This is a genomic window from Ruegeria sp. AF1, from assembly GCF_056542125.1.
Genome location: NZ_JBQFZG010000019.1, coordinates 1 through 56,124 on the forward strand (window position 1 = coordinate 1; position 56,124 = coordinate 56,124).

Genomic DNA, 56,124 nt, shown 5'->3' on the forward strand with positions numbered 1-56,124 from the left:
CGGAAACAGGTCCGAAATCGGCATCATCGCCGAGCCAATGATCCCAAACGCATGCTCAATACCATGCATCTGCAAAACCTTAACAAAGGCCTCTTCCGTCGTCATCTTCATAGGGGTGCTCTCCAAGCAAGAGTGAGGAAACCGGGCACCGGGGCCCGGGGGTTGATATGGTTTTGGCGTAAGGGTGCGACCTGCGTTAGGGCCAGACGCGTCTGCGGAATATGTCCAGTGCGATCTCAGGCAGACCGGATGGCTTCCGCGATAAGTTCAACGCCGGGGCCTATGCGGTTGGTCGAAATAGAAGAGTACCCGAGGCGGTAGAAGTTCTGTGGCCTGTCGGGCCCCGAGAAAAACGGAGCACCCGGTTCGATATGAACACTCTGGTTCTGTAGCTTTAGCGCAAGCTGCGTTGTGTTGACGTGCTCAGGGGCCGACATCCACATTGAAGAGCCGCCCATTACACCCCGCCCGGCCACTGTCAGCCCGCTTTCCTCGATGGCTTTGTCCATCGCATCGCGCCGCTCTTGCAGGGCTTTCGACATACGTCGGATCTGCGCGTCGTAATGGCCCAATGACAGAAAATACGCTGCCGTGCGCTGAATATGACCCGGAGGGTGGCGCAGGACCAACGAGCGAAGCGCACGTGCTTCGCGGATGAAAGGTTCGGACCCGACCATATATCCAAGCCGCAATCCCGGGAACAGCGATTTGGAAAAACTGCCCACGTAAATCACGCGCCCATCCCGATCCATGGACTTGAGTGCAGGCGAAGGTGCGCTGCGAAAGGCCATCTCGAATTCATAGTCGTCCTCGACAACCATTGCATCCAGATCGCGTGCCCGATCCAGTAGCTTGTTGCGGCGGTCGACCGGCATCGTCGCGGTTGTCGGGCTTTGATGGCTGGGGGTGGTAAAGATGACATCCGCTTCGTCGGGGATCGCCTCCGGTGGCAAGCCGTCGCGATCGACGCTCAGGGGCGTCACAGCGCAGTCCCAGTGGTTCAAAAGGCTTCGCAGCGCGTAGTAGCAGGGATCTTCGATTACGGCCGTGCGATTGTGAGTCAGCAAAATGCGAGAGGCCAGCCAAAGCGCGTTCTGCGCGCCCAGGGTGATCAAGATCTCTTCGGGGCGGGCAACGATACCACGGCGCGGCAGGGTGTGGCGCGCGATGAACTCGATCAACAACGGATCATCCTGATCCACGTAATCCCCTGTCAGCGAATCGAAGTCTTTGTGCCCCAATGCGCGAACCGCGCACAATCTCCAGTTGGCGTGATCAAACAGGGTCCGGTCGGCCTGACCGTAGATGAACGGATAGCGGTATTCGCGCCAGTTGCTGGGTTTCGGCAGGACGTCGCTGTCCAGAAAGCGGCGCGCCAGTGCCCTGTCCCAGTCGACAGATTCCGTGCCGCGCTGCACGGGCGAGTATTTGGGCGGAACCGGCGCGTTTTGCGAGACGTAATATCCTGACCGGCCCTTTGCCGTCAGATAATCATTGGCCAGCAACTCGGTATAAGCCAGCGTCACCGTGATGCGGCTGACACCCAGATGTGTGGCCAGCTTTCGCGAGGATGGCAGTTTTTCCCCGACATGAAAGCGACCGGACAGAATGCCCTCTGCAATCATCTGCTGGATCTGGGCCTGCAACGTACCCTGACCGTTGAGCTCAAGAAAGAATGTTTCGACCGATATCCCCATGCCTGCTTATAGGTTGGACTTAAGGCGGGGGCAATCTGGACTTACAGCGTCATGGAAAATTTTCCCAAGGTGGGTTGACCAGGATCTTTTATAAAACTAAAAAACTAGAAATATAGTTTAATGGAGGCGACTCATGTGGGAAACCGCTGCTGCCGGATTTTCCGCCATGGGCTCGGAAGCCCGGCTGAAAGTTCTCAAGACACTGGTGCGGGCTGGTGAGGCCGGTCTGACTGTTGGCGAAATCCAGAACCGGACAGGGATTGCCCCGTCGACTTTGGCGCACCACCTGCGGTTTCTTGCAGCCGGAGGTGTGGTTGAGCAGGAAAAGATCGGTCGCACCACCATCAACCGGGCCTGTTATGACGAATTGAAGACGCTGGCGCAGTTCATTCTCAGTGAATGCTGCGCTGACGCGGTTGGAAAGGCGGCCAACGATGGCTGAATTGACGCAATCCCCCCGACTGACCGCCAAAGGCGCGATGGAGATGATCAAGACGCCCTGGGCATTGATTGTCGTCATTCTTGTGGCGGTGGCCGTTCTCGACCCCGGCAACCTGACTGAGGTTGTGAGTTTTGCAGTCAGGGCCTTGGCGCATACAGGACAATACATCCTGTTTGCCGTGCTTCTGTTGTCATACCTCAAGGCAACCGGGGCCGAGGTGATGGTGGCGCGCGCTTTTGAAGGGCGCGAGACCCGGATGATCTTTCTGGCCGCCCTGTTCGGCGGCCTCGCACCGTTTTGTTCTTGCGAAGTCATTCCCTTTATTGCGGGCTTGCTTGCACTCGGAGCGCCCCTGTCGGCCGTGATGGCGTTCTGGCTCAGCTCGCCATTGATCGACCCACCGACGCTTTTGATTACGGCTGCTGCACTGGGGTGGCCCTTTGCGATCGGCAAGGCGGTTGCCGCCGTTGCGCTTGGCCTCTTCGGCGGGTTCGCGGTTCGGTGGCTGATGCGGCAGGGCGCGTTTGCTCAGCCCTTGCGCGAATACAAGCCTGCAGGGTGCTGCGGATGTGGTCCGAAAGCGGATGACAAGCCGGTCTGGAAGTTCTGGCAAGAGCCCGAACGCCGGGTTCGGTTCCGTTCGGATTTCGTACACAACGGGCTGTTCCTGCTCAAGTGGCTGGCACTGGCCTATGTGCTCGAGGCGCTTTTGGTCAACTATGTGCCTGCGGACCTCATCGCTGGCGTCGTTGGCGGAGAAGGCGTGCTGCCGATCATCGTTGCCGCACTGGTGGGGATGCCAGCCTATCTGAATTCCTATGTCGCGCCGCCGCTGCTGGCAGGTCTGATCGAACAGGGCATGACCGCAGGGGCTGCGATGTCGTTCATGGTTGCGGGTGCCGTCAGTTCCATTCCGGCGATGGCCGCAGTCTGGTCATTGGTCAAACCACGCGTGTTTGTCACCTACCTGAGCCTTGGCGTGGGGGGCGCAATAATCGCAGGTATCATCTTTCAGGTCGTATGAACGAAAAAGCCGCCCGGCGTCATCATAGGCGGCTTTGTTTGGTCTGGAATCTTGATCAACCGGACTCGCAGAGACGGGGCAGTTTGAACCGATACCGGGCTTCACCGCTTTTCACGTAGATGCGTTTTTCCACGCAGGCCGTCGTTCCTACGGTTTGTGAAATCTGCGATTCGGTCGACGTGATCGACGTGGCCGATCCATCGGGCAGGCGAACCGAGGCTACGACGCCGTTCTTCAGGTCCCCGTTCACCGGGGTTGCGGACAGAACCGGTACGATCAAAAAAGCCTCGTGCTCATGTTCGCCTTCGTCCCCCAGCAGAAACAAGGTGGTGACGATGGCGATCATGACAACACCACCCGCCAGACCCAGCCCCCAAGTCCTGAGAAAGGCATAGATCGTTACGGCGCGGTGCGGACCGAAAATCGCGGAAAGAATGCTCAGCATGACAAGTCCGTCAAAAAAGCCCCAGCCGTTCCGACCGGGGCTGATTGTCTGTTACAAACGAGGATCATCCTCGTCTTCATCATCCGCCCCGCCTTTGGGCAGGTTGAAGAAACTGTCGGCGTCGATGATAGGCTCGTCGTCTTTGTCATCCGACCGATCATCGGACAGCGAGAAGGTTTCCAGACCTTCGATCGCGGTCGGGATTTTCGGCGCAGCGTCCATTTCCAGCGACTGCTCGGTCGAAACCAGCTTGCGACGCTCGTCATCGCTCATCACGCCGCCTTCGGCCGCTTTCTTGGCAGCTGCCTTCTGCACGATCGCATCCAGTTCGGACTGTTTGCACAGGCCCAACGCAACCGGGTCGATCGGCTGCATGTTCGAGATGTTCCAGTGCGTGCGCTCGCGGATCGACTGGATGGTCGGCTTGGTGGTGCCGACCAGCTTGGCGATCTGGCCGTCGCTGAGTTCGGGGTGGAACTTGACCAGCCACAGGATCGAGTTCGGACGGTCCTGACGCTTGGACAGCGGGGTATAACGCGGGCCACGGCGCTTTTCTTCGCCGGATGCCGCCGGGTTGAACTTGAGCTTCAGCTTGTGCAGGTGGTTGTTCTGCGCGGCGTCGATCTCATCCTGGGTCAGCTGGTTGTTTGCGATTGGGTCAAAGCCCTTTACGCCTGCGGCCACATCACCATCGGCGATGCCCTGCACTTCCAGTTCGTGCATCCCTACGAAATCCGCGATCTGCTTGAAGCTGATCGTGGTGTTGTCCACCAGCCATACGGCGGTTGCCTTGGCCATAAGCGGTTTTGCCATCAGCCCGTCTCCTATACATACATCTTTCCCGTCGCCGGAATTCGGCGGCCCCTTGGTTTTGGGGCAGGTTTCCGTTGTCGGGGAACTTGGCCCGTATATAGTCGCCACGCAGCAAGAAGGGAAGAGGCGAATGCGCTGGGTCGTATTGTGGGTTTTCAGCGCGATGGTAGCGCTGGCCGATGGTGAAAAAGCGGGTGAGTTCGACTATTACGTCTTGTCGCTTAGCTGGTCGCCCAATTGGTGCGCCCGGGAAGGGGACGCGCGCGGGTCAGACCAATGCGACGACCGGCACGACCACGGATGGATCCTGCACGGGCTCTGGCCGCAATTTCATCAGGGCTGGCCATCCTTCTGCCGCTCACCCGAGGCGCCGCCATCGCGCCGCATGACGCGGGAAATGGAAGATATTCAGGGTAGTGCTGGCCTTGCATGGCATCAGTGGAAGAAACACGGCACCTGTTCGGGGCTATCTGCGCCCGACTATTTCGCCCTGTCCCGGCGTGCCTATGATGCGGTCGAACGCCCGCAGCTCTTCCGCAAGCTGGACGCATCCGTCAAACTGCCGGCTTCGGTGGTTGAGGATGCGTTTTTGAAGGCCAATCCGGGGCTTGAGCGCGATATGATCACGGTCACCTGCAAAAAGGGCTATATCGAAGAGGTCCGCCTGTGCCTGTCGCGCGATCTTGATCCGGTGCCATGCGGCCGCGATGTGATCCGCGACTGCACCGCCAAGGACGCGCTGTTCGATCCGATTCGTTAAAGTTTTTTGTTCTGGCAGTCCCGCGCATAGTCCAGCGCCTTGGCGGTGCCTTTCAGATCAATCGCCATCACCACCTCACCTGCGGGATTGTAAACCGTCATCGTCTTGTTCTGGGCAATCGCGGTGACGAAATTCCGGTCGGTGAAAAAAACCGTCGCACCGGGCACTTTGCGTTCATTGAACCCGATAGCGGTTGCATCAAAGCTCTTGCCGTCCAGTTCGAACCGGATGGGATAGCTTTTACCCTGTTCAATATTGCCCCAGGCCTTGTTGTAAACGGCGAAGTACCCGCGATTATCCAATGCGTCATAGCCCAGCCGCACGACCGAGAGGTCCTGATAGACCGTCTGGATCAGACACCCGTTCCCAAGCGCGGGGTCCATCATGATGTTCCAGCCTTCGACAAAGCCCTTGTCGACCAGTTCCTGCGACAGGGCAGCGGTTGCGGTGAAGGCGGCGAAGGTAAAGGCGAGAAGGCGGGTCATGGGCGGCTCCAAATAAATCGCTGAATTTACCCATCCTTAGAGTAGTTCGATGGTCATCCAAAGTCGCTTTTTTATCACCGTGACTGTTCTGGCAACGATGATGAGTGCAACATGAGTTCCGAACCCAAACCATTTGCTCAGGTCACTATGGTTTCAACTCCGTTTGAAAGATGAAACACGCAACCCTGAGTTCGCGGTAGCTGTAGCAAATTGTCCAGATCGAGACCCAACCAAAGCCCTCTTAGCACCAAAGACGTGACGCCGTGGGTTACTATGATCGAAGGCTCATCTTGTTCCTTCAGAAATGAGTGTACTCTATCGTAGATATCATCGAAGCTTTCCCCACCCGGGCTGCGGAAGAACCAATGATAGCTTTCATAGGAACAATCGATTTGCTCTCGGATGAAATCACGCGTTGCGCCTTCCCATTGCCCAAACGCGATTTCCATAAGCCGTTCATCATATATCAACTCATGATGAGGCGTCGTTGCTAAGCGGGCGGTATGCACTGCTCTCTCTTGCGGGCTGACGAAAACGCGCGAAGGTGCATTCGGTATTCGCCTGAGTATCTCATTTTGCTTCCGGGCCTGAGACTTGCCAATTTCCGTCAACGGGGAATTCATGCGCCCTTGGAACTTCCCGAATGTGTTCCATTCCGTTTCGCCATGTCGCAGTACAATAAGATCTGGATATTTGTGCAATATATGTACCTGAATTGAATACCGTTGGAGACGCCGTTCTTGCTGACTCTTTTTTAGGGACGTTGATTTATAAATGCTGACCTAAATTTCCTTACGCGCCCTGAGCGCCGCCGTAATCGTCCCATCATCCAGATAATCCAACTCTCCGCCGATGGGCACGCCTTGCGCCAGTGAGGTCAGGCGCACCTGACCTTCCAGCTGGTCCGCGATGTAATGGGCGGTGGTCTGACCGTCGACAGTGGCGTTCAGGGCAAGGATCACTTCGGTGATCCCTTCGGCCAGAACCCGATCCCTGAGGCGGGGAATGCGCAGTTCGTCGGGGCCGATGCCGTCCAGTGCGGACAGCGTGCCACCCAGCACGTGATAGCGGCCTTTGAAGACCCCTGACCGCTCCATCGCCCAGAGGTCGGCGACGTCCTCGACCACGCAGAGTTCGCCGGTCGCTCGGGCCTCGCTATTGCAGATGTCACAGATATCCGTGGTGCCCACGTTGCCGCAATTCAGGCATTCGCGGGCGGTGATGGCCACTTGCTGCATGGCGTCTGACAGGGGCGTCAGAAGCAGAGCGCGTTTGCGGATCAGATGCAGCACCGCACGGCGGGCCGAGCGCGGGCCGAGCCCCGGCAGTTTGGCCATCAGGTCGATCAGATTGTCGATTTCGCTGTTCGTGCCCATGGCCTGCCCTGCTTTGCACCGGAGGGAGCCTCCGGCGGGAGTATTTGGGAAAAGATGAAGCTCAGAACGGTAGCTTGATGTCCTTCGGCAGGCCCATGCTTTCGGTCAGCTTGCCCATTTCTTCCTGTGAACGTTCGGCAGCTTTAGCCTGAGCGTCCTTGATGGCGGCCAGGATCAGGTCTTCGACCACTTCCTTGTCGTCGCCGTTGAATATCGACGGATCGATGTCCAGCCCCTTGAGTTCACCCTTGGCTGTGGCCGTTGCCTTGACCAGCCCCGCACCGGATTCGCCGACAACCATCATGTTGTTCAGCTCTTCCTGCATTTCGGTCATCTTGGTTTGCAGGTCTTGTGCGGATTTCATCATCTTGGCCATGTCGCCCAGTCCGCCAAGCCCGCCGAGTCCTTTCAGCATCAGTCGTCTCCTGTGTTTCTGTTTGGTTCTAAATACGGACCGCAGGCAGGCGGCACAAGAGGTCTCCCGCCTGTCCTGATCAGAGCGTCGCCGACCGATCAGTCATGCGCCTGCATTCCCACCCTCAGTTGTATCGTGGAGGGGCGTGAGTATGCCGGTTTCTTGAAACTTGGACCCACAAGCTTAGGGCTAATCCTCTTCGAAGGGGTCCCATTCATCTTCGACTTCGGGAAGGGCCTCAGTCTCAACCTTGGCGGCACGCTGTTCAGGTGTTTCGATCCTTATGATCCTCGCCTTGGGGAACTGCGTCAGCACGGCCTGAACCAGCGGGTGTTCTTCGGCCTCGGCTTTCAGGGCCAGTTCGGCCCGGTCCCGCACTTCCGCGATGGTCGCGGCATCCCCGTCCGAGACAATGGAGACGGCCCACCGATTGCCAGTCCAGCGTTGCAGGGCAGAGCCCAATCGCGACGCCAGATCCGACGGTGCCTGAGGCGTCGGGGTGAATTCGATCCGGCCGGGCTGGTACGACACAAGGCGCATGCCGCTTTCCACCTCGACAAGCAGTTTCACATCGCGGTTTGTGCGGATCAGTTCCACCACATGCCCGAAGGTTGGATAGCGGGCCAGGGCCGTCTGGGCATCCTGCGCCAGCGCGGCAACCGGTGCGCCACCCGCGCCGCGCGGGGGCGATGCATAGGCAGGCGGCGGGGTCGCGTTGGATTGCGTTGCCACCGGGGCCTGCCGGGACATTGACATGCCCCCGCCCGGCCCGCCGGGTGGCGAAGGTGGGGCGTCTTGCAGCCGTTTGATCAGCTCTTCGGGGCTGGGCAAATCGGCGACATGCGTCAGTCGGATAACAGCCATTTCGGCGGCCATCATCGCGTTGGGCGCGGCAGAGACTTCCTCCAGCGCCTGCAGCAGCATTTGCCACATCCGGGTCAGAACCCGCATCGGCAAGGCCTCGGCCATGTGCTGGCCCCGTGTGCGTTCGTCGGGGGAAACCGTCGGGTCCTGGGCCGCGTCAGGTGTGATCTTTACGACGGACACCCAATGCGTGATTTCGGCCAGATCGCGCAGCACGGCCAGAGGGTCCGCGCCTTCCGCATATTGTCCGCTCAGTTCAGTGAGCGCCCCTGCCGCGTCACCGCGCAGGATCATGTCCATCAGGTCCAGAACACGACCACGATCCGCCAGACCCAGCATCGCACGGACCTGATCGGCGGTCGTCTCGCCAGCCCCGTGTGAAATCGCCTGATCCAGCAGTGAGGTCGCGTCCCGGGCCGACCCTTCTGCAGCGCGGGTGATCAGCGCCAGCGCATCGTCGGCGATCTGCGCGCTCTCGGCCCCGGCGATCTTGCGCAGCAGGCCGATCATGTCTTCGGGCTCGATCCGGCGCAGGTCAAAGCGCTGACACCGCGACAGAACCGTGACCGGCACTTTGCGAATCTCGGTGGTCGCGAAGATGAATTTCACATGTGCGGGCGGTTCCTCGAGCGTCTTGAGCAGCGCGTTGAATGCGCTGGTCGAGAGCATGTGAACCTCGTCGACGATGTAGATCTTGTAGCGCGCGCTGGCTGCGCGATAGCGAACACTGTCGATGATCTCGCGGATATCGTTGACGCCGGTACGGCTGGCGGCATCCATTTCCATCACATCGACATGGCGGCCTTCCATGATCGCGATGCAATGCTCGCACTGACCGCAAGGCTCTGTTGTCGGCCCTCCGGTTCCATCCGGTCCGATACAGTTCATGCCCTTGGCGATGATCCGTGCCGTGGTGGTTTTACCCGTTCCGCGAATGCCGGTCATGACAAAGGCCTGCGCAATCCGGTCGGCTTCAAAAGCGTTTTTCAGGGTGCGCACCATGGCATCCTGACCCACCAGGTCGGCAAAGGTTTCCGGGCGGTATTTGCGGGCGAGAACCTGATAGGCGGGGCTGGGCGTGTCTGTCATGTCTACTCGCTCGGATTCGGTGCTTCGGCACAGCGTAGTGGCGGCGGCAGTCCGCGTCCACTGTGGGGCGTGATGATTTTTTGTTTCAGAAACGGGCTGGTTTCCAACTAAACTGGTCCAGCGGATTTAATGGCTCATTTCTTAAAGAGTACCTTGGGGGAGGACGCACTTCATGTCGCAGCTGGTCATTTTTGCTCTGCAGGTCGGAGGCGGAACGCTTGCCCTTACTTCAATGCCCGGGCGTGGCGGGGATTACGTCGGCGATCTGGATATGATTGCGGCGTGGAAACCGGGCCTTGTGATTTCAATGACGACGGATGTTGAAATGCTTCAGGATGGCGCGCAGCACTTTGGCAGCGACATCCAAAGCCGTGCCAGCCGGTGGGTTCACCTGCCGATCGAAGATTTTGGAGCACCGACGCAGGCGGTTCAGAAGGCCTGGCCAGAGGTCGGCGCCACGGCCCGACATGCGCTGTCGGGCGGTGGCCGGGTTCTTGTGCATTGCCGTGGGGGGTGCGGCAGATCCGGGATGATTGTTCTGCGACTGATGGTTGAATGCGGTGAACGCGCCAGCGACGCACTGGACCGCCTGCGGGCCGTGCGCCCCTGCGCTGTCGAAACCGATGCGCAGCTGGCCTGGGCGTCCCGGATCACCCCGGCACAGGTGGAAGTGGGATCAAGCTGACAGCTGCTGGGGTGCGTAGCCGGTTTTCCGAGGCCGGATCGTTGAAACCTCGATCATGGCGCAAGGCGGGTTCGCGACAATGCCCGAGGGCAGCGTGCTGAATGTAGGTCCGAAGATCAAATCGGCATAGGCATCAAGGTCCCGAATTGCCGTATCAGGGTGCGCCCCGCAGAAAACGCGAACGCTGTCGGATCGCGCTCGGATCGTTGCCATGCACCCTTCCGCGCAATGTGATAGCGCGCTGCTGCCTTCAAATTCGAAATCCTCGCTGGTGGCCGAAACCGCCTGCGCCATGGCTTCGGAAATCGAGCGGGCCAGTCGCGCCAAAGCCGGGCAGGTTTTGCCCGTACGCTGGCACACTGTTGCGCTGTATTCGTGTGACTTTGTCTTCCAGATCATCCTGCGCCCTCCGCGCGTGGTGGGCTGGAATATTGGGGCAGGTGGGACAGCATTTCGCCGTCAGGACCTGCCCGGACACCCCGCCCGAGTTTCGGTTTCAGTTCCGATGGCAGGTCTCCTGACTTGCGGGTCATTGCTCTGCCGACCTTCCCAGCCCATAGGCCAGTGGTATTTCGGCATTGCTTAACGCTTACAGTTGCGGGGGCAGTCGCGGACTTGGTTGATGCCTGCGTGACCAGACAAACCGCACCGTGTTCCCTTTTCATCCCGACCTCTTGTGGGGGCCGGAAACCATCACACAACCGCTAGCGTCTGATCGCGTTCCGAGTCAAGCCGATCTTTAGGCCGGACGTTTGGTCATGCTGGATGCGGATTATGTTCCGGCCTAGTGTCGTCGGCATTGAAGGCAGGCAAACCGATTGTTTCAGTGAAAGCCGGGGATCATGTTGGATACGGAACAGACGGTGTTGATCGAAGATTTCAGCTTTCCGTCAGGGTCCGTGACCTTGTCGGCGCGGTTGTACCGGCCTGTGGGTGAGCCGGAAACCGTTGTTGTGCTGAACAGTGCTACAGGTGTGCCGCGTGACTATTATCGCCATTTTGCGCGATGGCTGGCTACCAAGCGGGGGATGGCTTGCCTGACCTATGACTATCGGGACTACGGGCTTTCGTTGGTCGGCCGCCTGAAAGACGCGCGTGCTACAATGGCGGATTGGGCATTGATCGATATGCCGGCGGCACGGGCCGAGATGCGCAGGCGGTTTCCAAAGGCGCAGCACTGGACCATCGGCCATTCGGTCGGTGCGATGCTGGGGCCGGTGCAGCCGGATATCAACCAGATTGACCGTATGATCTGTGTGTGTTCGGGGCTGGTGACTTTGAAAGATCACCCATGGCCCTATCGGGGGCTGGCGGGGCTGTTTTGGTATGGCCATGCACCGCTGATGGTGCGGGCGCTTGGCTATCTGCCTGGCAAAGCAATCGGGTTTGGCTCGGACCTGCCCGCCTCGGTCTACTGGCAATGGCGCAAATGGTGCACAGCTCCTCTTAGCTACGTTCCCGAGATCGGGCAGAATTTGCCTGATGCGCATTGGGGCAGTTCTGGAACAGCTGTGGATCTGTACACGTTCGAAGACGACCAGATGGTTCCGCCCGAGGCGGTTTGGCGCCTTGCCGATCTGTATGGCCCCGGGGCCAGACGCCACCTTCTGAAGCCTGCCGAATTTGGGCTGCCGGAGATTGGTCACATAGGCGCATTTGCCCGGCGCAATGCAGCGGTCTGGCCGCGCCTGATCGCCTGATCAGACGCGACGCAGGTTTTCCATAACACCTTGCAGCTATGGCCGTTTGCGAAGCTTCTTGTCCTGCATGACACCGCGGACCATCTTGCCGAACGCCTTGTCCCGCGCCCGCGATTGCGCAACGGTTTCCGAGTTTCGCTGATCTTCGCGCCGCAGCTTGCGCCAACGGTCCAGCCGCGCCGGATCAAGAACGCCCTTGCCTATTGCGTTCTGCACGGCACAGCCGGGCTCGGTCTCGTGCTGACAATCCGAAAAGCGGCAGCTTTGGCCAAGCTCTGTGATGTCCGAGAACACGTTGTCGATCCCGTCCTGAGCGTCCAACAAACGCAATGCGCGCATTCCCGGCGTGTCAATCAGCCAGCCACCGTTACCCATCCGGTGCAACGCGCGCACCGTTGTCGTGTGCCTGCCCCGTGCGTCGTCTTCGCGAATTCCAGAGGTGGCGAGGTTTTGATCCGTCATGGCGTTGCTGAGCGTCGTTTTACCCACGCCCGACGACCCGACCAGCGCGCCGGTCTGGCCTTTGGGGCACCATGCCAGAACCTTTTCGATATCTGCCGGGTCCAGCGCATTGATCGCCAGTACCGACAAAAAAGGGTCCAGAGATTGCACTTGTCCCGAGAAACTGCCGGGGTCATCCGACTGGTCAGCTTTCGTCAGGACAACGACAGGATAACATCCGGCCTGATGTGCCAGCGCCAGATAACGTTCCAGCCGGGGCAGGTTGAAATCGGCGTTGCACGAGCTGACGATGAACAACACATCGACATTGGCTGCTATCAGTTGTGTTGCGGCACCTGTACCGGCAGCCCTGCGTTGCAGCAGGCTGCGCCGGTCCAGAATGTGACGCACGCGGTTTTCGGCGTCGGCGAGGACCCAATCCCCAACGGCATATGAACCGGTCGGATTATCCGGTGTCAGCAAAGGGATATCACCATCCGGGCTCAGCCCGATCAGACGGTCCCGATGTACCGATGCGATACGAAAGGGCGTGTCAGAAGGAAAAACCGCATGCTGCGCGGCAAAGTAAGAGGACCATCCCAGGTCCGAAAGCGTATAAGACATTTATCTGCCTGTTTTCAGAAACAGCAATGCCAACGGATGGCAAGCGCGCATCCGCAGGTCGTGTGTTCAGGCAGTCCGGTGATTCCGGTGAATCAGAACCAGCCTGCCCGAAGGGTTTTCACTACAATCATAAAGCCCTCCTGTGGCTGTGGTTCACGAAGTGAGAGGTTGGACATCGACCCAAGCGGGGCTCGTTGTGGCTGCTTCCTTCCGGACCTGACCAGGTTGGCGAGGCGCTCGCCCGCGCCAACCTCTCGAGTCCGGATATAGGGAAGGCAACGGGAAAAGACAACCCGTCAGAGCGTCAGGCGGATGCGTTCAAATCCCCTGCCATCCGAGCCCAGCAACACGGGATCGAACCTGCGCAACTCATCCAAATATTTCGGGGCGCCCGGACCTGTTCGAAGAATTGTTGTCACGCCCCGCTGCGGCATCAGCGAGAACGGGTAGGGCTGCGTGACGATCGGATCGGGCGGAAGGTGCTGCGCCAGGTAATCCCGCACAAGGTCCTTGATGCTCAGCGGTGGCAGGCTGATGAACTCAGACGTTGTCGCATGCGGGAAATGCCCGCCTCCGCTGGCGCGGTAATTGTTCAGCGCCATAACGAACATCTGCTCCGGTCGTACGGGGCGGCCTGTATATGTCAGATCGCTGATCCGCCTGTGGTCTGGATGGATCATTTTCCCCTGCGCATCGTATCGAGGCGGCTGAGTGGGGTCGATCTGATAAGACAGTCCAAACACGATGTCGAAATTGTACCCGGCCCGTTCAGCGTTGATCAGTTCGGGCTCGGAACCGGGCTTTAACTGGTTGAATACGCTGGCCGACATCTCCAACCAGTCCAGCAGATGCGCGCCGCTGATCCGGATTGCGCGCAGCTCGTTGGGAAACACATGCAGATCCGCGACATGGCGCAAACATATTTCTCCGGCGGGTACCTCGGTATAATGGCGGGGGCCTGAGCGCCCGCCGGATTTGGCAGGCGAAACAACCGACAGAATCGGCAGATCCGCCAGGTCTGTTCCCTGCAAAAGCGGGCGCAGTGCGGCGGCTTGCGCCGCAGCTACAAGGTTCAGCCCGCGATCCGGCGCACAGCAACTGAAATAGCTGTGCAATGTATCCGGGATATGTGCCACCGGTGCCGCAACGGATTGACGGGTCATACGATGCGCCACCTCACACAAGCCCGCAATTTCACGGTCTTCCCCGACGGCTGTGCCGTTGCTGATAACCGGGCGCAGTTCGACGCGGCTATCCCGGATTCGCACTTTGCCGTCCAGCCCGGCGGTCACGGCCAAATCGATAACCCCCAGGTAAGAGCCCGCTGATCCCGGCATGACAATGGGCGTTCCATGTACCAGCCCCGTCAGGTGATCGACCATCGGGGTATTGGCGTGGCTCTCTCCTGGAAGTGTCAGGTGGGTGTGCCCGGCCACAATGGCATCGATGCCTTTGATCGCGGCCAGAGGGATCACGGCGTTTTCCATCCCGGCTACCGGCTCGCTGCCCCCAAGGCCGGAATGAGCAAGCACCACGATGATATCACACCCCTCGTCGCGCAATGTCTGCGTCAGGGATTTAGCCGCAAGCAGGATATCCTCGACGACGATATCGTCATCCAGATTATGCGCCTCCCAACAGGTCGTTTGCGGCGGAAGAACCGAGAAGATGCCGATGCGAACGGGAATGTCTTCTCCGTTCAAAGACACGGTGCGGTCCAGAACCATGTGCCGCTGCCAGGGCTGAGGTCCATGCGTGCGATACAGGTTGCTGCAAATAACTGGGCAGGGGGCTTGCGTCAGGATGTTGCCCAATGTCGCGAGCCCGAACCCAAAATCATGGTTGCCCAGCCCGATCACGTCATAATCCAGGGCTTCGAACGCCGTCATCATCGGATGGGCAGTGCCACTTTTGGCGGCCCAATCGCCCATTGGGGTTCCCTGCAACGAATCCCCGTTGTCCAACATCAGCACCAGCGCGCGTTCGGCCTCTTGTCGGGCAGCGCGGATCAGGCTGGCGGTGCGCGTCAATCCAATCGTCTGGTCTGGCGTGTCGGTGTAATAGTCAAAACCGGTCAGGTTCATATGCAGGTCGGTTGTGGCCAGAATGCGAATTTTCCCACTGTCACCAATGGGCTGTACCTGCGTCGAGGAGGGGATCTTCACTTTGAGTATTCTGCTATTGAATGTGGGTATTGATTAAATCCATCAAAATTCACTCTAGATGATTTTTCCGAGGCCACCATGCGGCTTTTCAGCGGCAGGGTGGTGGATTTTCTGTCCCTGAATAGCCATTGCAACACAGGCCGAGACGTGGCAGCCCTGTGCGCAAGACCAAAAGGAAATCCAATGAAAAACGCAGAGCAGGTAACATTCGGGGGGTCGGGCCTCGATCGGGCGGCGCAGTATCGCGGAGATGCGAACAAGCTGGCCGAGGCGATGCACAACCCGGCCGCGAAGTGTGTCTTGCTATGGCGCGGAAAACTGCTGGTACAGGGTGAGGGGCTGGACCAGCTTGCGATGATCCCGATGACGCACCCGCTGATTAGCAATGGTCCCGGCGGCGTCATTGAATCCCCGGTGTTTTTGGGTCTGAGCGCTGACAGCGCCCCCGTGTTTGCCGTTGATATTTCCGCATGGACAGCCGAGGGGCTGGATCTGACCAGTCTGGGTGCCTTCGTGGACAAGTCCGAACAACAACACCCTGATTTACCGCAAGGCCACGTGTTTGCCGAACTGCGCCGGATCATGACACGGCTGTCGGCGCGCGATGCGGAACTGGCGGCAACGTCAAAGGCAATAATCGGCTGGCATGAAACACATCGCTATTGCGCCCGATGCGGTGCCGCCAGCGAGGTGTCGCAGGGGGGATGGCAGCGCAGCTGCCCGTCCTGTGGCGGGCAGCACTTTCCACGCACCGATCCGGTTGTGATCATGTTGATCACGCATGGTGACAGCGTGCTGATGGGCCGGTCTCCGGGCTGGCCTGACGGGATGTTCTCCTTGCTGGCGGGATTTGTTGAGCCCGGCGAAACGCTTGAGGCAGCAGTGCGCCGCGAAGTGATGGAAGAGGCGGGCGTGCCGGTGGGTGCGGTTTCGTACCTGTCCAGCCAGCCCTGGCCGTTTCCGGCCTCATTGATGTTTGGGTGTGCAGGTGAGGCGTTGTCACGCGACATCGTGATCGATCCGGTCGAAATAGAAGAGGCGATGTGGGTCAGCAAATCCGAAATGATGCAGGCCTTTGCAGGCGATCATCCTAGGCTATTGCCAGCGCGCAAGGGGGCAGTCGCTCATTTTCTGCTTCAGAACTGGCTTGCAGATACTCTGGACTGAGGAAACATTGGCTCAGTAATTACGACAGCAAAGGTCAGTATGCAGTTTTCAGCGCGCGAAGATATCGAAGCCCCCATCCAATCGGTATTCGACATGGTGTCGGATTTCGAACGGTTCGAGCGTATGGCAATGCGCCGCGGCATCGATGTGCGCCGTTTGGGCGGTGGCGCAGCGGTGACTGCCGGAACCGAGTGGAATACGGAGTTCAAACTGCGCGGAAAGCCGCGTCAGATGTCAGTGGTTATGACTGATTTCGACAGGCCTTCGCAAATGCGATTTGACGCTGCCAGCAAGGGCATTACCGGGTTCACGACCGTGGATTTTCTGGCCCTGTCCCCGCGCCGGACACGCCTGAGCATCGAGATGTCCCTGGCCGCCAAGTCCCTGCCGGCACGGTTGCTGTTGCAATCCATGAAGCTGGGGCAGTCGAGGTTTCGCAAGCGGTTTCAGGTGCGTCTCAGCGAATTCGCACGCGAGTTGGAGCAGAGGCACCTGCATGGCGGGTAAGACACAAGATCGCACTGCAGGTGTGAAGGGATCGGACCACCTGAGTTTTAAACCCGCATCCGAAACCGATGCCGAAGGGGTCGCTGGCGTCCTTCACGATCTGGTCCTGGCTGGCAAGCGGCGCAAAGCCCACGATGTCGATTTTGCCCTAAGGCACTATATTCGCCACCCGGATCAATTACGATGTACAATCGCCACGGACCCGAATGGTCACGTGCTCGGGTTCCAATCCCTGAAATATGCGGTCGAAAACAACCCCTACGGCGTGTCAGTCGGGTGGGGCGTGATTGGAACCCATATCCGACCATCAGCCGCCCGGCTTGGGATCGGGCGCGCACTTTTCGCGCACACTTTGGACGCGGCCCTTGCGCGCGGTCTTACCGCTATCGATGCAACAATTGGCGCAGGCAATACTGAAGGTCTGACCTATTACGAAGCCATGGGTTTCCGGACGTACCGCACACAAGATGAGTCTGTGTCAAAGGTCTACCGGATTAACCGCTAGAGAGCGACGATTCCAGGCGCAGCGGCGCGAAGAGTGAACAGGCCACCGGCATTGCCAAACAGCTTCGAAAAAACGGGCAACAACGCATCAAGCCCAAAGGAATGCCGTCGCGAACCGTGATTATCCGCGCGGATGTGCTGCCGGATAGACGCCCAGAACCTCGACATTGGTCGTGAAATGCTCAAGCTCGTCCATGGCCAGCTGCACGTTGCGGTCTTCGGGATGCCCGACAATATCCGCGTAAAACTGCGTCGCGGTGAAGGAGCCGTCGACCATATAGCTTTCCAGCTTGGTCATGTTGATCCCATTGGTAGCAAACCCGCCCATCGCTTTGTAAAGCGCGGCAGGGATGTTGCGGACCTGAAACACAAAGCTGGTGATCATTCCATGATCGCCCCGGCGGGACAAATCCGTTTCGCGCGACATGACAAGAAAGCGGGTCGTGTTGTCGTCATTATCCTCGATATGGCGGGCCAGAACGTTCAGGTTATAGATCTCAGCGGCCAGCTCGCTGGCCAGCGCGGCTGAATGCGGATTGCCTTCCTCAGCCACTTCGCGGGCGGCGCGGGCGTTATCGGGGCTGACGCGGCCGCGAATGCCGTGTTCCTTCAGAAAGCCCGCGCATTGCGGCAGCAGTACCAGATGCGAATGCGCCTCGGTGATGTCTTCCAGTTTTGCACCCGGTACGGCAAGAAGGTTGATGTGCACACGGACAAAGGCCTCATCGATGATATGCAGCCCGCTGTGAGGTAACAGCCGGTGAATATCGGCCACCCGTCCATAGGTCGTGTTCTCGACCGGAAGCATTGCCAGATCCGCAGCACCCGAGCGGACCGATTCGATCACATCCTCGAAAGTGCGGCAGGGCAGGGCTTCCATATCTGGCCGAGCGTTGCGGCAAGCCTCGTGACTGTAGGCGCCGGGTTCCCCCTGAAAGGCAATGCGATTGGTCATTTGGTCGATTCCATGCAACAAGTTCGCGATTTGGTCGTTTCGTCGCGGTGTCTATACCTTGCCTCTCGCAAGGGGAAGCCTTAGACAGCTGCCCAGACAGCTGAAATGGACTCGCGATCAATGTTCGACACGATGACAGTAACCAAGGCCGCCGCAGGCCTGTTCGGCACATTCCTGGTGCTGCTTCTGGCCAAGTGGGGGGCAGATGTCCTCTATTCTTCCGGTGGCCATGGCTCGGCTGAGGCCGCCTACATTATCGAAACCGAAAGCTCGGGCGAAAGCGCCGACGGTGAAGAAGTGGTCTTCGAAGACCTGCTGGCCGCCGCAGACGTCGAGAGCGGCGCAAAAGTGTTCCGCAAATGCACCGCGTGCCACAAGCTGGAAGACGGCGCAAACGGCACCGGCCCCTACCTGTACGGTGTGGTTAATCGCCCGGTCGCCTCGGCCAACGGTTTCACCGGGTACTCGGCCAGTATGCAGGCGCATGGCGGCAACTGGACACCCGAAGCGCTGGATGCCTTCCTGACCAAGCCGGGCAATTATATCTCGGGCACTTCGATGAGCTTTGCCGGCCTGAAAAAGCCGCAGGATCGCGCCGACGTGATTGCCTATCTGCAGACAATCGGCAACTGATTGCCTGAGCGATCAGAACCATTCAAAGCCGCTGCCGCAACGCAGCGGCTTTTTTGTCTGAAGAAACCTTCACAAAGTGCTCACGCATTCTAAACTTGAATCTGCACGTGCTGGCACTTTAGCTAGCGGTTACGACATTGACGGTGACAATGACCGAGAGGATGAGCCACATGAAATCCCTGATGCCTGCTGCACGTGATCTCGAGGTAAGGCCATGGGTTGGCATTTTGGGGCTCTGTGCCGCGCTGATTGCTCCGCATACAGCCCAGGCGCTGGATGAGGGGGTCACCCGCAGCCACGGGTATTCGTATTTCGGAAATCTGGATTACCCGGCGGACTATGCGCATCTGAATTATGTGAATCCCGACGCCCCCAAAGGCGGCGAGCTTTCGCTGGCAGCTTCGGGAACGTTCGATTCCCTCAACCCCTATTCGCGAAAGGGGCGTGCCGGTGCGCTGACCACATTGCAATATGACCGTCTGTTTGAAAGTGCCGAAGACAGTGTCGGGCAGTATTACGGCGTAGTTGCGGAAAGTCTGGAATATGACGAAGGGCGCAATTACGTCATTTTCCATTTGCGCCCCGAAGCAACTTTTTGGGATGGCACGCCTGTCACGGCGGAAGATGTTGTCTACAGCCACCGTTTGTTCATCGAACAGGGCCTGCCATCTTACGCGCAGGCCGTTGGCCGTATGGTGACAGGAGCCGAGGCGTTGGATGACCATACCGTAAAATTTACATTCAATCCCGAAGTCACTCGCCGCAGCCTGATCGAAACCGTCGGCTCAACTCCTGTTTTCTCAAAAGCATGGTTTGAGGCAGATGAGACACGGCGCCTGGATGAACCACGGCTGGAAGTGGCGGTGGGCTCTGGCCCCTACAAGCTCGACAGCTACGACATCAATCGCCGCATCGTTTACAAACGCCGGGACGATTATTGGGGCAAGGACCTGCCTTTCAATGTCGGACGCAACAACTTCGATACAATTCGGGTCGAGTATTTCGCCGATCAGACGGCAGCGTTCGAAGGTTTCAAGGCGGGTGAATATACATTTCGGATTGAAAGTGATCCCAAGCTTTGGGCGACCGGGTATGATTTCCCGAAGCTGGATGAAGGCACCGTTATTCGGGATGAGATCGCAGATGGCAGCCCGCCGACACCTTCGGGCTTTGTCTTCAACCTTGGGAAACCGCAATTCGCCGACAAGAATGTCCGCAAGGCCCTGGCCTTGGCCTTCAATTTCGAATGGACGAACGAGTCATTGTTGTTCGGCCTGAACACGCCGCGGAATTCTTTCACGCAAGGAACCCCGATCGAGGCGCAAGGCCTGCCCGAAGGGGCTGAGCTGGCGTTCCTGCAGGCGTTGGGCGGCGTCGTTCCCGAAGATGTCCTGACGGAACCCGCTGTAGTGGCGCACGAATCAAACCCTGCACGCCTGAATGACCGACAAAACCTGCGCAAAGCTGCCAGGTTATTGGACGAGGCAGGCTGGTCCGTCGGCGAAGGCAATATTCGCCGCAATACCGAAGGGCAGACTTTGAAGGTGAATATTCCATATCCTTCAAACCTGCCGACCTCGACCGCAACGATGATCGAAACCTATGTCCAAAACCTGCAATCCATCGGTGTGGATGCCTCGACCGAGAAAGTTGACCCGGCGCAATACACGTTGCGCAGCCGCGAGCGGGATTATGACATGGTCTATTCCACGCGCTACGGGTCGTTTTTGTCTACCGGGGGCGGTCTGAGCCAGATGTACGGATCGGAAGAAGCGGCTTTTAGCCTGTTCAATCCGGCAGGTCTGGCCAGCCCCTTGGTCGACGCGATCATCGAGGCGTCCTTTGAAACTGACAATCAGGCCGATCAGGACACGGCGTTAATGGCTTTGGATCGCGCCTTGAGGTACGAGTTTTTCGTAATCCCCGTGGGGTACATCGCAGAATACTGGACAGCATATTACGATATGTACGAATACCCGGAAAACCTGCCGCCCTATTCGCTGGGTTATCTGGATTTGTGGTGGATCAATCCGGAAAAACAGGCTGCGTTGAAAGCGAAAGGCGCGCTGCGATAACATGGGCGCCTATATTCTAAGACGCTTATTGCTGATCATTCCGACTCTTCTGGGTATCATGATCGTCAACTTCACGCTGGTCCAGTTCGTACCTGGTGGGCCGGTCGAACAGATCATCGCGCAAATCGAAGGTCAAGGTGACGTATTCGCCGGGTTTGCCGGGGGGGGCGACGCCGGAGCGGGTTCCGAACCGGCGGGCGGTGTCTTCGACGACAAATATGTCGGCGCACGCGGCCTTCCGCCCGAGTTTATTGCCGAGCTGGAAAAAGAATTCGGCTTCGACAAGCCCCCGCTGGAACGGTTCCTGAATATGATGGGCAACTATCTGACGTTTGATTTTGGCGAGAGTTATTTCCGCTCGATCAGCGTGATCGATCTGGTGCTTGAAAAGATGCCGGTCTCGATCTCGCTGGGGCTGTGGTCGACCCTGATTGCCTATCTGGTCTCGATCCCACTGGGTATTCGAAAGGCGGTCAAGGATGGATCGCAATTCGATACCTGGACAAGCGGGGCGATTATTGTGGCCTATGCCATTCCGGGCTTTTTGTTTGCGATCCTGCTGCTGGTGCTCTTCGCTGGCGGATCATATTGGCAAATCTTCCCGCTGCGCGGTCTGACGTCGGACAATTGGGACAGCCTGAGTTTCTTTGGCAAGATCACGGATTATTTCTGGCACATAGCGCTGCCGACGATTGCGTTGACGATCTCGGCCTTTGCGACGCTGACCTTGCTGACCAAGAACTCGTTTCTGGACGAGATCAAGAAACAGTACGTCATGACTGCCCGCGCCAAAGGGTTGAGCGAGCGCAAGGTGCTCTATAATCATGTCTTCCGAAACGCGATGCTGATCGTGATCGCAGGGTTCCCGGCCGTGTTCATCGGTGTGTTCTTCGGGGGGTCGATCATTATCGAGACGATCTTTTCGCTGGATGGTCTGGGCCGATTAGGGTTCGAGGCTGCCGTTGCGCGCGATTATCCGGTGATCTTCGGCACGCTGTTCATCTTCGGTCTGATGGGGCTGGTCGTCGGCATCATCAGCGACCTGATGTATGTGCTGGTCGACCCGCGCATCGATTTCGAAAAGCGGGAGGGGTAAATGGCTTTGTCCCCGCTGAACCAGCGCCGCTGGAGCAACTTCCGCCGCAACAGACGGGCCTTCTGGTCGCTGATCATCTTCTCGATCCTGTTTGGCCTGTCGCTCTTTGCCGAGTTTATCGCCAACGACAAACCCATCCTTGTGAAATATCGGGGAGAGTACTTTACGCCGATCTTCAACTTCTACGCCGAAACCGAATTTGGCGGCGATTTCCAGACCGAAGCGATCTATCGAGACCCCGAAGTTCAGTGCCTGATCGACAGCGGTGGATTGGAAGACTGTTTCGATGATCCCGAAGGCATCATCGAACAGATCGACGCCGGAACGTTCCAGGCTGAGGGTTTTGAACGCGGCTGGTCGCTCTGGCCGTTGATCCCCTATTCCTTCAATACCTCGGTGGACCGCCCCGGCGCGGCGCCCCTGCCGCCCAACGGCCAGAATCTGCTGGGTACCGATGATACCAAGCGCGACGTGCTGGCCCGCGTGATTTACGGCTTTCGTTTGTCGATCCTGTTCACGCTGCTTGTGACGGGCGCGGCAAGCCTGATCGGGATTTTCGCCGGGGCCATACAAGGGTTCTTTGGTGGGTGGCTGGACCTGATCTTTCAGCGGATCATCGAAATCTGGTCCGCAACCCCGTCGCTTTACGTCATCATCATCATGTTTGCGGTGCTGGGGCGAAGTTTCTGGTTGCTGGTCGCGCTGATGATCCTGTTCAGTTGGACCGGGCTGGTTGGCGTGGTGCGCGCCGAGTTCCTGCGGGCGCGGAACCTTGAATATGTGCGCGCCGCGCGGGCGCTGGGTGTTGGCAACATGACGATCATGTTCCGTCATATGCTGCCCAATGCGATGGTGGCCACGCTGACCTTCATGCCGTTCATCGTCACCGGAACCATCGGCGGGCTGGCTTCGCTGGATTATCTGGGCTTTGGTCTGCCGTCCTCGGCCCCCTCGCTGGGAGAGCTGACCTTGCAGGCCAAGCAGAACCTTCAGGCCCCGTGGCTGGCCTTCACCGCCTTCTTCACCTTTGCCATTATGCTGTCGCTGCTGGTCTTCATCTTCGAAGGCGTTCGCGATGCGTTTGATCCCAGAAAGACCTTCTCATGAGCTTGCTGGATGTGAAAAACCTCAAGGTCTCGTTCCGTCAGGATGGGCAGGTCAACGCGGCGGTCAAAGGCGTGTCCTTCACTGTGGACCGGGGTGAAACCGTCGCGCTGGTGGGCGAATCCGGATCAGGAAAATCCGTGACGGCGTTATCGACCGTTTCCCTGCTGGGCGACAGCGCGTTGGTCGACGGCTCGGTCACCTATGACGGGCAAGAGATGATTGGCGCCTCGGAACAGCGTCTGATGGATGTGCGGGGCAACGACATCAGCTTTATCTTTCAGGAGCCGATGACCTCGCTGAACCCGTTGCACACGATCCAGAAACAGATGGCTGAATCGCTGGCCCTGCATCAGGGTGTGGCGGGCGATGTGGCGCGGGACAGGATTGTCGAGTTGCTGACCAAGGTCGGTATCCGCGATCCTCAAGACCGGCTGGACAGCTATCCGCATCAGTTGTCGGGCGGTCAGCGGCAACGGGTGATGATCGCAATGGCCCTTGCCAACAAACCGGACATCCTGATCGCGGATGAGCCGACAACGGCTCTGGATGTGACCATTCAGGCGCAGATCCTCGAACTGCTGGCTGAATTGCAGAAATCGGAAAACATGGGGATGCTGTTTATCACCCATGATCTGGGCATCGTGCGCCGCATCGCCGACCGGGTCTGTGTGATGAAAGACGGCGAGATTGTCGAAACCGGCGTGACGGCCGAGATATTCGAAAACCCGCAGCACCCCTATACCCGCAAACTTCTGGCGGCGGAGCCGTCGGGTCGGCCTGAACCCGTTGCCTCAGATGCGGAAGAGGTCGCACGCACCGACCACCTTAAGGTCTGGTTTCCGATCCAGCGCGGGTTTCTGAAGCGAACGGTTGGATATGTGAAAGCGGTGAACGACGCGACCCTTAGCGTGCGCGCGGGTGAGACGTTGGGGATTGTTGGCGAAAGCGGGTCAGGCAAGACCACGCTGGCGCTGGCCATGATGCGGCTGATCGCGTCCGAGGGTGGCATCACCTTTCGCGATCAGGACGTGCGCAAATGGTCCACGCGGGAACTGCGCCGGTTGCGCAAGGACATGCAGATCGTGTTTCAGGACCCGTTTGGCAGCCTCAGCCCGCGGATGACCTGCCAGCAGATCATTGCGGAAGGTCTGGCCATTCACAAAGTCGACCCGGACCGCGCGCCACGCGAACTTGTGGCCGAGGTGATGACCGAAGTGGGGCTTGATCCGGCGACGATGGATCGATACCCGCACGAGTTTTCTGGCGGTCAGCGTCAGCGCATCGCCATTGCGCGCGCGATGGTTCTGCGTCCCAAACTGCTGGTTCTGGACGAGCCGACCAGTGCGCTGGATATGACCGTTCAGGTTCAGATCGTCGATCTGCTTCGCAATCTGCAACAGAAATACGGGCTGGCCTATCTGTTCATCAGCCATGACCTGAAAGTGGTCCGTGCCATGTCGCACAACGTGATCGTCATGCGAAACGGCGATGTGGTCGAAATGGGCGCGGCAGAGGATTTGTTCGAAAACGCCCAGACCGACTATACCCGCGAATTGATCGCAGCGGCGGGCTGAGAACAGCCCGCCCGGTGTCGCGAGTCAGGCGCTGGCTTTTTCTCGCGCCGATGACTGGGGCACAGGCCCGCGCAGTTCTTCATAGTGATCAAAGCTCAGCTTGACCCACCCAGTTCCACGTGTGGCACTGGCAAGGGTGCGGTGCAGCTCGTCCTCGGCAACGGCGGGCAACTGGGCGTTGAATATCTCCCAGCCCGTTGCATTCGGGTTGCCCTCAAATCCCAGAACCTGCCCCTGAAGGGTGCTGATCGTTGGTACGAGATCGCCCACAAAGGCCGAGGGTAAGTGTATCTCGGCGCTCAGGATCGGTTGCAGGACCACAGGTTTGGCTTGCGGCAATGCCTCGCGCACGGCGTTCTTGCCTGCGGTCCGGAAGGCATAATCCGAACTGTCCACATTGTGGTGTTTGCCATCGCTCAGGGTCACTTTGACATCAACTACGGGAAAGCCTTCGGGGCCTTGTTCCAATGCGTCCTTGGCTCCGTGTTCCACAGACGGGATGTAGTTCTTGGGAACGGCGCCGCCCTTGACCACCTCATCGAACTGGAACCCCGATCCGCGCGGCAATGGCGCGACCGATATTACCACATCCGCGAATTGCCCCGCGCCGCCGGATTGCTTGCGATGGCGATGGCGATGCTCAACCGTTGCGCGGATGGTTTCGCGATAGGCGGTTTCCACCTGTTCCGCCTCGATCTCGATCCCGAAATCCTCTGCCAGCTTGGCGGTCACGCGGCGCATATGTTGCGGACCTTGCGAGCCCAGAATCGAATGGCCGCTCATCTCATCCTGTTGCAGATGCAGGCCCGGATCGATTTCGGCCAGACGGCTCAGGGCGTTTGACAGGCGCACATCGTCCCGCTCATGCGCGGGCGAGACGACTTGACGATGCGCAACCGGATGAGAAGACGCCCATTCCGGCAACTCTGTCGCGGAGGAACTGTCATAAATGTATCCGGGGTTGAGGTGATCGGATTTGACCGCCAGTCCGATCTGCCCGGCCTCCAGCGCGGCGATCTGGGTCTTGGCGTCCAGTGTTGTCAGGTTGCCGACCGTTTCACCGCCCAACGCCTCATGGGCTTTTACCCCGTCCCCAAGGCCGCGCAGAACGATGATCTTTCCGATATGCTTTTTGACATCCGCAAAGCCCGCGATGGCACGGGCGTTTTCGGCGGCCTCGTCTCGTCCGGCGGCGATATCAAACTCGGGGGCCTCATGACGCAGCGCTTTCATCAGGCGCGTCAGCCCGTTGCCGTGGCTTGCGGCGCCCAGACAGGCTGGGATCAACTGATGATTCTGCAAAACCTGCGCGGCCAGCTCATAAACCTCATCGCTTGGGGGCTGTTTGTCTTCAATCAACTGTTCCAGCAGGTGGTCATCGAAATCGGAAAGTGTCTCAAGCAACTCGGTCCGGGCTTCCTGCTCGCGATCCTCGACAGATTTGGGCAGCTCTATCAGGGCCGACGGCTGGCCCTCCTGATACTTCCACGCCCGTTCCGAGATCAGATCGACCGCGCCGATGATCGTGTCGCCCTCGCGGATCGGAACCTGACGCAGGGCGATGTGGTGCGTGCAGTAGGTTTGCAGCGCCGCGATGATGTCGCGGATGCGGCCATTGGGGTTGTCCATGCGGTTGATGAAAAGAAAACAGGGAATGCCTGCCTCTTCCACCAGCCGAAGATACGGCGCACACAGCACGGCGGCATTTGGATCGGGCGGTACCACGATAACGGCAGCATCCGAGATCGCCATGGCTGGGCCGACATACGCGAGGGAATCGCCACCCCCATCCACGTCGATCGCGCACCAGGGCTCGTCCAGGTAAGAAAAACCGTGCAAGTGCACGGTTCCGGAAACATCGAATGTGGTCGGGCGCCCGTCGAGGCGGCTGATGGCCTCGACCAGGGTAGATTTGCCCGACTGGCTGGGCCCGAGGACGGTGAATACGCGCATGAGTGTTGTCCCTCTTTCAGGTTGCAGAATGGCTGCACGAAAAGGGCCGTCCGACGCAGTCGCGTCAGCTAGGACTGTCTGTAATTTGCCCGCCTCAGGCCGCAGGGCGAAACATCACCCCACAGCTTGAGTGTGGAAAAAACCGCAGGCGTGCGTCAAGCCCCCGATGTGTTTTGTACTCAACGGGCTGAATGTTGCCCGAAAAAAAGGTCAGATCGCCGAGCTGTGCCCGGCTTTGCTGAGGTCGTATGCGTCGAAGCTGCGGGCAACCATCCGGGTCAGCGCCCTCGCCTCGGGGGGGATGAACAGCCCTTCCTCGCTGATTTGCAGCAGCCCGTCGAATGAGGCGTTGGCGGCACGATACATCTCATTCAGCGCTGCGGCCGAGATATCGTGATCGCGCAGGATTTCAGCCGAATCGATCCGGAAATCGCACATCAGCGCTTCGATCAGACGGGCGCGCAGAATATCCTGACCTTTGAACAGGTGCCCGCGGGATGTCGAAAACTGCCCGTTGCGGATGGCTTTTGTATGGGCGGATGTGGCCGGGGCATTCTGCGCATAGCCTTGTGGAAAGCGCGAGATCGAGCTGGCCCCGACACCGATCAACACATCGGCCTGATCGTCGGTATAACCCTGGAAGTTCCGCTTCAGACGACCCGCGCGCAGGGCCTGGGTCAGCCCGTCATCCTGCGTGGCAAAATGGTCGATGCCGATCTCGGCGTAGTTGTCCCACAGGAACAGGCGGCGGGCGGTGTCGAACAGTTCCAGCCGTTGTTCGGGCGTTGGCAGTGCGTCCGACGGGATCAGCTGCTGCCGTTTGGCCATCCACGGCACATGGGCGTACCCATAAAGCGCCACGCGGTCCGGGCTGAGCGACAAAAGCTTCTGCACGCTTTCCGTCATCCGGGCCTTGGTCTGATGGGGCAGCCCGTAAAGGATATCCGCGTTCAGGCTGGCAATGCCACGTGCGCGGATCATGTCGATCGCGTCGCGCGTTGTATCGTAGCTTTGAATGCGGCCAATGGTTTTCTGGATTTCATCGTCGAAATCCTGCACTCCAATCGAGGCGCGGTTCATGCCTGCCTCTGCCAGCGCATCCAGACGCGCCTCGTCAATCTCGTTCGGATCGATTTCAACCGAAAACTCGGCGTCCGGCCCCATGGGGACGATCCCCAGAATGTGCTGTGCCAGATCACGCATCAGCTGGGCGTTCAGCAACGTTGGCGTACCGCCGCCCCAGTGCAGGCGCGACAGCACCACATCCGCGGGCAGGCGCGCCGCCAGCAGGTCCAGCTCGGCTTTCAGAACATCCACATATGCAATCACCGGATTGTCGGTTTGTGTGCCTTGCGTCCTGCAGGCGCAGAACCAGCACAGCCTGCGGCAGAACGGGACGTGGATATAAAGGGATATGGCGCTGCCGGGCTCGATTCCCGAAATCCAGTCGCCAAACATGTCCGCCCCCACGTCATTGTTGAAATGGGGCGCTGTGGGATAGCTTGTGTAACGCGGTACTTTCGCGTCAAAAAGTCCAAGCTTTGCCAATTGTGGTTTCACTATCATGACGATACCCTTAGGGGGCAGGCGACTTAGGTGCTTTGACGGAGATCAAGTGGAAACGCAGATGACAATAAAAGCACAGTTCGATCATTCAAATTGCGCAGACTGCCCGATACGACATCGCGCGGTCTGCGCCCGCTGTGACGCTGACGAACTGGAAGCGCTTGATGCCATTAAGTATTACCGCAGTTTCGAAGCGGGTCAGACCATCATCTGGTCGGGCGACCAGATGAATTTTGTCGGTTCAGTCGTCGCGGGAATCGCGTCGCTGACACAAACGATGGAAGACGGGCGCACCCAGATGGTTGGTCTTCTCTTGCCCAGCGATTTCGTCGGTCGCCCGGGGCGCGACATTGCGCCTTACGATGTGCAGGCGACAACGGATGTCGTGATGTGCTGTTTCCGCAAGAAACCATTTGAAGAGCTGATGAACGAAACGCCACACATCGCGCATCGCCTGCTGCAGATGACGTTGGACGAGCTTGATGCTGCCCGTGAATGGATGCTGGTTCTGGGTCGCAAGACAGCGCGCGAAAAAATCGCCAGCCTGATATCGATCATTGCCCGCCGGGATGCGTCGATTGGTCAAAAGGGCCTGTCGGGACCGATCGTGTTCGATCTGCCCCTGACCCGAGAGGCCATGGCGGATTATCTGGGACTTACGCTTGAGACGGTCAGCCGCCAGATCTCAGCTCTGAAAAAGGACGGTTTGATCTTGCTGGAAGGCAAACGTCACGTGACCATCCCCGATCTTGGCCGGCTCATGGAAGAAGCAGGCGACGATTCCGATGGCGGGTTTCTGGTCTGACCGGTCTTTCGCTCGGCAGAACTCGCTTACCGCGACCATCCGGTCGGTTCACGAACTAACATAGGAGTGAGGCATGGGGTTCAGCAGTCTGTTGGCAATGCTGTTCATTGGCGCAATCGCCGGATGGCTGTCGGGAAAGATCATGGAGGGCCGTGGGTTCGGCCTGATCGGCAACATTATCGTCGGCATCGTCGGTGCGTTCCTGTCGGGCATGATCTTTCCGGCGCTAGGATTTTCTGTTGGCGGGGGCCTGTTGTCGTCGATCCTTTTCGCAACAATTGGGGCCGTGATCCTGTTGTTCCTGATCGGCCTCATTCGTCGGGGGTGAAAAAAGCCGCCTGTCGAGGCGGCTTTTAGCTTGTTTAGGTCAGTGCGCCAGGAACACCGGAACCGAGGATTGTTCCAGCATGTTCCGGGTCGCCCCGCCCAGAATGGCTTCGCGAAAGCGGGAGTGGCCATAAGCGCCCATCACAATCATGTCCGATTCGGTATCCGTCGCGTGGCGATTAAGGATATCCGAGACGCGGGTCATGGTCTTGCTGAGCACATCGATCTCGCATTTGACACCATGACGGGCCAGCATCTGGGACAGCATCCCACCCGGGTCCGACCGGTCCGGCCCATGCTGTGGTGGGTCAATTACCACAATACGGACGATCTCGGCCCGTTTGAGGAAGGGCAGGGCCCGCCGGATGGCGCACATGGCCTCGACGCTTTCGTTCCAGGCGATCATGATGTTGCCCGGCGCTTTCAACGGCGCGCCGCTGTCGGGAACCACAAGAACAGGGCAATGTCCTTCGAACATGGCCGCTTCGATAATGGGCTCGGCCTCGGCCCCCCGACCTTCACCATACGGATGTGGCAGGATCACAAGGTCGGAAAACCGGGCCCGGTGCGCGACGTGGCGCCCGATATCGGCAATTTGTGCAACGCCGTGTTCGGCGGACCAACGCACGCCGGATTTGCCGAGATAGTCATTGGCAAAGGCCAGCAAATCCTGTGCCTCGGCATTGGCCCGGTTCAGCGTTTCCTGAACGATCAAAGCATTGGCACCCGCATAATAGTAACCTGTCTGACTGCGATCGACGCCCAGACACAGGACTTCGGCATGGGCATCCTGAGCCTCGGCCAGGGCCACAATCTGCGCCAAAGCAGCCTGTGCAGTCTGCGTTTCGGTCATGACTGTGAGAAGAGATTTGTACGCCATTTTGACCTCATTTTTCGGGCAATTGGTCTCATGTGACCTGTTAGCCCTTTTCTACTACCATGCGTGTCATAGAAAACGCTGGACTGTCTTGATACAGATCAAAGCAATGAAGGTGGCCGTGCTTCAGAACGGCAGCCAGTCAAATGGGTTTCGCGCGTCATAAGAATCAAAAGCGCGCGGAGCATGGCAAAGGGACGCAATATGTCGAATTACATCAAGCTGATCGTGCTTGGTCTGATCGCGCTGTTTGCAGCGATCGGAACCAATTATGCACGCGATTTGGCGTATCAGGTACATGCGCTGCTGGTGATGCTCATCGCCGGTGGCCTGTTCATCTGGACGCTTCGAAACACTGACGAGCCAGATATTCAGATCGACCGCTCGGGCGAATACATGGATGGCGTGATCCGCTATGGCGTGATCGCAACTGCCTTTTGGGGCGTGATCGGGTTCCTCGCCGGGACGTTTATCGCGTTTCAGCTGGCGTTTCCGGTACTGAACTTCGAATGGGCGCAGGGTTATTTGAATTTTGGTCGTCTGCGTCCGTTGCACACTTCGGCGGTCATTTTTGCATTTGGCGGTAACGCATTGATCGCAACCTCGTTCTATGTGGTTCAGCGTACCAGCGCGGCGCGGCTTTGGGGCGGCAACCTCGCGTGGTTCGTGTTCTGGGGCTATCAGCTGTTCATCGTTCTGGCCGCAACCGGCTATGTGCTGGGCGGAACGCAGTCCAAGGAATATGCCGAACCTGAATGGTATGTCGATCTGTGGCTGACCATTGTTTGGGTCGCCTATCTGGCGGTCTACCTGGGTACGATCATCAAGCGGAAAGAACCCCACATCTATGTGGCCAACTGGTTCTATCTGGCCTTTATCGTCACCGTCGCCATGCTGCATCTGGTCAACAACATGACCATCCCGGTCAGCATCTGGGGTTCGAAATCGGTCATCGTCTGGTCGGGTGTGCAGGATGCCATGATCCAGTGGTGGTATGGCCACAACGCTGTGGGCTTCTTCCTGACCGCGGGTTTCCTGGGCATGATGTACTATTTCATCCCGAAACAGGCCGAACGCCCGGTGTTTTCGTACAAGCTGTCGATCATCCACTTCTGGGCGCTGATCTTCCTGTATATCTGGGCCGGTCCACACCACCTGCACTATACCGCGCTGCCTGACTGGGCGTCGACGCTGGGTATGGTGTTCTCGGTGATCCTGTGGATGCCGTCCTGGGGCGGTATGATCAACGGTCTGATGACGCTGTCGGGTGCCTGGGACAAGCTGCGCACCGATCCGGTGATCCGCATGATGGTCATCTCGGTCGGCTTCTACGGCATGTCCACCTTTGAAGGTCCGATGATGTCGATCCGTGCTGTGAACAGCCTCAGCCACTACACCGACTGGACCATTGGTCACGTGCATTCGGGCGCGCTGGGCTGGAACGGCATGATTACCTTTGGCGCGCTGTACTTCCTGGTGCCCGTGCTTTGGAAGCGCGAGCGTCTGTACTCGCTGCAGATGGTCAGCTGGCACTTCTGGCTCGCCACGATCGGCATCGTGCTTTATGCCGCGTCGATGTGGGTCACCGGTATCATGGAAGGCCTGATGTGGCGTGAAGTGGATGCAAATGGCTTCCTGGTGAACTCGTTCGCTGACACCGTGGCCGCCAAGTTCCCGATGTATGTGGTGCGTGCTCTGGGTGGCGTTCTGTTCGTCGCTGGCGCCGTGATCATGTGCTACAACCTGTGGATGACTGTGCGGAAAGCGCCGGCCAAAGAGGCCAGCCTGACCGTCGCGGTCCCTGCTGAATAGAGGGAGGGCCGGAGCAATGGCAATTCTCGACAAACATAAGATCCTCGAGACCAACGCGACCCTCCTGCTGATCTTCAGCTTTCTGGTCGTGACCATCGGTGGCCTGGTGCAGATCACCCCGCTGTTCTATCTTGAGAACACCATCGAGAAGGTGGAGGGCATGCGCCCTTACACCCCTCTCGAAATGGCAGGGCGTGAAATTTACATCCGCGAAGGTTGCTATGTCTGCCACAGCCAGATGATCCGCCCGATGCGGGACGAGGTCGAACGTTATGGCCACTACTCGCTGGCGGCTGAATCGATGTATGACCACCCGTTCCAGTGGGGATCAAAGCGTACCGGACCTGATCTGGCGCGTGTCGGTGGCCGCTATTCGGATCAGTGGCAGATGGACCACCTGCGCGACCCTCAGTCTGTGGTGCCTGAATCGGTGATGCCCAAATACGGCTTCCTCGAACATCGCAAGATCGACGGCAAGTATATCGGTGACATCATGGCGACCAATGCGGTTGTCGGCACCCCTTATACCGACGAGATGCTGGAAAACGCGGTTGCCGATTTCAGCGCGCAGGCCGACCCGGACAGTGACTACGACGGTCTGCTGGAGCGGTACGGTGACAAGGTCAACGTACGCAACTTCGATGGTCAGCCTGAACTGACCGAAGCCGACGCGCTGATCGCCTATCTGCAAATGCTGGGTACGCTGGTCGATTTCTCGACCTTTACCCCGGATGCAAGCCGTTAACAGGAGGGTGGGATGGAAGAATACACACTTCTTCGACAGTTCGCGGATAGCTGGATGCTGCTTGTGTTGTTTGCCTTCTTCGTTGGCATCGTGATCTGGGTTTTCCGCCCCGGTGCCAGCAAGGAATACAAGGACACTGCCAACATCCCCTTCCGGCATCAAGACAAACCCGCCACACCCAAGGAGGCGCGGCAATGAGCAAGACACCTGATAAACAGCCGGGCGATCCAAATACAACCGGGCACAGCTGGGACGGGATTGAGGAATTCGACAATCCTATGCCGCGCTGGTGGCTATGGACCTTCTACGCCACCATCTTCTGGGGCGTGATCTATACGATCATGTTTCCGGCCTGGCCCTTGGTCCACGGCGCGACAGCCGGTGTGCTGGGATGGTCAACCCGAGAAAACGTTCAGCAGGACATGGTTGCCTTCGAAGAGGCAAACGCGCCCTGGAACGCCAAGCTGGTGGAAACTTCGCTGGAAGACATCGCCAAGGATGCAGAACTGCAGCAATATGCCGTGAACTCGGGAGGTGCGGTGTTCCGGACCTGGTGCGCACAATGCCATGGTTCGGGTGCGCAGGGTGCGCCGGGTTTCCCGAACCTGTTGGATGATGCCTGGCTGTGGGGCGGAACGCTGGACGATATCGTTTACACCGTCAGCTACGGTATCCGGAACGAAGAAAGCGCCGATGCGCGCTATTCCGAGATGCCGGCATTTGGCGAAATCCTCGAACATGAGGAAATCACGCAGGTGGTCCAGTACGTCATGTCGCTGAGCAATGCCCAGACCGACGATGCGGCAGCGCAGGCAGGTAAAGTTGTCTTCGAAGACAACTGTGCGGCCTGCCACGGCGAGGATGGCACAGGCGATATCTTCCAGGGTGCGCCGAACCTGACTGACGCGATCTGGCTTTACGGTGGCAGTGAAGAAATGCTGACGGAAACCGTAACTTACAGCCGCTTTGGTGTCATGCCGAACTGGGATACCCGCCTGACCGAGGCGCAGATTCGCGCCGTATCTGCCTATGTCCACCAGTTGGGCGGCGGTCAGTAAGATCTAAAGAACACCTTCGGGCGGTTCGCCGCCCGAAGGCTGGGGCACCGGCTGTTCCATCTGTTCGCGCGTTTCCTGAACAGCCGGTGCTTTTTTCCCACAATAAGGCCACTTAAACCTGTGGTCCAGATTCAGGTTTACTGTTACCTGCGTCAAAAGTTGTTCGGATCCACCTCGCGCGGGTTTTTAATCCACCAATGACCTTCCGGCAGCCAACGGCGTTTGTGGCGACCCGGTTTTGGCACATCGCGAATATGCGGCGCATTGATCCGGGTTGCGGTCATGAAAGATCTGGCAAAAACGGTCAGCATGGTTGGTCTCCTCTGCAAGGGTATCTCTGCAATAAAGATTGACCTTTGAAGTGCTGAATGCGACTCAAATACCATTCCATAGTGTAAGTCAGGGTTACATATGAATTGGTTGTCGCTTCCCCCATTGGCCGCGCTGAGGGCGTTTGCGGCATTTGCTGAAAAACGCAATGTCGTCGAAGCTGGTGCTGCGTTGAACGTAAGCCATGCGGCGATTAGCCAGCAGTTGCGCGTACTTGAGAACCATCTGGGTGCTGCCTTGCTTGATCGAACAGGCAAGGCCCTGACCCTAACCGCCGATGGTGAACATCTGGCCCGAGCCCTGCAACTTGGGTTTGGCGCGATCGAGGCGGCAGTGGGGGATTTGGTGCGGTCTGGTCAGGACCGCCCGGTCCACGTGTCGCTGACATCCTCTTTTGCGGCCTCTTGGCTGATGCCGCGTCTACCGGCTTTTCGCGAAACCCATCCCGAGGTGAACCTGATCCTCGATCCCACTGCCGAAGTTGTTGAACTGCGACCGGGTGGGATCGACATTGCCATTCGGTACGGCCCCGGCGGTTGGACCGGTGTGCAATCAGAGATGCTGTTGCAGTCGCCGGTGGTCATCGTCGCCGCTCCGAAACTGCTGGGTGAAAAGACGTCATGGACGCCGACCGAGTTGGCCCAACTGCCCTGGCTCGAGGAAATCGGCACCACCGAGGCGACGACCTGGCTGGCCGAACATGGTGCCGGTCCTGAACGCGGTGCGGGCCGGACCGAGCTGCCGGGAAACCTGGTACTGGACGGTCTGCGGGCCGGGCAGGGGGTCACTGTCACGGTGCGACATTTCGTCGAGCCTGACATCAAGGCCGGTCGCATCGTTGAGCTTTATGCAGAGCCGGATACGCGCGGATACCATATTGTGACGCCAAATTCGCCACTTAGACCAGCTGTCAGAACTTTTGTGACGTGGTTGAGGCGTCAGGCACGGGAAATGTGATAAAAGGTGTCTGTACGATGCGCGTTTTGACCCATGTCAAAGTTGCTATGCACGTGATCTGGAACAACACACACTCAGAAGAGCCAGTACCGGAGCCAGCCTGTGAGCGATTCCAACCCCACCCCCAGCCTATACGCCGCACGAGAACCGATCTTTCCAAGGCGCGTTTCTGGGCCATTTCGGAACCTGAAATGGATCATCCTTATCGTGACACTGGGCATTTACTATGTAACGCCTTGGATCAGATGGGATCGCGGCCCCAGCTTGCCGGATCAGGCCGTCCTGCTGGATTTGGCAAACCGACGCTTCTATTTCTTCTGGATCGAAATCTGGCCGCACGAGTTCTATTTCGTGGCGGGCCTGCTGATCATGGCGGGGCTGGGTCTGTTTCTATTCACATCTGCGCTGGGGCGGGTCTGGTGCGGGTATGCCTGCCCGCAAACGGTCTGGACTGACCTTTTCATTCTGGTCGAGCGCTGGATCGAAGGCGACAGAAACGCCCGTTTGCGCCTGCATCGTCAGGAAAAGCTGGATTTCCGCAAGGCTCGGCTCCGGTTGACGAAATGGGTGACCTGGTTCCTGATCGGCCTGGCCACCGGCGGTGCCTGGGTGTTTTATTTTGCGGATGCGCCGACGCTGCTCCGCGATATTGTGACGGGCAACGCGCATCCCGTCGCTTACACGACGATGCTGGTTCTGACTGGCACGACCTTCTTTTTCGGCGGGTTCGCCCGCGAACAGATTTGTATCTACGCGTGTCCTTGGCCGCGCATTCAGGCCGCGATGATGGATGAAGACACGCTGGTCGTGGGATACCGCGAATGGCGTGGTGAGCCGCGCGGCAAAGGCAAGCGGACAGCTGATTCCGAGTTGGGGGATTGCATCGACTGCATGGCCTGCGTGAATGTCTGCCCTGTCGGAATCGATATCCGCGATGGTCAGCAGCTTGAATGTATCACCTGTGCCCTGTGTATCGACGCGTGTGACGACATGATGGCCAAGATCGGCAAACCGCGCGGGCTGATCGATTATATGGCGCTCAGCGACGAGCCGCGTGAACGCTCGGGACAACCGCCCAAGAATGTCTGGAAACACATCTTCCGGCCCCGTACGATCCTGTACACCTCGTTGTGGTCACTGGTGGGGGTTGCGCTGCTGTTCGCCCTGTTCATTCGCTCTGACATCGATCTGACCGTAGCACCCGTGCGCAACCCGACCTTTGTCACCCTGTCGGATGGCACCATTCGAAACACCTATGACGTCAGGCTGCGCAACAAGCACGGTGAAGACCGCCTGTTCAAATTGTCTCTGGCGGGCGATCCGTCGATGCGATTGGAAATTGAGGGAACCAAGATAGATACTGTGAATGTCACGGCGGATACGGCACAATTGACCCGTGTATATATCGTGGCGTCCCGTGACAGCGGTCCGGCGGCAGCAGAAGCGACGCCAGTGCGGATCTGGGTCGAAGACCTCAGCAGCGGCGAACGTGCTTACAAAGACACCACGTTCAACGGACGGGGGAACTGATCATGGCCGAACGTAAATTCACCGGAAAGCACGCTCTGGCGGTGTTTGTCGGTGCCTTTGGCGTGATCATCGCGGTGAACCTCGTGCTGGCTTATAATGCGGTGAAGACGTTTCCGGGGCTGGAGGTCAAGAATTCCTACGTTGCCAGCCAGGAGTTCAACGATCGCCTGAAAGAGCAGCAGGCATTGGGCTGGACGGTTCGGGCAGAAACCAAAGGTGGCCTTCTGATCCTGCATATTACGGACGCGACCGGCGCGCCGGTTCAGGTCAGCGAATTGCAGGCGGTGGTTGGCCGCGCAACCCATGTGCGGGACGATTTCGCACCGGATTTCACCTTTGATGGCGCGGCCTATGCCACTCCGGCCACGCTGGGCAAGGGCAACTGGAATATCCGGCTGGTCGCGCGTGACGGCTATGGTGCCGAGTTTTCGCAGCGCGTTCCGCTGTATGTGAAAGGGTAGCCGATGACGGCGCAGCTTTCATCCGGTACGGCGGCCTGCCCGGGGTGTCTGGCAGCACCAGCAGAACCCGCGCGCCCGATTCCGGAAGATGTGCAGATTGCCTTGTCCTTGCCGGGCATCCACTGCTCGGCCTGTATCACGACGGTCGAACGTGAACTGAACGCCCATCCCGGTGTCGAAGACGCGCGGGTCAACCTGACTCTGAAACGGGCGATGATCAAAGCCGCGCCGGAAACCCGAGCGGCCGATCTGATCCCGGTGCTTGAACGGGCAGGTTTCGAAGCGCACGAGCTTGACCCCGGCGCTTTGTCGGCAACACAGGCGGACAAGGCGGGACGTGACCTGCTGATGCGACTGGCCGTCGCCGGGTTTGCTTCCATGAACGTGATGCTGTTGTCGGTGTCGGTCTGGTCCGGCGCAACAGACGCGACGCGCGACATGTTCCACTGGATTTCCGCTGCAATCGCGCTGCCCGCCATTGCCTTTTCGGCGCAACCGTTCTTTGCCAACGCTTGGAGCGCCCTGCGGGTGCGGCGGCTGAACATGGATGTGCCGATCACGCTGGCGATCCTGCTGGCGCTGGTCACATCCCTGTGGGAGACCGCACTGAGCGGAGAGCATGCCTATTTCGATGCCGCGCTGACCCTGACATTCTTCCTGCTGGCGGGCCGATATCTGGACTACCGCACCCGCGCCGCAGCCCGATCCGCGGCAGAAGAGCTTACCGCTCTGGAAGTGCCGCGCGCCATCCGCATCGTGGACGGGCTAGAGGCCGAAGTTGCGGTGGCCGATCTGAAGGTTGGTGATCTGATCCTTGTGCGCCCCGGTGGTCGAATGCCGGTGGACGGTCAGATTGTGTCTGGCCAATCCGAACTGGACCGTTCGCTGTTGACGGGGGAAACCCTGCCGGTGTTTGCCGAAGCCGGCCAGCTGGTCAGCGCGGGCGAGGTCAACCTGACAGGTCCACTAACCCTGCGCGCCACAGCAGTGGGTCAGGATACGTCGCTGCACCGGATGGCGGATCTGGTGGCCATCGCTGAATCGGGGCGGTCCCGCTATACCTCGCTGGCCGACAAGGCCGCCAAGCTTTATGCGCCCGGTGTCCACATCCTTTCGGCGCTCAGCTTTGTGGGGTGGTACATCTATTCGGGCGATTTGCGCACCGCTCTGAACATCGCCGCGGCGGTTCTGATCATCACCTGTCCCTGCGCCTTGGGTCTGGCTGTTCCGGCAGTGACCACCGCTGCCTCGGGCCGATTGTTCCGCAAGGGTATGCTGATCAAGCACGCAACCGCGCTCGAACGGTTGTCCGAGACCGACACCGTGGTGTTCGACAAGACGGGCACGCTGACCTCGGGTGCGCCGGAACTGGTCAATCTTGGCGATCACGCCCGCGCGCAGGTCGAGGTTGCGCTGGCCCTGACCGAGGCCTCTGCGCATCCCTTGTCCGTGTCATTGGCCAAAGCCGCGCGACAGGCCGGGATCAAGCCTGCAAATGTTCGGGACATAACCGAAGTGCCGGGATACGGCACCCAAGGGGAATACCGCGGTCAACGCGTTCGTTTGGGCCGGGCCGCATGGCTCGGCGCACAGCAGGGCGCGGAAACGTCTGCCTGGCTTGCAATTGGCGACGATGCGCCCTTGGCGTTCCGCTTCTCGGACGCGTTGCGCCCAGGCGCGGCCGAGGCGGTGGAAGCGTTGCGGGCGTCAGGCAAGCATGTGCTATTGATCTCGGGGGATTCGAAGGGCGCCGTGCAATCTTTGGCCGAGAAGCTGGGAATAACGGATTGGGTCGCCGAGGCTTTGCCGCAGGACAAGGCACAGCGCATTCAGGACCTCAGGGATCAGGGCCGCAAAGTTCTGATGGTGGGGGACGGCCTGAACGACACGGCTGCATTGGCGGCGGCACATGTGTCGATCTCTCCGGCCTCGGCGTTGGATGCGGCGCGGGTTGCCTCGGACATCGTTCTTCTGGGCAATGACCTTCTGCCCATTGCGGATGCCTGCGATACGGCCATCAAGGCCACCCGTCGCATCCGCGAGAACTTCCAGATCGCAACCGTTTACAACGTGATTGCCGTTCCGCTGGCCGTGATCGGACTGGCAACACCGCTGATCGCGGCCTTGGCGATGTCGACCTCGTCAATTACCGTATCGCTGAACGCATTGCGGCTGAGGTAACCCTGATGGAAGTGCTTGCCTATCTGATCCCGATATCCCTGTTTCTGGGGGGCGTTGGTCTGGTCGCCTTTATCTATACCGTTCGTTCCAATCAGTACGAAGACCCCGATGGCGACGCGCGCCGCATCCTGAGTGACGAGTGGGACGACAAACCCAAACCCTGACCAATTGCCCGATATGCGCAGAGTTCATCCAAGCGCCCTTGAAATTGCCGCAATGCCCGGCTATGTCCGGCCCATCCGCAAGCAGAGAGAACACGCCAAATGGCCACCACCAACCCGATCCAGTTCATTCAGCAAGTCCGTGCCGAAGTTTCCAAGGTCGTCTGGCCGACCCGGCGCGAAGTGCTGTTGACCACGGTCATGGTCTTCATCATGGCGGCGCTGACAGCTGTGTTTTTTGCTTTGGTCGATCTGGGTATCCGGGGCGGCCTTCAGCTGGTTCTGGGCGCTTTCGGCTAAGCCGGTTCAGGCGGGGGCAAATACGACTGCCCCTTGCACCTCGCGCGATGTCAGAGTAGGTGACGCATATTCGGAATGGGCGTGTGGCGATTCGGGCCGCGCGCCGCTTTTTATTCCGGATGACGTGACAGGAATTAAATGACGGGTGTGTCCGCAAGATGTGATGCCCCGAAGACAAACAAGGACGACAGGTTCATGGCGAAACGGTGGTACTCGGTCAGCGTTCTTTCGAATTTCGAAAAGAAGATCGCAGAGCAGATCCGCACGTCGGTGGCTGAACAGGGCCTTGAGAACGATATCGACGAAGTTCTGGTGCCCACCGAAGAGGTGATCGAAGTGCGCCGGGGCAAGAAGGTCACCACCGAACGCCGCTTTATGCCGGGTTACGTGCTGGTGCATATGGAAATGTCGGATCAGGGCTATCATCTGATCAACTCGATCAACCGCGTCACCGGTTTTCTGGGTCCGCAGGGTCGCCCGATGCCGATGCGCGACGCCGAGGTGAACCAGATCCTCAACCGCGTTCAGGAAGGCGAAGAAGCGCCCAAGCTGATGATCACCTTCGAGATCGGCGAAAAGGTCAAGGTCAACGACGGCCCGTTCGAGGATTTCGACGGCATGGTCGAAGGCGTGGACGACGAAGCGCAAAAGCTGAAGGTTTCGGTGTCGATTTTTGGCCGCGAAACCCCGGTCGAGCTGGACTTCACGCAGGTCACCAAGCAAAGCTAAGCGTTCTGCCAGAGAAATTCGAAACGCCGCGATGTCAAAGCATCGCGGTGTTTTCAGTTTCAGCCCTACACGGGCCGATACAGTTTTCAAATGGGCTTACTGCGACTGAACCATGGCTGCGCGCAAAAGCTGCGGGCGGTCGGTCTGGGATGGCAGGAAAACCGCCTGCGACCCGGAATCCAGCGCCGAAAGGCTTGCATCATACCACTGCATCGCAAGGTCGCGGCGCGCCTGGACACCAAAGCCTTCGCGCAGGTGGTGACCGACCAGTTCTCCGTATGCGGGTTCACCCATGGCAACCAGCATCAGCGCGGAGCCAACCGCGGTATCCATGTTGTCCTGACGATATCCCATCGCAAGGCAGACCTTGCTGGTCGCGGCAAGATCAGCAGGGCTTAGACCCGAATCCAAGGCAAGCTTGCGCACCTGGGTTTCAGCCTCTGATTTCGAGTTGATAGACAGCGCGTCAACTTGCGGTGCCAGCATGTCGCCATAGGCGGCGCACTGGGCTGCGACCTGATCGGGTGTAAGGCCCTGGATGTCCTGCATCAGTTCTTCACCCTGTGCCATCGCATAGCTGCGGGCAAGGCAGAATTGCTCGCTGAGCGCAAAGTCAGGATCGGACATGTTCGACAGGGTCGTATAGCCGCCATTGGTCGACGTTTGCAGCATGACCCCGCTGCACCGATTGGCCAGCGACGGGCCTCCGGTACCGCCGGAAAACAGGCTCGGCAGGCTGGCTGTCGTAGCTTCAGCGGCGCTTGTTGCGGGTTCGGCCTGTTGAGGCGTGATAACCGGGATGGCCGGGGCCTGGGTCTGAGGCGCCGCCGCCAAGGCAGAGCCGGTTTGCACCTGTTGCCGATAGGCCATCAAAAGCGGTTGACCCGAAAGCTGGGTTGCCGCCTGCCCACCGCTTGTCGCCCAGTAATAGGCCTGCATCAGAAAGTCATACTGATAGGGCTGGAAATCATAGCCATTCACAGGATAGCCCATAGACACCTGATAGCGTTCGATCGCCGACCGGGTCCCATGCCCGACCTGCCCATCGACACGCCCGGCATTATAGCCGAAATAGTTGAGCGCGGTCTGTGTCTGCGCCCCTTGCGAGGTGGACGGAATGCCTGACCGGTAGGTCTGGCTTGAAGACCGGGACTTTTTCTTTTGCTGGTCCTTGCCGATCGCGTATCCGACGACCCCGCCAACGACAGCACCGCCGATGAAGTCGCCCGCATCGGCCCTTGCGGTCTGGGGAACGGACGCCGCAAAAGACAGTGCGGCGACAAGCATAGTTAATAAACGAATAATCATGACGAACCTCCGAACAAATTTGTTTTCCCCGATTATAGCACAGCCACAGCATGGCGCGGTTATTTATGCTGCGCAAGGAACGAAGCCACAGCAATCTGTCGGTCGGGCGCCGGGTTCGCTCCGGTTTTTTCAAGCAAAATAAAACCTTAATATGGCGCGAAACCTCGTTTTACAGGCCGCCTGGGATTTCCTGGGTTTGACCGGAATGACCAGCAATTTCCCGCCATGGCGCGTCGACGCCGGTGTTTATCGATTTGAAACTCGATTCGGTGATCCCGAATTGAATGGCGGGCCACTTGCCAACCCCCATGATCCCCTGTAAACGCCGCCCCATCGTCTTCGGGCGAGATTCTCTCGTGGGAGGTTACCGGGATCGCGATCCCGGGCCGGACCACGCAACATAATCTGGGTGAGACGCGTTTCACCTTAGTTGAAAGGAAAACCAAATGGCCAAGAAGCTTGCTGGTACAATGAAACTGCAGGTTCCTGCAGGTCAGGCGAACCCGTCGCCGCCGGTTGGTCCGGCGCTGGGTCAGCGCGGCATCAACATCATGGAATTCTGCAAGGCGTTCAACGCCAAGACCGCAGATATGGAGCCCGGCGCGCCGTGCCCGACCGTGATCACCTACTATCAGGACAAGTCCTTCACCATGGACATCAAGACGCCGCCGGCGTCTTATTACCTGAAAAAAGCAGCTGGTCTGAAGCCGGTTGGCAAGCGGAACCGCCCTCGTGGAGCGGAGAATCCCGGTCGTGAAACGATCGCAACCGTGACCTCGAAGCAGGTTCGTGAAATCGCCGAAGCCAAAATGAAAGATCTGAACGCCAACGACATCGAAGGCGCAATGCAGATCATCCTGGGCTCGGCCCGCTCCATGGGCATCGAGGTGAAGTAAGATGGCAAAACTCGGTAAACGTACCCGCGCTGCGCGCGAAGCCGTCGCTGGCAAGGAAAACCTGTCGGTGGACGAAGCTGTTGCTCTGGTCAAAGCCAATGCAACTTCGAAATTCGACGAGACCATCGAAATCGCAATGAACCTGGGCGTTGACACCCGTCACGCAGACCAGATGGTGCGCGGCGTTGTCGGCCTGCCGAACGGCACAGGCAAAGACATGCGCGTTGCTGTGTTCGCACGTGGCGCGAAGGCTGACGAAGCGAAAGAAGCAGGCGCGGATATCGTTGGCGCAGAAGACCTGATGGAAACCATTCAGGGCGGCACCATCGAATTCGATCGTTGCATTGCAACCCCGGACATGATGCCGATCGTCGGTCGTCTGGGTAAGGTTCTGGGCCCCCGTAACCTGATGCCGAACCCCAAGGTTGGCACCGTGACCATGGATGTGAAAGCAGCCGTGGAAGCAGCCAAAGGCGGTGAAGTTCAGTTCAAGGCGGAAAAAGGCGGCGTTGTGCACGCAGGCGTTGGCAAAGCATCGTTCGATGACGCCAAGCTGGCCGAAAACATTCGCGCCTTCGTCTCGGCTGTTGCCCGGGCCAAGCCGTCGGGCGCCAAAGGCACCTACATGAAGAAAATCGCGCTGAGCTCGACCATGGGCCCCGGTGTGACCGTTGATGTGGCAGAAGCTTCGGGCGAATAAGCCTGATCCACGCCAAAGCAATGTTGCGGGCGGTCCAATCGGACCGCCCGTTTTCGATTAGCTGAACGGCAACGCGGTATGGCTGGCTGTTTCGCCGGTCAGGGTAAAGAAACTCCGGTCTTCAATGGGCGTCCATTTTCCTGTGCCCTTGTCCAGAGGTTCGGATGCAATGACCTTGCCGCCGTGGTCCAGCCCTTCCCCGAAATACAGGGACGGGCTGCGCTGGTCGCTGGAATATCGAAACGCATACAGGCTCTGTCCATCCGAAAAGGCGACGGCCATGCGATCCGGTTGCGTCCGATGACTGTCAAGCGCATCGATCTGACGCAGAGTTGCGACAACAGCGTCCTGCGGCGCATCATCCAGCCCGTTGGCCAGCAGCAGCAGAAACAGAAGCTCTGAATCCGTCGACCCGCGCCGCGCCGCATAAAGCTCGTCCGGCAGTGAGGATTCTAGCCGTCTGCGCAAACGCCCGAACTCACCGATCTGACCATTGTGCATGAAGGACCATTTGCCAAATGTAAAAGGGTGGCAGTTTGCGCGCGACACTTCGCCGAATGTCGACGCGCGGACATGGGCCAGAAACAGCGAGGATTTTATCATCCTGCAAAGATCGACCAGGTTACCATCCGACCACGCGGGCAGGACATCCCTGTACAGGCCGGGACGATCCTGATCCGCGTACCAGGCCATACCGAAGCCATCGCCATTGACGGCAAGCTTTGCCTCGGCCGCATGCTGGCTTTGCTCCAGCAATGAATGCTGGGGCCGGATGACGATGTTTTCAAGCGGAATACTTGGTCCGCAATAGGCGGCAATTCTACACATTTTTTCTGCTTCGTCTTGTTTCTGAGAAAAATTGTCGGGTTATAGTCTTGAAGTTGGAACAATGTCACGAACTATTTTGCGCTCAACCCTGTAATTCGACCTAATCAATTGCTCGTCAGCGCAATGGATCTTGTTGTTTTGGTCATCCCTTGTTGCGTTTGATTTATCACAATTTACCTCTTGGAAACCCCGGCCATCTGTCCTAAGTAGACCTGCGGAATAAAGCGTGCGATTCGTCGTGCGCTTTATTTTGTTTCGTCCAAGACGGTGGGTGGTGCCATATGGCCCCTTAATTCCCTGCCTGAGACGGGTAAGACCAAAGAATTCTGAGGGTCCCACCCTCGGGCGAATTTTGGCCAATCCCGTAACAACGGACCTGAACGCCGGGGCGCAAGCCGCGGCAAATATGAGCCGGGGTGAGATCTCACCCCTAACTTGGAGAGAACTGTGGATAGAGCCCAGAAAGAGAAAGTGGTCGAGGAACTCGGCCAAATCTTCGAAAGCTCTGGCGTCGTAGTGGTTGCTCACTACGCCGGTCTGACAGTTGCCGAGATGCAGGACCTTCGCGCACGTGCCCGTGACGCGGGTGGCTCCGTGCGTGTTGCCAAGAACAGGCTCGCCAAAATCGCCCTCGAGGGTAAGCCGTGTGCAAGCATGGCCGACCTGCTGACAGGGATGACCGTTCTTACCTATTCCGAGGACCCCGTGGCAGCAGCCAAGGTGGCCGAGGACTTCGCCAAGGATAACAAGAAATTTGAAATCCTCGGCGGTGCTATGGGCGAGAACGCTCTGGACCGCAAAGGCGTTGAAGCCGTTTCGAAAATGCCGTCTCGCGAGGAGCTTATTGCTTCGATCGTGGGCTGCATTGGCGCACCTGCTTCGAACATCGCCGGCGCGATTGGCGCACCTGCAAGCAATATCGCAAGCATCCTTTCCACCATCGAAGAGAAGGCGGAAGCTGCGTAAGCGGTTGGCACTGAATGATCTGCGTAGGGTACCTACCCTGACGTTGGAACACACATTGTAAACGGAAAGAGCTGATAAAATGGCTGATCTGAAAGCACTCGCAGAAAGCATCGTGGGTCTGACCCTGCTGGAAGCACAAGAACTGAAAACCATCCTCAAAGACGAATACGGCATCGAGCCCGCAGCTGGCGGCGCCGTAATGGTCGCAGCAGCTGGTGGCGACGCCGGTGGCGCAGCTGAGGAAGAAAAAACCGAATTCGACGTCGTTCTGAAGAACGCCGGCGCTTCGAAAATCAACGTGATCAAAGAAGTTCGCGGCATCACCGGTCTGGGCCTGAAAGAAGCCAAGGAACTGGTCGAAGCTGGCGGCAAGATCAAAGAAGGCGTGTCGAAAGACGAAGCCGAAGACGTCAAAGCCAAGCTGGAAGCAGCTGGCGCCGAAGTCGAGCTGGCCTAAGCCTGGTCTCAGGCGCATCGCTGATGCGCCGAAAATTTTGGCTGGATCCGGAGAAATCCGGGTCCAGCCGAACCTGTCTTAGAAAGGGCCTCACAGAATGGGGCGTTTTCTAAGACACGGTTTTCGGATCGGGAGGCCGCCTTCGGGACGGTGGCCACGAATTGATCCGGACGTGTTGTCTCGATTGTGCAAGATGCCGGGGCCCGACGGTGTCTTTGCCCGCTGAGAACATCGAAAGGTGACATCTGACATGGCTCAAACGTTCCTTGGCCAGAAACGTCTTCGTAAATATTACGGCAAAATCCGCGAAGTGCTGGAGATGCCGAACCTCATTGAGGTACAGAAATCTTCTTATGATCTTTTCCTGCGCTCCGGCGATGCAGAACAGCCCACAGACGGCGAAGGCATCAAAGGCGTGTTCCAGTCGGTTTTCCCGATCAAGGATTTCAACGAAACCTCCGTTCTGGAGTTCGTGAAATACGATCTGGAAAAACCCAAATACGATGTCGAAGAGTGCATGCAGCGTGACATGACCTACAGCGCACCGCTGAAGGTTACCCTGCGCCTGATCGTGTTCGATGTCGATGAGGACACCGGCGCGAAATCGGTAAAAGACATCAAGGAACAGGATGTCTTCATGGGCGATATGCCCCTGATGACCCCGAACGGCACCTTTGTCGTCAACGGCACCGAGCGTGTGATCGTCTCCCAGATGCACCGTTCGCCCGGCGTGTTCTTTGATCACGACAAGGGTAAAACCCATTCCTCGGGCAAGCTGCTGTTTGCCTGCCGCATCATCCCGTATCGCGGCAGCTGGCTGGACTTCGAGTTCGACGCCAAGGATATCGTGTTCGCCCGTATCGACCGCCGCCGCAAACTACCTGTGACAACCCTGCTTTATGCGCTGGGTATGGATCAGGAAGCGATCATGGACGCGTATTACAACACCGTTTCCTACAAGCTGGAAAAGAAGAAGGGCTGGGTCACGCCGTTCTTCCCCGAGCGTGTTCGCGGCACCCGTCCGACCTATGACCTGATCGACGCGAAATCAGGTGAGGTGATTGCCGAGGCAGGCAAGAAAGTCACCCCGCGCGCGGTCAAGAAGCTGATCGACGAGGGCACTGTCACCGAACTGCTGGTTCCGTTCGATCACATCGTTGGCAAGTTTGTCGCCAAAGACATCATCAACGAAGAAAACGGCGCGATCTATGTCGAAGCCGGTGACGAACTGACGCTGGAATATGACAAGGATGGCGACCTGATCGGCGGTACCGCGAAGGAACTGATCGACGCGGGCATCACCGATATCCCGGTTCTCGACATCGACAACGTCAATGTTGGTCCCTACATGCGCAACACCATGGCCGCAGATAAGAATATGGGCCGTGAAACCGCGCTCATGGATATCTACCGCGTCATGCGTCCGGGTGAGCCGCCCACCGTCGAAGCGGCGTCGGCCCTGTTCGACACCCTGTTCTTCGACAGCGAGCGGTATGACCTGTCCGCTGTTGGCCGCGTGAAGATGAACATGCGCCTGGCTCTGGACGCACCGGATACCCTGCGCACCCTGCGCCGCGAAGACATCGTGGCCTGCGTCAAGGCTCTGGTCGAGCTGCGCGATGGCAAGGGCGACGTGGACGACATCGACCACCTCGGCAACCGTCGTGTGCGTTCGGTCGGCGAACTGATGGAAAACCAGTACCGCGTCGGTCTGCTGCGCATGGAGCGCGCGATCAAAGAGCGTATGTCGTCGGTCGAGATCGACACCGTCATGCCGCAGGACCTGATCAACGCGAAACCGGCTGCTGCTGCTGTGCGCGAATTCTTCGGCTCGTCGCAGCTGTCGCAGTTCATGGACCAGACCAACCCGCTGTCGGAAGTCACCCACAAACGCCGTCTCTCGGCGCTTGGCCCCGGTGGTCTGACGCGTGAACGTGCGGGCTTTGAAGTGCGCGACGTGCACCCGACCCACTATGGCCGGATGTGCCCGATTGAAACGCCGGAAGGTCCGAACATCGGTCTGATCAACTCGCTGGCCACCTTTGCTCGCGTGAACAAGTATGGCTTCATCGAAACACCTTACCGCGTCGTCAAGAACGCCGAGGTGACTGATGAGGTTCACTACATGTCCGCGACCGAGGAAATGCGTCATACCGTGGCGCAGGCGAACGCGACGCTGGACAAGAACGGCAAGTTCATCAATGATCTGGTTTCGACCCGTCAGGCAGGCGACTACACCCTTGCCCCGCGCGAGAATGTGGACCTGATCGACGTGTCGCCGAAGCAGCTGGTCTCGGTTGCTGCATCGCTGATCCCGTTCCTTGAAAATGACGACGCAAACCGCGCTCTGATGGGCTCGAACATGCAACGTCAGGCGGTTCCGCTGCTGCGGGCCGAGGCACCGCTGGTCGGGACGGGCATCGAGGAAAAGGTTGCGATCGACTCGGGTGCTGCGATCCAGGCGAAACGCGCCGGTATCATCGACCAGGTCGATGCCCAGCGTATCGTTATCCGCGCCACCGAGGATCTGGAACTGGGCGACGCTGGCGTTGACATCTATCGTCTGCGCAAATTCCAGCGTTCGAACCAGAACACCTGCATCAACCAGCGTCCGCTGATCAAGGTGGGTGACACCGTCCAGAAGGGCGAGGTCATTGCCGACGGTCCGTCGACCGATATGGGTGAACTGGCCCTTGGCAAGAACGTGGTCGTCGCGTTCATGCCGTGGAACGGCTACAACTACGAAGACTCGATCCTGATCTCGGAACGTATCGCGCGTGATGACGTCTTTACCTCGGTCCATATCGAGGAATTCGAAGTCGCCGCCCGTGACACCAAGCTGGGCCCGGAAGAGATCACCCGCGACATCCCCAACGTCGGTGAAGAAGCGCTGCGCAACCTCGACGAGGCGGGCATCGTTTACATCGGTGCGGATGTCGAGCCGGGCGATATTCTGGTCGGCAAGATCACTCCGAAGGGCGAAAGCCCGATGACCCCGGAAGAAAAGCTGCTGCGCGCCATCTTTGGCGAAAAAGCATCGGACGTGCGCGACACCTCGCTGCGCGTGAAGCCGGGCGATTACGGTACGGTCGTCGAGGTGCGCGTCTTCAACCGTCACGGCGTCGAGAAAGACGAGCGTGCGCTGCAGATCGAGCGTGAGGAAGTCGAACGTCTGGCCCGTGACCGGGACGACGAGCTGGCGATCCTTGACCGCAACATCTATGCGCGTCTGCAAGGTCTGATCCTGGGTAAAACTGCGGTCAAAGGCCCGAAAGGTGTCAAGGCAGGGTCGGTGATCACCGAGGAGCTGCTGGACACCCTGACCCGTGGTCAATGGTGGCAGCTGGCTCTGGAAGACGAGCAGGACGCACAGATCGTCGAGGCCCTGAACGAGCAGTACGAAGTGCAAAAGCGCGCTCTGGACGCCCGTTTCGAGGATAAGGTCGAGAAGGTCCGCCGTGGCGACGACCTGCCGCCGGGTGTGATGAAGATGGTCAAAGTCTTCATTGCCGTAAAGCGCAAGTTGCAGCCGGGCGACAAGATGGCCGGTCGTCACGGGAACAAGGGTGTGATTTCCAAGGTTGTTCCGATGGAAGACATGCCGTTCCTGGCCGATGGTACGCCGGTCGACTTCTGTCTGAACCCGCTGGGTGTGCCTTCGCGTATGAACGTTGGTCAGATCCTTGAAACCCACATGGGGTGGGCCGCGCGCGGTCTGGGTCTGAACATCGATGAGGCTCTGGGTGAGTACCGCCGGTCCGGCGACCTGACCCCGGTGCGCGAGGCGATGAAGCTGGCCTATGGCGAAGATGTCTACGAAGAAGGCATTACCGGCATGGACGAGGAGACGCTGGTCGAAGCAGCGGGCAACGTGACCCGCGGTGTTCCGATCGCAACCCCCGTCTTTGACGGTGCCAAAGAGGCTGACGTCAACGACGCGCTGGTGCGTGCGGGCTTCTCGCAAAGCGGTCAGTCGATCCTGTTCGACGGTCGTACGGGTGAGCAATTTGCGCGTCCGGTCACCGTGGGCATCAAGTACCTACTCAAACTGCACCACCTTGTGGACGACAAGATCCACGCGCGTTCGACCGGGCCCTATAGCCTGGTGACCCAGCAGCCGCTGGGTGGTAAGGCGCAGTTCGGTGGCCAGCGCTTTGGTGAGATGGAAGTCTGGGCTCTGGAAGCTTACGGCGCCGCCTACACCCTACAAGAGATGCTGACGGTGAAATCGGATGACGTCGCCGGTCGGACCAAGGTCTATGAGTCGATCGTCAAGGGCGAGGATAACTTTGAAGCGGGCGTACCGGAATCGTTCAACGTTCTGGTGAAAGAAGTCCGCGGCCTCGGCCTGAATATGGAACTCCTGGATGCGGAGGTTGAGGAGTAAGGGCCTCAGCCCTTCCTCCCGTCCCCCCTTCCGCAAAATTTGAGGTATCAAAATGAACCAGGAAATCACCAACAACCCGTTCAACCCGCTGACGCCCCCGAAGGTCTTTGACGAAATCAAAGTCTCGCTGGCGTCGCCCGAACGGATCCTGTCTTGGTCCTATGGTGAGATCAAGAAACCCGAAACCATCAACTACCGGACGTTCAAGCCTGAACGTGACGGTCTGTTCTGTGCACGTATCTTTGGCCCGATCAAAGATTACGAATGTCTGTGCGGCAAATATAAACGGATGAAGTATCGCGGCGTTGTCTGCGAAAAATGCGGCGTGGAAGTCACCCTGCAAAAAGTCCGACGCGAGCGTATGGGCCACATCGAACTGGCCGCGCCCGTTGCACACATCTGGTTCCTGAAATCGCTGCCGTCCCGCATCGGTCTGATGCTGGACATGACGCTGCGCGATCTGGAACGCGTTCTGTACTTTGAAAACTACGTCGTTATCGAGCCCGGTCTGACCGACCTGACCTACGGCCAGATGCTGACCGAAGAAGAGTACATGGACGCGCAGGATGCCTTTGGCATGGACGCGTTCACCGCCAATATCGGTGCCGAAGCCATCCGTGAGATGCTGGCCCAGATCGATCTGGAAGCCGAAGCCGAGCAGCTGCGCGCTGATCTGGCCGAAGCCACAGGCGAACTGAAGCCCAAGAAGATCATCAAGCGTCTGAAGGTTGTTGAATCCTTCCTCGAGTCGGGCAACCGTCCCGAATGGATGGTCATGACCGTGATCCCGGTCATCCCGCCGGAACTGCGCCCACTGGTTCCGCTGGATGGTGGCCGCTTTGCGACCTCGGATCTGAACGATCTGTATCGTCGCGTGATCAACCGGAACAACCGCCTCAAGCGTCTGATCGAACTGCGTGCGCCTGACATCATCGTCCGCAACGAAAAGCGGATGTTGCAGGAATCCGTGGACGCTCTGTTTGACAACGGCCGTCGTGGCCGCGTGATCACCGGCGCCAACAAGCGCCCGCTGAAATCGCTGTCGGACATGCTGAAAGGCAAGCAGGGCCGCTTCCGTCAGAACCTTCTGGGGAAACGCGTCGACTTCTCGGGCCGTTCGGTCATCGTGACCGGTCCGGAACTCAAGCTGCACCAGTGTGGTCTGCCCAAGAAGATGGCGCTGGAGCTGTTCAAGCCGTTCATCTACTCGCGCCTTGAAGCCAAGGGTCTGTCTTCGACCGTGAAACAGGCGAAGAAACTGGTCGAGAAAGAGCGTCCCGAAGTTTGGGATATCCTCGACGAGGTGATCCGCGAACACCCTGTCATGCTGAACCGTGCGCCGACGCTGCACCGTCTTGGCATTCAGGCGTTCGAACCGGTTCTGATCGAAGGCAAAGCCATTCAGCTGCACCCGCTGGTCTGTTCGGCCTTCAACGCCGACTTCGACGGCGACCAGATGGCCGTTCACGTCCCGCTGAGCCTTGAGGCACAGCTGGAAGCCCGCGTACTGATGATGTCGACGAACAACGTTCTGTCGCCTGCAAACGGCGCGCCGATTATCGTTCCGTCGCAGGACATGATCCTGGGCCTGTACTATGTGTCGCTGGAACGTGCGGGCATGCCGGGCGAAGGCAAGGTCTTTGGTTCGATCGACGAAGTTCAGCACGCGCTGGACGCGGGTGAGGTGCATCTGCACACCAAAATCACCGCGCGGATCACGCAGATCGACGAAGAAGGCAACGAAGTTCAGAAGCGCTATGAAACCACTCCGGGCCGTCTGCGTCTGGGGGCCCTGCTGCCGATGAACAACAAGGCGCCGTTCGATCTGGTCAACCGCCTGCTGCGGAAGAAAGAAGTGCAGCAGGTGATCGACACCGTCTACCGCTACTGCGGTCAGAAAGAGTCGGTTATCTTCTGTGACCAGATCATGTCGATGGGCTTCAAAGAAGCGTTCAGGGCGGGCATCTCGTTCGGCAAGGACGACATGGTCATTCCTGATGACAAGTGGGGCATCGTTGATGACACCCGCGATCAGGTGAAAGATTTCGAACAGCAGTACATGGACGGCCTGATCACTCAGGGCGAAAAGTACAACAAGGTTGTCGATGCCTGGTCGAAGTGTAACGACCGCGTGACCGAAGCGATGATGAGCACCATCTCGAACGTCGCCAAGGCCGAAGACGGGTCGGACATGGAGCCGAACTCGGTTTACATGATGGCTCACTCCGGTGCGCGGGGCCCGGTCACTCAGATGAAACAGCTGGGCGGTATGCGGGGCCTGATGGCCAAGCCGAACGGTGACATCATCGAGACGCCGATCATCTCGAACTTCAAGGAAGGTCTGACCGTTCTTGAATACTTCAACTCGACCCACGGTGCCCGTAAAGGTCTGTCGGATACCGCTCTGAAAACCGCGAACTCGGGTTACCTGACCCGTCGTCTGGTGGACGTGGCACAGGACTGCATCGTTCGCGAGATCGACTGCGGCACTGAACGCGCGATCACGGCCGAAGCTGCGGTCAACGATGGTGAAGTTGTCGCCTCGCTGGCCGAACGTATCCTGGGTCGTGTGGCAGCCGATGACATCCTGCGTCCGGGCACGGAAGAGGTGCTTGTTGCGGCTGGTCAGCTGATCGACGAACGGATGGCAGACATCATCGATGAGGCTGGCGTTCAGTCGACCCGTATCCGCTCGCCTCTGACCTGCGAGTCTGAGGAAGGCGTCTGTGCCACCTGTTACGGTCGTGACCTTGCTCGCGGTACCATGGTGAACACGGGTGAGGCTGTCGGCATCATCGCCGCCCAGTCCATCGGTGAACCCGGTACACAGCTGACGATGCGGACTTTCCACATCGGCGGTGTTGCGCAAGGTGGTCAGCAGTCGTTCCAGGAAGCAAGCCAAGCCGGCAACGTATCCTTCGAGAACCCGCAGATCCTGGTGAATGCCGCAGGCGAAAGTCTCGTCATGGGCCGGAACATGAAGCTGGTGATCAAGGACGATCACGGCGAAGAGCGTGCCAACCACAAGCTGGGCTACGGCTCCAAGCTGTTCGTCAAGGAAGGCGCGAAAGTGTCCCGTGGCGACAAGCTGTTCGAATGGGATCCCTACACCCTGCCGATCATCGCCGAGAAAGCCGGTACCACCAAATACGTCGACCTGGTTTCGGGCCTTGCCGTCCGTGACGAGACCGACGAAGCAACAGGCATGACCCAGAAGATCGTGATTGACTGGCGCGCGGCCCCCCGTGGCAGCGACCTGAAGCCCGAGATCATTCTGGTCGGTGACGATGGCGAACCGGTCCGCAACGATGCGGGCAACCCGGTTCACTATCCGATGTCGGTGGATGCGATCCTGTCGGTCGAAGATGGCCAGAAGATCGAAGCCGGTGACGTTGTTGCGCGTATTCCGCGTGAAGGTGCCAAGACCAAGGACATCACCGGTGGTCTGCCGCGTGTGGCCGAACTGTTCGAAGCCCGCCGTCCGAAAGATCACGCGATCATCGCAGAAGCCGATGGTTACGTGCGCTTTGGCCGCGACTACAAGAACAAGCGCCGCATCACCATCGAACCGGCTGACGAGTCACTGGAGCCCATCGAGTACATGGTACCCAAGGGCAAGCACATCCCTGTTGTCGAAGGCGACTTCGTACAGAAGGGCGACTACATCATGGACGGTAACCCGGCTCCGCATGACATCCTGTCCATCATGGGTGTCGAGGCGCTGGCGAACTACATGATCGACGAAGTGCAGGATGTGTATCGTCTGCAAGGCGTGAAGATCAACGACAAGCACATCGAAGTCATCGTGCGCCAGATGCTGCAGAAGTGGGAGATCCTGGATTCAGGCGACACCACCCTGCTGAAAGGCGAACATGTCGACAAGCAGGAGTTCGACGCAGCCAACGAAAAGACCATCGCTCGCGGTGGTCGTCCGGCACAGGGCGAGCCGATCCTTCTGGGGATCACCAAGGCCTCGCTGCAAACGCGTTCGTTCATCTCGGCCGCGTCGTTCCAGGAAACCACCCGCGTACTGACCGAAGCGTCCGTGCAGGGCAAAAAGGACAAGCTGGTCGGCCTGAAAGAGAACGTCATCGTTGGTCGCTTGATCCCCGCCGGTACCGGTGGGGCCACACAGGCCGTCCGCCACATCGCGCAGTCGCGCGACAATGTGGTGATCGAAGCCCGCCGGGAAGAGGCCGAAGCGGCCGCTGCCCTGGCTGCGCCGATCATGGATGATGATCTGGTCGGGGATGAGCTGGATGTTCTGGTGGAAACACCCGAAAGCCGCGAGTAATCGCCCGATTGACAAGTTAAGGAAGGCCCCGCGATTTCGCGGGGCCTTTTGTTTTTGCAGGGTTGAAACGCGCGCCACACTTAGGGCAGTTCCAGACCACTGGCATATCGCGCTTGCTGTATGAGACCTGCAATAACAGCAGGGTTTTTCTGATTTAGGCTAAACTGTGCTACCATCCGTCTCGAATTCACACAGGTGACGGGGGTGGATGATGAGAGCTGTCACAAAGCTGTCGCGCGTATTTTCGGTTTTCGGTCTCGGCCTGATGGCCGCCTGCACGGATTATGCCTATGTGGGGATGCCGCCGGGCCAGCCATCGCGTGAGATCGTGATCCCGAACGGCACGACGCGCTTGATCCCGATATCCGGCTCGATCGTCGGGCTGGCTTATGATGAGCCGAGAAGGCGGATCTTTCTGCGCAATCTTCCCGGTACCCAGCTACAGGAGCTTGACCGAAATGGCCGTGTCCTGCGTACCTTTGCGGCACAGCGGGTTCCGGCCGGATGCGGTGGCATCACACCTGACGAGTTCCCCATAAAGGAATGCGGGCTGGCCATTCGGGGCAGCGACGGCCATCTGTTCCTCGACCATCCAAACGGGGTGATGATCGCGGAACTGACCCGCGACGGGCAATTCGTGCGCAACATAACCCTTAGCCAGCCACAGGGGCCGATTGGCGGGCTGGCCTTTGATGAAACGACCGGCACGCTTTATGTGCTGTTCATCCGAAATCGCCTGATCGCCGAGGTGGATTTGAACGGCACGGTCCTAAGGACGATCCGCGCGACCAATCCATCGGTCGGCGCAGCGGTGCAGATCGAACGCTTTGGCCTTGGCATCAACTCCAAACGCCGCGAGCTTTATGTTGCGCTTCAGAACGGCAACCAGCTTGGCGTTCTGGACATGTCCGGTGGGTTGATTGCAACGCACACGCTCAGCGCCGGGGTGGCTGTGGAAGGTATCGGAGGCGGTCGGGTATCCGGTCTTTGATACGGGCACAGCGGGCGGTTTCGACACGCTCCGCACGCGTCAGAGCGCAATTCTTGCGTTGATCTGATTTGATGCGTTGACAGGCGGCTGTCCGATTGGGCCAATGGCCCGATCACTCTGCGCAGGGCCATATCTGACATGAACCCAAACACCAAAGGTGCCTTGCTGATGATGGGCAGCATGGCGGCCTTCACTCTGAACGACACTTTGGTCAAGGTCGCGCTTCGGGAACTGCCTTTGTTCCAACTGGTGGCCATGCGGGGCGTACTGGCCGTTTTCCTTGTCTACGGTCTTGCCCGCTATCTGGGGGCGCTGCACCTCAATTTCTCAAACCACGACCGGTGGCTGGTTGCGCTGCGCAGCCTGGCCGAACTGTCGGCCACCTTCTTTTTCCTGACAGCGCTCAAGAACATGCCGCTTGCCAATGTGACGGCCATTCTGCAGGCGCTGCCCCTGACCGTGACGCTGGGCGCGGCGCTGGTCTTTTCCGAACAGGTCGGCTGGCGGCGCATATTGGCGATTGCCATTGGTTTTGGCGGCATGGTTCTGATCGTCAGACCCGGTCCTGACGGCTTCAGCCTGTATTCCATCTACGCGCTGATCGCAGTGGCTTCGATCACGGTTCGCGATCTGGTGACGCGACGCATGTCGCCCCAAGTTCCTTCAATGGTGGTGACACTGGCGACGTCTCTTTCCATCACGGTGGCCGCCGCGATTGCTTCGGTGTTCGAAGGATGGGTTCCGGTTTCCGGCGCTGCGGGTTCTTTGGTTGCAGCGGCGGCCGTGTTCGTCCTGATGGGCTATCTGTTCAGCGTCATTGTCATGCGTCAGGGCGATGTCGGGTTCATCGCGCCGTTTCGCT

The 56,124-nt window shown here is 58.7% G+C and carries 53 protein-coding genes, 1 other RNA gene and 1 riboswitch (1 of these 55 only partly in view); of the genes, 35 read left to right on the forward strand and 19 right to left on the reverse strand.

From position 1 onward, the window contains the following. Positions 1–236: 236 nt before the first annotated feature. The gene (gene pdxR / locus ACR0BK_RS18010) at positions 237–1,697 is read right to left on the reverse strand and encodes a MocR-like pyridoxine biosynthesis transcription factor PdxR (RefSeq protein WP_480555813.1); all 1,461 of its coding nucleotides are present in this window, start codon (positions 1,695–1,697) and stop codon (positions 237–239) included. A 133-nt stretch (positions 1,698–1,830) separates the two neighbouring features. On the opposite strand from pdxR, the gene ACR0BK_RS18015 reads away from it, so the two are divergent. Beyond that, positions 1,831–2,139, forward strand: coding sequence for an ArsR/SmtB family transcription factor (locus ACR0BK_RS18015; RefSeq protein ID WP_209507696.1), 309 nt, complete (start codon positions 1,831–1,833; stop codon positions 2,137–2,139). After that, the gene (locus tag ACR0BK_RS18020; RefSeq protein ID WP_480555814.1) at positions 2,132–3,163 is read left to right on the forward strand and encodes a permease; all 1,032 of its coding nucleotides are present in this window, start codon (positions 2,132–2,134) and stop codon (positions 3,161–3,163) included. Before ACR0BK_RS18015 ends, ACR0BK_RS18020 begins: the two co-directional genes overlap by 8 nt. A gap of 55 nt (positions 3,164–3,218) precedes the next feature. Here the strand turns inward: ACR0BK_RS18020 and ACR0BK_RS18025 are convergent, their stop codons facing one another. Together ACR0BK_RS18025 and ACR0BK_RS18030 are read right to left on the reverse strand one after the other, a co-directional pair. Beyond that, positions 3,219–3,608 (reverse strand): hypothetical protein, encoded by a 390-nt coding sequence (locus ACR0BK_RS18025; protein ID WP_267363610.1) that lies wholly within the window; start codon positions 3,606–3,608, stop codon positions 3,219–3,221. Between the two features lie 51 nt (positions 3,609–3,659). Next, complete coding sequence (locus ACR0BK_RS18030) at positions 3,660–4,421, reverse strand: DUF1013 domain-containing protein (protein ID WP_480474102.1); 762 nt, start codon at positions 4,419–4,421, stop codon at positions 3,660–3,662. Between the two features lie 130 nt (positions 4,422–4,551). Here ACR0BK_RS18030 and ACR0BK_RS18035 point away from each other — a divergent pair, with 130 nt between their 5' ends. Next, positions 4,552–5,181 carry a ribonuclease T2 family protein gene (locus ACR0BK_RS18035; RefSeq protein ID WP_480555815.1) on the forward strand — a complete coding sequence of 210 codons (630 nt, stop codon included), beginning with the start codon at positions 4,552–4,554 and terminating at the stop codon, positions 5,179–5,181. On the opposite strand, the gene ACR0BK_RS18040 is transcribed toward ACR0BK_RS18035, so the two are convergent. From ACR0BK_RS18040 to ACR0BK_RS18060, 5 genes are all read right to left on the reverse strand, one after another. Further along, complete coding sequence (locus ACR0BK_RS18040; protein WP_480555816.1) at positions 5,178–5,666, reverse strand: hypothetical protein; 489 nt, start codon at positions 5,664–5,666, stop codon at positions 5,178–5,180. The genes ACR0BK_RS18035 and ACR0BK_RS18040 overlap by 4 nt on opposite strands. A gap of 137 nt (positions 5,667–5,803) precedes the next feature. Continuing rightward, positions 5,804–6,367 carry a histidine phosphatase family protein gene (locus tag ACR0BK_RS18045; RefSeq protein ID WP_480555817.1) on the reverse strand — a complete coding sequence of 188 codons (564 nt, stop codon included), beginning with the start codon at positions 6,365–6,367 and terminating at the stop codon, positions 5,804–5,806. An 81-nt stretch (positions 6,368–6,448) separates the two neighbouring features. Next, complete coding sequence (recR, locus tag ACR0BK_RS18050) at positions 6,449–7,042, reverse strand: recombination mediator RecR (RefSeq protein ID WP_480555818.1); 594 nt, start codon at positions 7,040–7,042, stop codon at positions 6,449–6,451. A gap of 61 nt (positions 7,043–7,103) precedes the next feature. Beyond that, positions 7,104–7,457, reverse strand: a complete 354-nt coding sequence (locus ACR0BK_RS18055) for a YbaB/EbfC family nucleoid-associated protein (RefSeq protein WP_209507712.1) — start codon at positions 7,455–7,457, stop codon at positions 7,104–7,106. A 189-nt stretch (positions 7,458–7,646) separates the two neighbouring features. Beyond that, positions 7,647–9,410 carry a DNA polymerase III subunit gamma/tau gene (locus ACR0BK_RS18060; RefSeq protein WP_480555819.1) on the reverse strand — a complete coding sequence of 588 codons (1,764 nt, stop codon included), beginning with the start codon at positions 9,408–9,410 and terminating at the stop codon, positions 7,647–7,649. Positions 9,411–9,582: 172 nt separating this feature from the next. On the opposite strand from ACR0BK_RS18060, the gene ACR0BK_RS18065 reads away from it, so the two are divergent. After that, on the forward strand, positions 9,583–10,095 hold the full coding sequence (locus tag ACR0BK_RS18065) for a protein-tyrosine phosphatase family protein (protein ID WP_480555820.1): 513 nt from the start codon (positions 9,583–9,585) through the stop codon (positions 10,093–10,095). On the opposite strand, the gene ACR0BK_RS18070 is transcribed toward ACR0BK_RS18065, so the two are convergent. After that, positions 10,087–10,494, reverse strand: a complete 408-nt coding sequence (locus tag ACR0BK_RS18070) for a hypothetical protein (RefSeq protein WP_480520948.1) — start codon at positions 10,492–10,494, stop codon at positions 10,087–10,089. The two genes, ACR0BK_RS18065 and ACR0BK_RS18070, sit on opposite strands and share 9 nt — an antisense overlap. A gap of 91 nt (positions 10,495–10,585) precedes the next feature. Further along, positions 10,586–10,804: riboswitch (cobalamin riboswitch) on the reverse strand. A gap of 133 nt (positions 10,805–10,937) precedes the next feature. On the opposite strand from ACR0BK_RS18070, the gene ACR0BK_RS18075 reads away from it, so the two are divergent. After that, complete coding sequence (locus ACR0BK_RS18075; RefSeq protein ID WP_480555821.1) at positions 10,938–11,795, forward strand: alpha/beta hydrolase family protein; 858 nt, start codon at positions 10,938–10,940, stop codon at positions 11,793–11,795. A 36-nt stretch (positions 11,796–11,831) separates the two neighbouring features. Here the strand turns inward: ACR0BK_RS18075 and rsgA are convergent, their stop codons facing one another. The 3 genes from rsgA to ACR0BK_RS18090 form a co-directional block, all read right to left on the reverse strand. Next, the gene (gene rsgA, locus ACR0BK_RS18080; RefSeq protein WP_480520944.1) at positions 11,832–12,860 is read right to left on the reverse strand and encodes a ribosome small subunit-dependent GTPase A; all 1,029 of its coding nucleotides are present in this window, start codon (positions 12,858–12,860) and stop codon (positions 11,832–11,834) included. Between the two features lie 158 nt (positions 12,861–13,018). Continuing rightward, an RNA gene (gene ffs, locus ACR0BK_RS18085) (signal recognition particle sRNA small type) lies at positions 13,019–13,117 on the reverse strand. Positions 13,118–13,156: 39 nt separating this feature from the next. Further along, positions 13,157–15,025 (reverse strand): bifunctional 2',3'-cyclic-nucleotide 2'-phosphodiesterase/3'-nucleotidase, encoded by a 1,869-nt coding sequence (locus ACR0BK_RS18090; RefSeq protein WP_480555822.1) that lies wholly within the window; start codon positions 15,023–15,025, stop codon positions 13,157–13,159. A gap of 183 nt (positions 15,026–15,208) precedes the next feature. On the opposite strand from ACR0BK_RS18090, the gene nudC reads away from it, so the two are divergent. The 3 genes from nudC to ACR0BK_RS18105 are packed head-to-tail and all read left to right on the forward strand — an operon-like array spanning position 15,209 to position 17,204. Then, positions 15,209–16,192: an NAD(+) diphosphatase gene (nudC, locus tag ACR0BK_RS18095; RefSeq protein WP_480555823.1), complete on the forward strand. Its 984-nt coding sequence runs from the start codon at positions 15,209–15,211 to the stop codon at positions 16,190–16,192. A 39-nt stretch (positions 16,193–16,231) separates the two neighbouring features. Then, positions 16,232–16,699 (forward strand): SRPBCC family protein, encoded by a 468-nt coding sequence (locus ACR0BK_RS18100; RefSeq protein ID WP_480520938.1) that lies wholly within the window; start codon positions 16,232–16,234, stop codon positions 16,697–16,699. Beyond that, positions 16,689–17,204 carry an N-acetyltransferase family protein gene (locus ACR0BK_RS18105; protein WP_480555824.1) on the forward strand — a complete coding sequence of 172 codons (516 nt, stop codon included), beginning with the start codon at positions 16,689–16,691 and terminating at the stop codon, positions 17,202–17,204. Before ACR0BK_RS18100 ends, ACR0BK_RS18105 begins: the two co-directional genes overlap by 11 nt. Before the next feature lie 120 nt (positions 17,205–17,324). On the opposite strand, the gene ACR0BK_RS18110 is transcribed toward ACR0BK_RS18105, so the two are convergent. Continuing rightward, positions 17,325–18,158 carry a prephenate dehydratase gene (locus ACR0BK_RS18110; RefSeq protein WP_480495966.1) on the reverse strand — a complete coding sequence of 278 codons (834 nt, stop codon included), beginning with the start codon at positions 18,156–18,158 and terminating at the stop codon, positions 17,325–17,327. Positions 18,159–18,278: 120 nt separating this feature from the next. Here ACR0BK_RS18110 and ACR0BK_RS18115 point away from each other — a divergent pair, with 120 nt between their 5' ends. The 5 genes from ACR0BK_RS18115 (at position 18,279) to ACR0BK_RS18135 (ending at position 24,643) form a co-directional block, all read left to right on the forward strand. Beyond that, the gene (locus ACR0BK_RS18115) at positions 18,279–18,791 is read left to right on the forward strand and encodes a c-type cytochrome (protein ID WP_480555832.1); all 513 of its coding nucleotides are present in this window, start codon (positions 18,279–18,281) and stop codon (positions 18,789–18,791) included. A gap of 170 nt (positions 18,792–18,961) precedes the next feature. Next, positions 18,962–20,866: an extracellular solute-binding protein gene (locus ACR0BK_RS18120; protein ID WP_480555825.1), complete on the forward strand. Its 1,905-nt coding sequence runs from the start codon at positions 18,962–18,964 to the stop codon at positions 20,864–20,866. A gap of 1 nt (position 20,867) precedes the next feature. After that, entirely contained in the window at positions 20,868–21,962 is a 1,095-nt protein-coding gene (locus tag ACR0BK_RS18125; protein ID WP_480495962.1) for a microcin C ABC transporter permease YejB, read from the forward strand. After that, positions 21,963–23,069, forward strand: a complete 1,107-nt coding sequence (locus tag ACR0BK_RS18130) for an ABC transporter permease (RefSeq protein WP_480520930.1) — start codon at positions 21,963–21,965, stop codon at positions 23,067–23,069. Further along, entirely contained in the window at positions 23,066–24,643 is a 1,578-nt protein-coding gene (locus tag ACR0BK_RS18135; protein WP_480474085.1) for an ABC transporter ATP-binding protein, read from the forward strand. Before ACR0BK_RS18130 ends, ACR0BK_RS18135 begins: the two co-directional genes overlap by 4 nt. 24 nt (positions 24,644–24,667) lie before the next feature. Here ACR0BK_RS18135 and ACR0BK_RS18140 read toward each other — a convergent pair whose 3' ends face one another. Both ACR0BK_RS18140 and hemN read right to left on the reverse strand, forming a co-directional pair. Next, positions 24,668–26,596, reverse strand: a complete 1,929-nt coding sequence (locus ACR0BK_RS18140) for an elongation factor G (protein ID WP_480474084.1) — start codon at positions 26,594–26,596, stop codon at positions 24,668–24,670. Positions 26,597–26,806: 210 nt separating this feature from the next. After that, the gene (gene hemN / locus ACR0BK_RS18145) at positions 26,807–28,162 is read right to left on the reverse strand and encodes an oxygen-independent coproporphyrinogen III oxidase (RefSeq protein ID WP_480555826.1); all 1,356 of its coding nucleotides are present in this window, start codon (positions 28,160–28,162) and stop codon (positions 26,807–26,809) included. Positions 28,163–28,223: 61 nt separating this feature from the next. Between hemN and fnrL the strand changes: the two genes are divergently transcribed. Both fnrL and ACR0BK_RS18155 read left to right on the forward strand, forming a co-directional pair. Further along, entirely contained in the window at positions 28,224–28,967 is a 744-nt protein-coding gene (gene fnrL / locus ACR0BK_RS18150) for a transcriptional regulator FnrL (RefSeq protein WP_480474082.1), read from the forward strand. 73 nt (positions 28,968–29,040) lie between these two features. After that, entirely contained in the window at positions 29,041–29,295 is a 255-nt protein-coding gene (locus ACR0BK_RS18155) for a GlsB/YeaQ/YmgE family stress response membrane protein (RefSeq protein ID WP_209507747.1), read from the forward strand. A 39-nt stretch (positions 29,296–29,334) separates the two neighbouring features. Here the strand turns inward: ACR0BK_RS18155 and ACR0BK_RS18160 are convergent, their stop codons facing one another. Next, positions 29,335–30,174 (reverse strand): universal stress protein, encoded by an 840-nt coding sequence (locus tag ACR0BK_RS18160; RefSeq protein ID WP_480495960.1) that lies wholly within the window; start codon positions 30,172–30,174, stop codon positions 29,335–29,337. A gap of 201 nt (positions 30,175–30,375) precedes the next feature. Here ACR0BK_RS18160 and ccoN point away from each other — a divergent pair, with 201 nt between their 5' ends. From ccoN to ccoP, 4 genes are read left to right on the forward strand one after another with little or no spacing between them, the layout of a single operon-like run. Next, positions 30,376–31,983: a cytochrome-c oxidase, cbb3-type subunit I gene (ccoN, locus tag ACR0BK_RS18165; protein WP_480520922.1), complete on the forward strand. Its 1,608-nt coding sequence runs from the start codon at positions 30,376–30,378 to the stop codon at positions 31,981–31,983. A 16-nt stretch (positions 31,984–31,999) separates the two neighbouring features. After that, entirely contained in the window at positions 32,000–32,728 is a 729-nt protein-coding gene (gene ccoO / locus ACR0BK_RS18170) for a cytochrome-c oxidase, cbb3-type subunit II (protein ID WP_480474079.1), read from the forward strand. A 12-nt stretch (positions 32,729–32,740) separates the two neighbouring features. After that, positions 32,741–32,926 (forward strand): cbb3-type cytochrome c oxidase subunit 3, encoded by a 186-nt coding sequence (locus ACR0BK_RS18175; protein WP_209507756.1) that lies wholly within the window; start codon positions 32,741–32,743, stop codon positions 32,924–32,926. Then, positions 32,923–33,786 carry a cytochrome-c oxidase, cbb3-type subunit III gene (gene ccoP / locus ACR0BK_RS18180; RefSeq protein ID WP_480474078.1) on the forward strand — a complete coding sequence of 288 codons (864 nt, stop codon included), beginning with the start codon at positions 32,923–32,925 and terminating at the stop codon, positions 33,784–33,786. The genes ACR0BK_RS18175 and ccoP overlap by 4 nt, the downstream gene beginning before the upstream one ends. A gap of 152 nt (positions 33,787–33,938) precedes the next feature. Here the strand turns inward: ccoP and ACR0BK_RS18185 are convergent, their stop codons facing one another. Then, positions 33,939–34,097 (reverse strand): hypothetical protein, encoded by a 159-nt coding sequence (locus ACR0BK_RS18185; RefSeq protein ID WP_480474077.1) that lies wholly within the window; start codon positions 34,095–34,097, stop codon positions 33,939–33,941. Between the two features lie 100 nt (positions 34,098–34,197). On the opposite strand from ACR0BK_RS18185, the gene ACR0BK_RS18190 reads away from it, so the two are divergent. The 7 genes from ACR0BK_RS18190 to nusG all read left to right on the forward strand — a co-directional run bounded on the left by ACR0BK_RS18190 (position 34,198) and on the right by nusG (position 40,435). Continuing rightward, the gene (locus ACR0BK_RS18190) at positions 34,198–35,073 is read left to right on the forward strand and encodes a LysR family transcriptional regulator (RefSeq protein ID WP_480520920.1); all 876 of its coding nucleotides are present in this window, start codon (positions 34,198–34,200) and stop codon (positions 35,071–35,073) included. 102 nt (positions 35,074–35,175) lie between these two features. Further along, the gene (ccoG, locus tag ACR0BK_RS18195) at positions 35,176–36,603 is read left to right on the forward strand and encodes a cytochrome c oxidase accessory protein CcoG (protein ID WP_480555827.1); all 1,428 of its coding nucleotides are present in this window, start codon (positions 35,176–35,178) and stop codon (positions 36,601–36,603) included. Positions 36,604–36,605: 2 nt separating this feature from the next. Continuing rightward, on the forward strand, positions 36,606–37,064 hold the full coding sequence (locus tag ACR0BK_RS18200) for a FixH family protein (RefSeq protein WP_480555828.1): 459 nt from the start codon (positions 36,606–36,608) through the stop codon (positions 37,062–37,064). Positions 37,065–37,067: 3 nt separating this feature from the next. Then, positions 37,068–39,245, forward strand: a complete 2,178-nt coding sequence (locus tag ACR0BK_RS18205; protein ID WP_480474072.1) for a heavy metal translocating P-type ATPase — start codon at positions 37,068–37,070, stop codon at positions 39,243–39,245. 5 nt (positions 39,246–39,250) lie between these two features. Then, complete coding sequence (ccoS, locus tag ACR0BK_RS18210; protein WP_209507770.1) at positions 39,251–39,409, forward strand: cbb3-type cytochrome oxidase assembly protein CcoS; 159 nt, start codon at positions 39,251–39,253, stop codon at positions 39,407–39,409. A gap of 99 nt (positions 39,410–39,508) precedes the next feature. Next, positions 39,509–39,706: a preprotein translocase subunit SecE gene (gene secE / locus ACR0BK_RS18215; protein ID WP_480474071.1), complete on the forward strand. Its 198-nt coding sequence runs from the start codon at positions 39,509–39,511 to the stop codon at positions 39,704–39,706. A gap of 195 nt (positions 39,707–39,901) precedes the next feature. Beyond that, positions 39,902–40,435: a transcription termination/antitermination protein NusG gene (nusG, locus tag ACR0BK_RS18220; RefSeq protein ID WP_209507773.1), complete on the forward strand. Its 534-nt coding sequence runs from the start codon at positions 39,902–39,904 to the stop codon at positions 40,433–40,435. A gap of 96 nt (positions 40,436–40,531) precedes the next feature. Here nusG and ACR0BK_RS18225 read toward each other — a convergent pair whose 3' ends face one another. After that, entirely contained in the window at positions 40,532–41,743 is a 1,212-nt protein-coding gene (locus ACR0BK_RS18225) for a peptidoglycan-binding domain-containing protein (RefSeq protein WP_480474070.1), read from the reverse strand. A 151-nt stretch (positions 41,744–41,894) separates the two neighbouring features. Here ACR0BK_RS18225 and ACR0BK_RS18230 point away from each other — a divergent pair, with 151 nt between their 5' ends. The 3 genes from ACR0BK_RS18230 to rplA all read left to right on the forward strand — a co-directional run bounded on the left by ACR0BK_RS18230 (position 41,895) and on the right by rplA (position 43,339). Beyond that, complete coding sequence (locus tag ACR0BK_RS18230) at positions 41,895–42,065, forward strand: hypothetical protein (RefSeq protein ID WP_480555829.1); 171 nt, start codon at positions 41,895–41,897, stop codon at positions 42,063–42,065. Positions 42,066–42,189: 124 nt separating this feature from the next. Further along, the gene (gene rplK / locus ACR0BK_RS18235) at positions 42,190–42,639 is read left to right on the forward strand and encodes a 50S ribosomal protein L11 (RefSeq protein ID WP_480474069.1); all 450 of its coding nucleotides are present in this window, start codon (positions 42,190–42,192) and stop codon (positions 42,637–42,639) included. A 1-nt stretch (position 42,640) separates the two neighbouring features. Then, positions 42,641–43,339 carry a 50S ribosomal protein L1 gene (rplA, locus tag ACR0BK_RS18240; RefSeq protein WP_480474068.1) on the forward strand — a complete coding sequence of 233 codons (699 nt, stop codon included), beginning with the start codon at positions 42,641–42,643 and terminating at the stop codon, positions 43,337–43,339. Positions 43,340–43,396: 57 nt separating this feature from the next. Here rplA and ACR0BK_RS18245 read toward each other — a convergent pair whose 3' ends face one another. After that, positions 43,397–44,167 (reverse strand): class II glutamine amidotransferase, encoded by a 771-nt coding sequence (locus ACR0BK_RS18245; protein ID WP_480520914.1) that lies wholly within the window; start codon positions 44,165–44,167, stop codon positions 43,397–43,399. Between the two features lie 447 nt (positions 44,168–44,614). Between ACR0BK_RS18245 and rplJ the strand changes: the two genes are divergently transcribed. From rplJ to ACR0BK_RS18275, 6 genes are all read left to right on the forward strand, one after another. Then, positions 44,615–45,133, forward strand: a complete 519-nt coding sequence (rplJ, locus tag ACR0BK_RS18250) for a 50S ribosomal protein L10 (RefSeq protein WP_209507785.1) — start codon at positions 44,615–44,617, stop codon at positions 45,131–45,133. A 79-nt stretch (positions 45,134–45,212) separates the two neighbouring features. Next, complete coding sequence (gene rplL, locus ACR0BK_RS18255) at positions 45,213–45,590, forward strand: 50S ribosomal protein L7/L12 (protein WP_209507787.1); 378 nt, start codon at positions 45,213–45,215, stop codon at positions 45,588–45,590. 250 nt (positions 45,591–45,840) lie between these two features. Further along, the gene (rpoB, locus tag ACR0BK_RS18260) at positions 45,841–49,977 is read left to right on the forward strand and encodes a DNA-directed RNA polymerase subunit beta (RefSeq protein WP_480520912.1); all 4,137 of its coding nucleotides are present in this window, start codon (positions 45,841–45,843) and stop codon (positions 49,975–49,977) included. A gap of 52 nt (positions 49,978–50,029) precedes the next feature. Next, positions 50,030–54,271: a DNA-directed RNA polymerase subunit beta' gene (gene rpoC, locus ACR0BK_RS18265; RefSeq protein WP_480555830.1), complete on the forward strand. Its 4,242-nt coding sequence runs from the start codon at positions 50,030–50,032 to the stop codon at positions 54,269–54,271. A gap of 211 nt (positions 54,272–54,482) precedes the next feature. Further along, entirely contained in the window at positions 54,483–55,262 is a 780-nt protein-coding gene (locus ACR0BK_RS18270; RefSeq protein ID WP_209598267.1) for an SdiA-regulated/phytase-like domain-containing protein, read from the forward strand. A gap of 138 nt (positions 55,263–55,400) precedes the next feature. After that, on the forward strand, positions 55,401–56,124 hold the 5' portion of the coding sequence (locus tag ACR0BK_RS18275) for a DMT family transporter (protein WP_480555831.1). The gene runs 146 nt beyond the window's last position; the window shows 724 of its 870 coding nt (coding positions 1–724); the start codon lies at positions 55,401–55,403; the stop codon falls past the right edge of the window.

Excerpts from the sequence above, each read along its gene's own strand:
- pdxR (WP_480555813.1), bottom strand. The coding sequence starts at position 1,697 with ATGGGGATATCGGTCGAAACATTCTTTCTTGAGCTCAACGGTCAGGGT.
- ACR0BK_RS18015 (WP_209507696.1), top strand. The coding sequence starts at position 1,831 with ATGTGGGAAACCGCTGCTGCCGGATTTTCCGCCATGGGCTCGGAAGCC.
- ACR0BK_RS18020 (WP_480555814.1), top strand. The coding sequence starts at position 2,132 with ATGGCTGAATTGACGCAATCCCCCCGACTGACCGCCAAAGGCGCGATG.
- ACR0BK_RS18025 (WP_267363610.1), bottom strand. The coding sequence starts at position 3,608 with ATGCTGAGCATTCTTTCCGCGATTTTCGGTCCGCACCGCGCCGTAACG.
- ACR0BK_RS18030 (WP_480474102.1), bottom strand. The coding sequence starts at position 4,421 with ATGGCAAAACCGCTTATGGCCAAGGCAACCGCCGTATGGCTGGTGGAC.
- ACR0BK_RS18035 (WP_480555815.1), top strand. The coding sequence starts at position 4,552 with ATGCGCTGGGTCGTATTGTGGGTTTTCAGCGCGATGGTAGCGCTGGCC.
- ACR0BK_RS18040 (WP_480555816.1), bottom strand. The coding sequence starts at position 5,666 with ATGACCCGCCTTCTCGCCTTTACCTTCGCCGCCTTCACCGCAACCGCT.
- recR (WP_480555818.1), bottom strand. The coding sequence starts at position 7,042 with ATGGGCACGAACAGCGAAATCGACAATCTGATCGACCTGATGGCCAAA.
- ACR0BK_RS18055 (WP_209507712.1), bottom strand. The coding sequence starts at position 7,457 with ATGCTGAAAGGACTCGGCGGGCTTGGCGGACTGGGCGACATGGCCAAG.
- ACR0BK_RS18060 (WP_480555819.1), bottom strand. The coding sequence starts at position 9,410 with ATGACAGACACGCCCAGCCCCGCCTATCAGGTTCTCGCCCGCAAATAC.
- ACR0BK_RS18065 (WP_480555820.1), top strand. The coding sequence starts at position 9,583 with ATGTCGCAGCTGGTCATTTTTGCTCTGCAGGTCGGAGGCGGAACGCTT.
- ACR0BK_RS18070 (WP_480520948.1), bottom strand. The coding sequence starts at position 10,494 with ATGATCTGGAAGACAAAGTCACACGAATACAGCGCAACAGTGTGCCAG.
- ACR0BK_RS18075 (WP_480555821.1), top strand. The coding sequence starts at position 10,938 with ATGTTGGATACGGAACAGACGGTGTTGATCGAAGATTTCAGCTTTCCG.
- rsgA (WP_480520944.1), bottom strand. The coding sequence starts at position 12,860 with ATGTCTTATACGCTTTCGGACCTGGGATGGTCCTCTTACTTTGCCGCG.
- nudC (WP_480555823.1), top strand. The coding sequence starts at position 15,209 with ATGAAAAACGCAGAGCAGGTAACATTCGGGGGGTCGGGCCTCGATCGG.
- ACR0BK_RS18100 (WP_480520938.1), top strand. The coding sequence starts at position 16,232 with ATGCAGTTTTCAGCGCGCGAAGATATCGAAGCCCCCATCCAATCGGTA.
- ACR0BK_RS18105 (WP_480555824.1), top strand. The coding sequence starts at position 16,689 with ATGGCGGGTAAGACACAAGATCGCACTGCAGGTGTGAAGGGATCGGAC.
- ACR0BK_RS18110 (WP_480495966.1), bottom strand. The coding sequence starts at position 18,158 with ATGACCAATCGCATTGCCTTTCAGGGGGAACCCGGCGCCTACAGTCAC.
- ACR0BK_RS18115 (WP_480555832.1), top strand. The coding sequence starts at position 18,279 with ATGTTCGACACGATGACAGTAACCAAGGCCGCCGCAGGCCTGTTCGGC.
- ACR0BK_RS18120 (WP_480555825.1), top strand. The coding sequence starts at position 18,962 with ATGAAATCCCTGATGCCTGCTGCACGTGATCTCGAGGTAAGGCCATGG.
- ACR0BK_RS18125 (WP_480495962.1), top strand. The coding sequence starts at position 20,868 with ATGGGCGCCTATATTCTAAGACGCTTATTGCTGATCATTCCGACTCTT.
- ACR0BK_RS18130 (WP_480520930.1), top strand. The coding sequence starts at position 21,963 with ATGGCTTTGTCCCCGCTGAACCAGCGCCGCTGGAGCAACTTCCGCCGC.
- ACR0BK_RS18135 (WP_480474085.1), top strand. The coding sequence starts at position 23,066 with ATGAGCTTGCTGGATGTGAAAAACCTCAAGGTCTCGTTCCGTCAGGAT.
- ACR0BK_RS18140 (WP_480474084.1), bottom strand. The coding sequence starts at position 26,596 with ATGCGCGTATTCACCGTCCTCGGGCCCAGCCAGTCGGGCAAATCTACC.
- hemN (WP_480555826.1), bottom strand. The coding sequence starts at position 28,162 with ATGATAGTGAAACCACAATTGGCAAAGCTTGGACTTTTTGACGCGAAA.
- fnrL (WP_480474082.1), top strand. The coding sequence starts at position 28,224 with ATGACAATAAAAGCACAGTTCGATCATTCAAATTGCGCAGACTGCCCG.
- ACR0BK_RS18155 (WP_209507747.1), top strand. The coding sequence starts at position 29,041 with ATGGGGTTCAGCAGTCTGTTGGCAATGCTGTTCATTGGCGCAATCGCC.
- ACR0BK_RS18160 (WP_480495960.1), bottom strand. The coding sequence starts at position 30,174 with ATGGCGTACAAATCTCTTCTCACAGTCATGACCGAAACGCAGACTGCA.
- ccoN (WP_480520922.1), top strand. The coding sequence starts at position 30,376 with ATGTCGAATTACATCAAGCTGATCGTGCTTGGTCTGATCGCGCTGTTT.
- ccoO (WP_480474079.1), top strand. The coding sequence starts at position 32,000 with ATGGCAATTCTCGACAAACATAAGATCCTCGAGACCAACGCGACCCTC.
- ACR0BK_RS18175 (WP_209507756.1), top strand. The coding sequence starts at position 32,741 with ATGGAAGAATACACACTTCTTCGACAGTTCGCGGATAGCTGGATGCTG.
- ccoP (WP_480474078.1), top strand. The coding sequence starts at position 32,923 with ATGAGCAAGACACCTGATAAACAGCCGGGCGATCCAAATACAACCGGG.
- ACR0BK_RS18185 (WP_480474077.1), bottom strand. The coding sequence starts at position 34,097 with ATGCTGACCGTTTTTGCCAGATCTTTCATGACCGCAACCCGGATCAAT.
- ACR0BK_RS18190 (WP_480520920.1), top strand. The coding sequence starts at position 34,198 with ATGAATTGGTTGTCGCTTCCCCCATTGGCCGCGCTGAGGGCGTTTGCG.
- ACR0BK_RS18200 (WP_480555828.1), top strand. The coding sequence starts at position 36,606 with ATGGCCGAACGTAAATTCACCGGAAAGCACGCTCTGGCGGTGTTTGTC.
- ACR0BK_RS18205 (WP_480474072.1), top strand. The coding sequence starts at position 37,068 with ATGACGGCGCAGCTTTCATCCGGTACGGCGGCCTGCCCGGGGTGTCTG.
- ccoS (WP_209507770.1), top strand. The coding sequence starts at position 39,251 with ATGGAAGTGCTTGCCTATCTGATCCCGATATCCCTGTTTCTGGGGGGC.
- secE (WP_480474071.1), top strand. The coding sequence starts at position 39,509 with ATGGCCACCACCAACCCGATCCAGTTCATTCAGCAAGTCCGTGCCGAA.
- nusG (WP_209507773.1), top strand. The coding sequence starts at position 39,902 with ATGGCGAAACGGTGGTACTCGGTCAGCGTTCTTTCGAATTTCGAAAAG.
- ACR0BK_RS18225 (WP_480474070.1), bottom strand. The coding sequence starts at position 41,743 with ATGATTATTCGTTTATTAACTATGCTTGTCGCCGCACTGTCTTTTGCG.
- ACR0BK_RS18230 (WP_480555829.1), top strand. The coding sequence starts at position 41,895 with ATGGCGCGAAACCTCGTTTTACAGGCCGCCTGGGATTTCCTGGGTTTG.
- rplK (WP_480474069.1), top strand. The coding sequence starts at position 42,190 with ATGGCCAAGAAGCTTGCTGGTACAATGAAACTGCAGGTTCCTGCAGGT.
- rplA (WP_480474068.1), top strand. The coding sequence starts at position 42,641 with ATGGCAAAACTCGGTAAACGTACCCGCGCTGCGCGCGAAGCCGTCGCT.
- ACR0BK_RS18245 (WP_480520914.1), bottom strand. The coding sequence starts at position 44,167 with ATGTGTAGAATTGCCGCCTATTGCGGACCAAGTATTCCGCTTGAAAAC.
- rplL (WP_209507787.1), top strand. The coding sequence starts at position 45,213 with ATGGCTGATCTGAAAGCACTCGCAGAAAGCATCGTGGGTCTGACCCTG.
- rpoB (WP_480520912.1), top strand. The coding sequence starts at position 45,841 with ATGGCTCAAACGTTCCTTGGCCAGAAACGTCTTCGTAAATATTACGGC.
- rpoC (WP_480555830.1), top strand. The coding sequence starts at position 50,030 with ATGAACCAGGAAATCACCAACAACCCGTTCAACCCGCTGACGCCCCCG.
- ACR0BK_RS18270 (WP_209598267.1), top strand. The coding sequence starts at position 54,483 with ATGAGAGCTGTCACAAAGCTGTCGCGCGTATTTTCGGTTTTCGGTCTC.